At 65.0% G+C, this 55,919-nt stretch carries 52 protein-coding genes, 1 tRNA gene and 1 pseudogene (1 of these 54 running past the window's edge); 13 read left to right on the top strand and 41 right to left on the bottom strand.

Features of this window, described 5'->3' with window-relative positions; all coding sequences use genetic code 11:
* Together ACEN8I_RS17370 and ACEN8I_RS17365 are read right to left on the bottom strand one after the other, a co-directional pair.
* On the bottom strand, window positions 1-218 hold the 5' portion of the coding sequence (locus tag ACEN8I_RS17370; RefSeq protein WP_413329812.1) for a hypothetical protein. It extends 151 nt beyond the left edge of the window; only the first 218 of its 369 coding nucleotides appear in the window; it begins with the start codon at window positions 216-218; its stop codon lies off the left edge, out of view.
* 59 nt (window positions 219-277) lie between these two features.
* Window positions 278-1,042 (bottom strand): ArsR/SmtB family transcription factor, encoded by a 765-nt coding sequence (locus ACEN8I_RS17365; protein WP_413329811.1) that lies wholly within the window; start codon window positions 1,040-1,042, stop codon window positions 278-280.
* Between the two features lie 121 nt (window positions 1,043-1,163).
* Here ACEN8I_RS17365 and ACEN8I_RS17360 point away from each other — a divergent pair, with 121 nt between their 5' ends.
* Complete coding sequence (locus ACEN8I_RS17360) at window positions 1,164-2,450, top strand: MFS transporter (RefSeq protein WP_413329810.1); 1,287 nt, start codon at window positions 1,164-1,166, stop codon at window positions 2,448-2,450.
* Between the two features lie 6 nt (window positions 2,451-2,456).
* Here ACEN8I_RS17360 and ACEN8I_RS17355 read toward each other — a convergent pair whose 3' ends face one another.
* The 13 genes and pseudogenes from ACEN8I_RS17355 to ACEN8I_RS17295 form a co-directional block, all read right to left on the bottom strand.
* On the bottom strand, window positions 2,457-3,755 hold the full coding sequence (locus ACEN8I_RS17355; protein WP_413329809.1) for an RNA polymerase sigma factor: 1,299 nt from the start codon (window positions 3,753-3,755) through the stop codon (window positions 2,457-2,459).
* 6 nt (window positions 3,756-3,761) lie between these two features.
* Entirely contained in the window at window positions 3,762-4,199 is a 438-nt protein-coding gene (locus ACEN8I_RS17350; RefSeq protein ID WP_413329808.1) for a YciI family protein, read from the bottom strand.
* 31 nt (window positions 4,200-4,230) lie between these two features.
* Complete coding sequence (locus tag ACEN8I_RS17345; RefSeq protein ID WP_413329807.1) at window positions 4,231-4,776, bottom strand: SRPBCC family protein; 546 nt, start codon at window positions 4,774-4,776, stop codon at window positions 4,231-4,233.
* Window positions 4,777-4,964: 188 nt separating this feature from the next.
* Entirely contained in the window at window positions 4,965-5,327 is a 363-nt protein-coding gene (locus tag ACEN8I_RS17340) for a YciI family protein (protein WP_413329855.1), read from the bottom strand.
* A 75-nt stretch (window positions 5,328-5,402) separates the two neighbouring features.
* Window positions 5,403-5,738, bottom strand: a pseudogene (locus tag ACEN8I_RS17335) (YciI family protein); the annotation flags it as partial.
* Window positions 5,739-5,812: 74 nt separating this feature from the next.
* Window positions 5,813-6,238: a YciI family protein gene (locus ACEN8I_RS17330; RefSeq protein WP_413329805.1), complete on the bottom strand. Its 426-nt coding sequence runs from the start codon at window positions 6,236-6,238 to the stop codon at window positions 5,813-5,815.
* A 159-nt stretch (window positions 6,239-6,397) separates the two neighbouring features.
* Entirely contained in the window at window positions 6,398-7,351 is a 954-nt protein-coding gene (locus ACEN8I_RS17325) for an AEC family transporter (protein WP_413329803.1), read from the bottom strand.
* Window positions 7,352-7,552: 201 nt separating this feature from the next.
* Window positions 7,553-8,611 (bottom strand): porin, encoded by a 1,059-nt coding sequence (locus tag ACEN8I_RS17320; protein WP_413329801.1) that lies wholly within the window; start codon window positions 8,609-8,611, stop codon window positions 7,553-7,555.
* Window positions 8,612-8,816: 205 nt separating this feature from the next.
* Entirely contained in the window at window positions 8,817-9,599 is a 783-nt protein-coding gene (locus ACEN8I_RS17315; RefSeq protein ID WP_413329799.1) for an SDR family oxidoreductase, read from the bottom strand.
* Between the two features lie 74 nt (window positions 9,600-9,673).
* The gene (locus ACEN8I_RS17310) at window positions 9,674-10,954 is read right to left on the bottom strand and encodes an L-fuconate dehydratase (protein ID WP_413329797.1); all 1,281 of its coding nucleotides are present in this window, start codon (window positions 10,952-10,954) and stop codon (window positions 9,674-9,676) included.
* Window positions 10,955-11,078: 124 nt separating this feature from the next.
* The gene (locus tag ACEN8I_RS17305) at window positions 11,079-12,026 is read right to left on the bottom strand and encodes an ABC transporter substrate-binding protein (RefSeq protein WP_413329795.1); all 948 of its coding nucleotides are present in this window, start codon (window positions 12,024-12,026) and stop codon (window positions 11,079-11,081) included.
* Between the two features lie 82 nt (window positions 12,027-12,108).
* Window positions 12,109-13,107: an ABC transporter permease gene (locus ACEN8I_RS17300; RefSeq protein ID WP_413329793.1), complete on the bottom strand. Its 999-nt coding sequence runs from the start codon at window positions 13,105-13,107 to the stop codon at window positions 12,109-12,111.
* A gap of 23 nt (window positions 13,108-13,130) precedes the next feature.
* A complete protein-coding gene (locus ACEN8I_RS17295; protein ID WP_413329791.1) occupies window positions 13,131-14,666 on the bottom strand; it encodes a sugar ABC transporter ATP-binding protein in 1,536 nt (511 codons plus the stop codon).
* 507 nt (window positions 14,667-15,173) lie between these two features.
* On the opposite strand from ACEN8I_RS17295, the gene ACEN8I_RS17290 reads away from it, so the two are divergent.
* Window positions 15,174-16,034, top strand: a complete 861-nt coding sequence (locus tag ACEN8I_RS17290) for an IclR family transcriptional regulator (protein WP_413329789.1) — start codon at window positions 15,174-15,176, stop codon at window positions 16,032-16,034.
* A gap of 243 nt (window positions 16,035-16,277) precedes the next feature.
* Window positions 16,278-18,368 (top strand): ATP-dependent helicase, encoded by a 2,091-nt coding sequence (locus ACEN8I_RS17285; protein WP_413329787.1) that lies wholly within the window; start codon window positions 16,278-16,280, stop codon window positions 18,366-18,368.
* Window positions 18,369-18,378: 10 nt separating this feature from the next.
* Here the strand turns inward: ACEN8I_RS17285 and ACEN8I_RS17280 are convergent, their stop codons facing one another.
* On the bottom strand, window positions 18,379-19,197 hold the full coding sequence (locus tag ACEN8I_RS17280) for a phosphate/phosphite/phosphonate ABC transporter substrate-binding protein (protein WP_413329785.1): 819 nt from the start codon (window positions 19,195-19,197) through the stop codon (window positions 18,379-18,381).
* A 383-nt stretch (window positions 19,198-19,580) separates the two neighbouring features.
* On the opposite strand from ACEN8I_RS17280, the gene ACEN8I_RS17275 reads away from it, so the two are divergent.
* The 3 genes from ACEN8I_RS17275 (at window position 19,581) to ACEN8I_RS17265 (ending at window position 22,667) form a co-directional block, all read left to right on the top strand.
* Window positions 19,581-19,967 carry a hypothetical protein gene (locus ACEN8I_RS17275; protein ID WP_413329783.1) on the top strand — a complete coding sequence of 129 codons (387 nt, stop codon included), beginning with the start codon at window positions 19,581-19,583 and terminating at the stop codon, window positions 19,965-19,967.
* A 48-nt stretch (window positions 19,968-20,015) separates the two neighbouring features.
* Complete coding sequence (locus tag ACEN8I_RS17270) at window positions 20,016-21,215, top strand: phospholipase A (RefSeq protein ID WP_413329781.1); 1,200 nt, start codon at window positions 20,016-20,018, stop codon at window positions 21,213-21,215.
* A gap of 111 nt (window positions 21,216-21,326) precedes the next feature.
* Window positions 21,327-22,667 carry a cation:proton antiporter gene (locus ACEN8I_RS17265; protein WP_413329779.1) on the top strand — a complete coding sequence of 447 codons (1,341 nt, stop codon included), beginning with the start codon at window positions 21,327-21,329 and terminating at the stop codon, window positions 22,665-22,667.
* Window positions 22,668-22,692: 25 nt separating this feature from the next.
* Here the strand turns inward: ACEN8I_RS17265 and ACEN8I_RS17260 are convergent, their stop codons facing one another.
* A complete protein-coding gene (locus ACEN8I_RS17260; protein ID WP_413329777.1) occupies window positions 22,693-23,256 on the bottom strand; it encodes a hypothetical protein in 564 nt (187 codons plus the stop codon).
* A gap of 137 nt (window positions 23,257-23,393) precedes the next feature.
* Window positions 23,394-23,741 (bottom strand): hypothetical protein, encoded by a 348-nt coding sequence (locus ACEN8I_RS17255; RefSeq protein WP_413329775.1) that lies wholly within the window; start codon window positions 23,739-23,741, stop codon window positions 23,394-23,396.
* Between the two features lie 210 nt (window positions 23,742-23,951).
* On the opposite strand from ACEN8I_RS17255, the gene ACEN8I_RS17250 reads away from it, so the two are divergent.
* From ACEN8I_RS17250 to ACEN8I_RS17235, 4 genes are read left to right on the top strand one after another with little or no spacing between them, the layout of a single operon-like run.
* Window positions 23,952-25,157, top strand: a complete 1,206-nt coding sequence (locus ACEN8I_RS17250; RefSeq protein WP_413329773.1) for an imelysin family protein — start codon at window positions 23,952-23,954, stop codon at window positions 25,155-25,157.
* Between the two features lie 24 nt (window positions 25,158-25,181).
* Window positions 25,182-26,621 carry a di-heme oxidoredictase family protein gene (locus tag ACEN8I_RS17245; RefSeq protein WP_413329771.1) on the top strand — a complete coding sequence of 480 codons (1,440 nt, stop codon included), beginning with the start codon at window positions 25,182-25,184 and terminating at the stop codon, window positions 26,619-26,621.
* A gap of 5 nt (window positions 26,622-26,626) precedes the next feature.
* On the top strand, window positions 26,627-27,706 hold the full coding sequence (locus ACEN8I_RS17240; protein ID WP_413329768.1) for an imelysin family protein: 1,080 nt from the start codon (window positions 26,627-26,629) through the stop codon (window positions 27,704-27,706).
* A 28-nt stretch (window positions 27,707-27,734) separates the two neighbouring features.
* The gene (locus ACEN8I_RS17235) at window positions 27,735-28,865 is read left to right on the top strand and encodes a DUF1513 domain-containing protein (RefSeq protein WP_413329766.1); all 1,131 of its coding nucleotides are present in this window, start codon (window positions 27,735-27,737) and stop codon (window positions 28,863-28,865) included.
* A 61-nt stretch (window positions 28,866-28,926) separates the two neighbouring features.
* On the opposite strand, the gene ACEN8I_RS17230 is transcribed toward ACEN8I_RS17235, so the two are convergent.
* Entirely contained in the window at window positions 28,927-29,211 is a 285-nt protein-coding gene (locus ACEN8I_RS17230) for a DUF4148 domain-containing protein (RefSeq protein WP_413329764.1), read from the bottom strand.
* A gap of 208 nt (window positions 29,212-29,419) precedes the next feature.
* Between ACEN8I_RS17230 and ACEN8I_RS17225 the strand changes: the two genes are divergently transcribed.
* Both ACEN8I_RS17225 and ACEN8I_RS17220 read left to right on the top strand, forming a co-directional pair.
* Window positions 29,420-30,346 carry a LysR family transcriptional regulator gene (locus ACEN8I_RS17225; protein WP_413329761.1) on the top strand — a complete coding sequence of 309 codons (927 nt, stop codon included), beginning with the start codon at window positions 29,420-29,422 and terminating at the stop codon, window positions 30,344-30,346.
* A 350-nt stretch (window positions 30,347-30,696) separates the two neighbouring features.
* Complete coding sequence (locus ACEN8I_RS17220; protein ID WP_413329758.1) at window positions 30,697-31,017, top strand: DUF4148 domain-containing protein; 321 nt, start codon at window positions 30,697-30,699, stop codon at window positions 31,015-31,017.
* 132 nt (window positions 31,018-31,149) lie between these two features.
* Here the strand turns inward: ACEN8I_RS17220 and xylB are convergent, their stop codons facing one another.
* The 16 genes from xylB to ACEN8I_RS17140 form a co-directional block, all read right to left on the bottom strand.
* On the bottom strand, window positions 31,150-32,628 hold the full coding sequence (xylB, locus tag ACEN8I_RS17215; RefSeq protein WP_413329756.1) for a xylulokinase: 1,479 nt from the start codon (window positions 32,626-32,628) through the stop codon (window positions 31,150-31,152).
* Window positions 32,629-32,631: 3 nt separating this feature from the next.
* Window positions 32,632-33,786 carry a Gfo/Idh/MocA family protein gene (locus ACEN8I_RS17210; RefSeq protein WP_413329754.1) on the bottom strand — a complete coding sequence of 385 codons (1,155 nt, stop codon included), beginning with the start codon at window positions 33,784-33,786 and terminating at the stop codon, window positions 32,632-32,634.
* The gene (locus tag ACEN8I_RS17205) at window positions 33,783-34,808 is read right to left on the bottom strand and encodes a sugar phosphate isomerase/epimerase family protein (RefSeq protein WP_413329752.1); all 1,026 of its coding nucleotides are present in this window, start codon (window positions 34,806-34,808) and stop codon (window positions 33,783-33,785) included. The genes ACEN8I_RS17210 and ACEN8I_RS17205 overlap by 4 nt, the downstream gene beginning before the upstream one ends.
* A 7-nt stretch (window positions 34,809-34,815) precedes the next feature.
* Window positions 34,816-35,778 carry an ABC transporter substrate-binding protein gene (locus ACEN8I_RS17200; RefSeq protein WP_413329750.1) on the bottom strand — a complete coding sequence of 321 codons (963 nt, stop codon included), beginning with the start codon at window positions 35,776-35,778 and terminating at the stop codon, window positions 34,816-34,818.
* A gap of 68 nt (window positions 35,779-35,846) precedes the next feature.
* On the bottom strand, window positions 35,847-36,836 hold the full coding sequence (locus tag ACEN8I_RS17195; protein WP_413329854.1) for an ABC transporter permease: 990 nt from the start codon (window positions 36,834-36,836) through the stop codon (window positions 35,847-35,849).
* A gap of 4 nt (window positions 36,837-36,840) precedes the next feature.
* On the bottom strand, window positions 36,841-38,325 hold the full coding sequence (locus ACEN8I_RS17190) for a sugar ABC transporter ATP-binding protein (protein WP_413329748.1): 1,485 nt from the start codon (window positions 38,323-38,325) through the stop codon (window positions 36,841-36,843).
* Window positions 38,326-38,347: 22 nt separating this feature from the next.
* Window positions 38,348-39,673, bottom strand: a complete 1,326-nt coding sequence (gene xylA / locus ACEN8I_RS17185) for a xylose isomerase (RefSeq protein WP_413329746.1) — start codon at window positions 39,671-39,673, stop codon at window positions 38,348-38,350.
* Window positions 39,670-39,810, bottom strand: coding sequence for a hypothetical protein (locus ACEN8I_RS17180; protein WP_413329744.1), 141 nt, complete (start codon window positions 39,808-39,810; stop codon window positions 39,670-39,672). Before ACEN8I_RS17180 ends, xylA begins: the two co-directional genes overlap by 4 nt.
* Before the next feature lie 10 nt (window positions 39,811-39,820).
* Window positions 39,821-40,771 (bottom strand): SMP-30/gluconolactonase/LRE family protein, encoded by a 951-nt coding sequence (locus ACEN8I_RS17175; protein ID WP_413329742.1) that lies wholly within the window; start codon window positions 40,769-40,771, stop codon window positions 39,821-39,823.
* 10 nt (window positions 40,772-40,781) lie between these two features.
* Window positions 40,782-41,768, bottom strand: a complete 987-nt coding sequence (locus ACEN8I_RS17170) for an ABC transporter permease (protein ID WP_413329740.1) — start codon at window positions 41,766-41,768, stop codon at window positions 40,782-40,784.
* Entirely contained in the window at window positions 41,768-42,754 is a 987-nt protein-coding gene (locus tag ACEN8I_RS17165) for an ABC transporter permease (protein WP_413329738.1), read from the bottom strand. The genes ACEN8I_RS17170 and ACEN8I_RS17165 overlap by 1 nt, the downstream gene beginning before the upstream one ends.
* Window positions 42,751-44,280, bottom strand: a complete 1,530-nt coding sequence (locus tag ACEN8I_RS17160) for a sugar ABC transporter ATP-binding protein (protein WP_413329736.1) — start codon at window positions 44,278-44,280, stop codon at window positions 42,751-42,753. Before ACEN8I_RS17160 ends, ACEN8I_RS17165 begins: the two co-directional genes overlap by 4 nt.
* 11 nt (window positions 44,281-44,291) lie before the next feature.
* The gene (locus tag ACEN8I_RS17155; RefSeq protein ID WP_413329734.1) at window positions 44,292-45,395 is read right to left on the bottom strand and encodes a sugar ABC transporter substrate-binding protein; all 1,104 of its coding nucleotides are present in this window, start codon (window positions 45,393-45,395) and stop codon (window positions 44,292-44,294) included.
* Between the two features lie 133 nt (window positions 45,396-45,528).
* Complete coding sequence (locus ACEN8I_RS17150) at window positions 45,529-46,500, bottom strand: ABC transporter substrate-binding protein (RefSeq protein ID WP_413329732.1); 972 nt, start codon at window positions 46,498-46,500, stop codon at window positions 45,529-45,531.
* A gap of 90 nt (window positions 46,501-46,590) precedes the next feature.
* Window positions 46,591-47,592 (bottom strand): NAD-dependent epimerase/dehydratase family protein, encoded by a 1,002-nt coding sequence (locus ACEN8I_RS17145; RefSeq protein WP_413329730.1) that lies wholly within the window; start codon window positions 47,590-47,592, stop codon window positions 46,591-46,593.
* Window positions 47,589-48,356, bottom strand: coding sequence for an SDR family NAD(P)-dependent oxidoreductase (locus tag ACEN8I_RS17140; protein WP_413329728.1), 768 nt, complete (start codon window positions 48,354-48,356; stop codon window positions 47,589-47,591). The genes ACEN8I_RS17145 and ACEN8I_RS17140 overlap by 4 nt, the downstream gene beginning before the upstream one ends.
* A gap of 253 nt (window positions 48,357-48,609) precedes the next feature.
* Between ACEN8I_RS17140 and ACEN8I_RS17135 the strand changes: the two genes are divergently transcribed.
* A complete protein-coding gene (locus ACEN8I_RS17135) occupies window positions 48,610-49,833 on the top strand; it encodes a XylR family transcriptional regulator (RefSeq protein WP_413329726.1) in 1,224 nt (407 codons plus the stop codon).
* Window positions 49,834-49,900: 67 nt separating this feature from the next.
* On the opposite strand, the gene ACEN8I_RS17130 is transcribed toward ACEN8I_RS17135, so the two are convergent.
* From ACEN8I_RS17130 to ACEN8I_RS17105, 6 genes are all read right to left on the bottom strand, one after another.
* A complete protein-coding gene (locus tag ACEN8I_RS17130) occupies window positions 49,901-50,737 on the bottom strand; it encodes a hypothetical protein (protein ID WP_413329725.1) in 837 nt (278 codons plus the stop codon).
* Window positions 50,738-50,965: 228 nt separating this feature from the next.
* Complete coding sequence (locus ACEN8I_RS17125) at window positions 50,966-51,844, bottom strand: 2OG-Fe(II) oxygenase (RefSeq protein WP_413329724.1); 879 nt, start codon at window positions 51,842-51,844, stop codon at window positions 50,966-50,968.
* 201 nt (window positions 51,845-52,045) lie between these two features.
* Window positions 52,046-52,121: transfer RNA gene (locus ACEN8I_RS17120), tRNA-Phe, on the bottom strand.
* Between the two features lie 57 nt (window positions 52,122-52,178).
* Window positions 52,179-52,859, bottom strand: a complete 681-nt coding sequence (locus ACEN8I_RS17115) for a response regulator (protein WP_413329723.1) — start codon at window positions 52,857-52,859, stop codon at window positions 52,179-52,181.
* Between the two features lie 72 nt (window positions 52,860-52,931).
* A complete protein-coding gene (locus ACEN8I_RS17110; protein ID WP_413329722.1) occupies window positions 52,932-55,256 on the bottom strand; it encodes an ATP-binding protein in 2,325 nt (774 codons plus the stop codon).
* Complete coding sequence (locus ACEN8I_RS17105; RefSeq protein WP_413329852.1) at window positions 55,253-55,810, bottom strand: DUF4390 domain-containing protein; 558 nt, start codon at window positions 55,808-55,810, stop codon at window positions 55,253-55,255. Before ACEN8I_RS17105 ends, ACEN8I_RS17110 begins: the two co-directional genes overlap by 4 nt.
* Window positions 55,811-55,919: the final 109 nt, after the last annotated feature.

Genomic DNA, 55,919 nt, shown 5'->3' with positions numbered 1-55,919 from the left:
ACAGCCAGCCACACAAGCATGAGGAGCAGGAAGACAATTACTTCCAAAAGCTTCATTTCGCGCGTAGGGCGCGCCAGAAAGAGGATCAGCCGATTCTTCGTTGTTGGACGGACGCCTTGCAAGACATCCTTGTGCGACGCTGCGGAGAACCCAAGCACTACACCAAGGCAGCCGCCTGCAAAAAATCCGACGAGAGCGACAAGAATGGCGGCGATCATGGGTGAATGATAGTTCTGATGGTGCTAGCGAAGCGCACGGATTCGCACAGGTGACGAATTCAGGCGGCCATAGGCCGCCGCTCCTGCCGCGCAGGAAACGCATCCCCTTCGGTGACTTGCCGCCAGCTTTCCTGCCCCATCCAGCCGCGCAGCGCCATCACACCCCTGGGTGTGATCTCCAGCGCGCGCATGCCCTGGCGGCGCAAGAGCCAGCCGCTGTCCAGGCAGTGCACGCAGATCAGCGTGCCCAGCTGCCCGGCGACATGAAAGCGGCGTTCGCTCCAGTCCAGGCAGGGCCGGCAGTAAGGCCGCCGGGTATTGCTGCCGGCCGGCGAAGCTGACAGGTCAATGCCCAGGCGCGCCAGCACGGCGCCGGCCTTGTCGGTCACATGGCCGGCCTCGCCCTCGAAAACAACCGCGCCATCTTCCACCAGGTGCTGGGCAATGGCCACGCCCAGCCGTCCGGCGATGTGGTCGTAGCAGCTGCGCGCCATGCGCATGGCGGCATCCTTGGGGCCGGGCACAACCGCGCGGCGCACGGCAGGCGCGTTCTGCGCCGCGAGCTGGGTGATGCCTTCGAGCACCCGGGCCACCTCGGGCGAGGCCAGCCGGTGGTAGCGGTGCCGGCCGTGCTGCTCCACACGCAGCAGGCCGCCTTCGACCAGCAGCGCGAGGTGGCGGCTGGCGGTTTGCGGCGAGACATTGCCGGCGCCGGCCAGTTCATGGGCGGTGAGCGAACGGCCGTCCAGCAGTTCCATCAGCATGGCGGTGCGGGCCGGTTCGCCGACCAATGAGGCGATATGGGCGATCTGGTTGGTGTTCATAAATGAGGTCTCTTTAGCCCCCACCTTAGCAGCATCAGGGTGCCCATGCTTCGCTCCAGGGCGAAGCATTGCGGCCCCTCTTCACCGCACCATGGAAGCCATGCCCTACCAGGAGAAACCCATGGAATTGCCCCTCACCCCCACGCTGCAGCCACCGGCACCGCGCGCCTTTTTTGGCGCGACGGTGGTGCGCGCCGCCTTTGTACTCGCCATCTTCGGCTGGGGCATTGGTTTTTACAGTCCGGCGATTTTTCTGCATGCGGTGCTGGCGCGCACCGGCTGGGCCTTGCCGCTGGTATCCAGCGCGGTGACCTTTCATTTTTTGTTCGGCGCGGGCGTGGTGGCCTGCCTGCCGCGCATACATGCCCGCCTCGGCGTGGCCGCCACCACGGCCGCTGGCGCCACCGCGCTGGCGCTGGGCCTGACGGGTTGGGCGCTGGCAGCGCAGCCCTGGCAGTTGTTTATGGCGGCGATGCTGACCGGCGGCGGCTGGGTCACCATGGGCGCGGCAGGCATCAACGCCATCATCTCGCCGTGGTTTGCGCGCGGCCGGCCCATGGCGCTGGCCAAGGCCTATAACGGCGCCAGCCTGGGCGGCGTGATTTTTTCGCCGCTGTGGGGCGCCTTGATCGCAGCGATGGGTTTTACCGCCGCCAGCGTGCTGGTGGGCGCTGCCATGCTGGCCGTGGTGCTGGGCCTCAGTTTTTTTGTGGTGGCGCAAACGCCCGAGCGCCTGGGCCAGCGGCCCGACGGCGATGCGCCGGGCGCGCCCTCGCCCAGCCTCACGTCCGCGCGTGCCAGGCCGCTGCCGGGCCGGCTGCTGTGGCGCGACCGCGGCTTTCGCACGCTGGCCGCGGCCATGGCGCTGAGCCTGTTCGCGCAGGCCGGCCTGATCACACATCTGTATTCGCTGCTGGTCTTCGCCCTGGGCACCCGGGGCGCGGGCCTGGCGATGGCGCTGGCCACCGCCTGCGCCATAGGCGGGCGCACCGTGGTCGGCAAATGCATGCCGCCGGATGCCGACCGCCGGCTGGTGGCCAGCGTGAGCTACGCGGTGCAGATCGTCGGCTCGCTGTTGCTGGCTTGCGCGGCGGAGCAGCAAACGGCGCTGATCCTGGCAGGCGTGGTGCTGTTCGGCGTCGGCATTGGCAACGCCACCTCGCTGCCGCCGCTGGTGGCGCAGGTGGAGTTCGTCAAGGAAGACGTTCCGCGCGTGGTGGCGCTGATCGTCGCAATCTCGCAGGGCCTGTGGGCGCTGGCGCCGGCGACCTTTGCCTTGCTACTGGTGACGGCCAACGGAAGCCCAGTCCACCTGGGCGCGGGCACAGGCCTTTATTTCGGCGCGACGGTGCTGCTGCAACTGACGGCGATTACCTGCATGCTGGGCGGGCGCAAGCCCGCGGGCTGAAGCGTTTCAGGACAGGCGCGGCCTGGCGTCGGGCTCGCAGGCCGCGGCGCGCGCCAGCAGCAACTCGCGTTCACGCAGGTTGCGCGTCAGCGAGGCGGCGCGCTCAAACTCGGCATGGGCTTCATCGAAGCGGCCGAGTTTGAACAAAAAATCGCCGCGCACGCTGGGCAGCAGGTGGTAGTTTTTCATCAAGGGCTCGGCCAGCAGCGCATCGGCCACCTCCAGCCCTGTGGCCGGGCCGAAGGCCATGGCCAGCGCCACGGCGCGGTTCAGTTCCACCACCGGCGAGGGCGCGAGCTGCGCCAGCGCGTCATACAGCGCGGCGATGCGTTGCCAGTCGGTGTCGGCACCGGTAGGCGCGCGCGCATGGCAGGCGGCGATGGCGGCCTGCAGCGCATACGGCCCCAGCGCGCCGCCCTGCGCCTCGGCGCGCGCCAGGGCGGCCAGGCCGCGGCGTATCAGGATGTGGTCCCACTTCGCGCGGTTCTGGTCCAGCAACAAGATGGGCTCGCCTGAAGGCCCAGTCCGCGCACTGGCGCGCGAGGCCTGGATTTCCATGAGCGCAACCAGGCCGTGGACTTCAGGCTCCTGCGTGGCCAGCTCGGCCAGAACGCGCCCCAGCCGCAAGGCCTGGTCGCACAGCGCGGGCCGCATCCAGTCGCCGCCCGAGGTGGCCGAATAGCCCTCGTTGAAGATCAGGTAGATGACCTCCAGCACCGAGGCCAGCCGCGCGTTGCGCTCTTCGGGGCCGGGCACCTCAAAAGGCACACGCGCTTCGGCCAGGGTGCGCTTGGCGCGCACGATGCGCTGGGCCACCGTGGGTTCGGGCACCAGGAAGGCGCGCGCGATCTCGTCGGTGGTGAGACCGCCCAGCAGCCGCAGCGTGAGCGCAATGCGCGCCTCGGTGGACAGCACCGGGTGGCAGGCTGTGAAGATCAGGCGCAGCAAGTCGTCGCCATAGTCGTCCGCACCGTCGTCACCGGAGCCGGGCTCGTCTACATCGGCAAAAGCCATGTCCTGCTCCATCTCGAGTTCGCGGCCCAGCTCTTCATGCTTGAGCGCGAGCAGCTTGCGCCGCCGCAGGTAGTCGATGGCGCGGTGCTTGGCGACGGCCATGAGCCAGGCGCCCGGGTTGTCCGGCACGCCTGTCTTGGGCCAGCGCTCGAGCGCCGTGACCAGCGCATCCTGCGCGATCTCTTCTGCCAAGCCCACCTCCTGCACCATGCGTGCGACCTTGGCGATGACCTTGGCCGACTCGATGCGCCAGACGGCGTCGATGGCGCGGTGGGTTTCATGGGACGCCATGGGGCCTCAGCCGCCCTTGCCCTTGTTTTTTCCGCTCGGGGCCTGCTGCATCTCGGTAAAACCTGCTGCGGCTTCCTGCACGTCGGGCGGAAAGTCGCTCATCTCCTGCACCTGGCGCACTTCGATGACCTCGTTTTCACCGCCTGGGCAACGCGAGGCCCACTCGATGGCTTCGGCACGCGAAGCCACATTGATCATCCAGAAGCCGCCCAGTACCTCGCGCGCTTCGGCAAAGGGGCCGTCGACCACGTGCGGCTTGCCTCCGGGAAAGCTCACGCGCGCGCCCATGGAGGGCGGGTGCAGGCCTTCGAGCGAAAGCAGCACGCCGGCTTTTTGCAGCTCCTCGTTGTATTTCATCATCGCGGCCACGGCGTCGGCGCTGGGCAGAGTGCCGGCGGCGGCGCTTTCGTAGCCTTTGGGGATCATCAGCATCATGAATCGCATTTGAATACTCCTTGGGTATGGGATAGGTGGGTCAGCCCTGCTTTTCCGCGGCGGCTTTCATGGTGGCCAGGCCGGCTTCAAAGTCCTTGCCCACCATCTTGTCCATGCTGAAGAACACCTGCATGACCTTGGACAGCAGGGGTGCGGGACCGGCCATCTCCCAGCTCACGGTGCTGCTGCCGCCGGCCTGCGGCTGGATGCTGAACACCACCTTGTTGTGGGCTTCGAAGGGCTTGCTGAAGTTGAGGTCTATCTTGACGAGGGAGGACGGCTGGGACTCGGTGATCAGCATGTCGCCCACACCGACCTCCTTGCTGTCCCAGGCGTAGGCCGCGCCCTTGCCGGCCGCCGGGCCGCTGAAGCTGCGCTTCATGGCCGGGTCTTTCTTCTCCCAGGGCGACCAGGCGCCCCAGTTTTTGTAGTCGTTGATCAGCGGGAAGATTTTTTCGGGCGGCGCCTGGATGCTGGCCTGGCGCTGGACGCGGAAGGTGTCGGGCTTGCCGGAGGCCAGTACCAGCACGGTCACGATGAAAAGAACAATGGCAACGGCGGCAATGAGGGCGACGGTCTTGAACATATCAATCTCCTGAGTTGGTGTTCGCTTACTTTTTGAGGAAGGGGCGAGCGCCGGATTCATCGGGCCTGCACGCTGTACGGCCCTTCAGAAAACGTCTGCTCTACCGGCACGACGAACGGAAAACGCGAAATCGACATGCCCGGCCAAAAATATTTCAAAATTTTTGGCCCGCCCCCAGACCTCAGACCTCAGACCAGGGTGAAATCGGCGGCCTCATACAGCAGCCTGATTTCCACCTCGACCTCTTCGGTGTCGCTAAACGGAAACGGGTAGCCCAGGGCCCAGTCAACCGCGGCCTGCAGCGAACGCGCCTGGATGATCCAGAAGCCGGCCAGCAATTCCTTGGCTTCGGCAAAAGGCCCGTCCATGATGCTTGGTTTGCCCCGGGTGAACTTCATGCGGGAGGCGCTCGCGCTGGGTTTGAGGCCGTCGCCCATCAGCAGCACGCCGGCCTTGACGGCATCGTCGTTGTGTTGGGCCATGCGCCCCAGCCACTGGCTGTCGGGCACGGCGCCGGTCTCAGCCCTGTCATTGGCCTTGAGCAAGATCATGAAGCGGCGAAAGCCTTCGGGCAAGGCCGGTGCGCCTTCCCCGGGCACCCCGCGCAACCCGCCGGGGCAGCCGCCCTCGCGGATTTCCAGCGAAGTGTTGCCGTCGGCGTCTTCCTGCGGCCAGCGTTTGAGCCATTCAATGACTTCCTCGCGCGAGGCGGCTTCGACCATAGTGAAGCCGGCGATCAGTTCCTTGGATTCGGTGAAGGGGCCGTCGATCACCGTGGGCTTGCCGCCGGAAAAGCGTATGCGCGCGCCCTTGGAACTGGGCTGCAGGCCTTCGCCTCCTAACAGCATGCCGGCTTTGGCCAGTTCCTCGTTGTAGGCGCCCATGGCGGCCAGCAGCGCGGGGCTGGGCATTTCGCCGGCCTCGGTCGCGGCATCGGCTTTGCGCAGGATCATGAATTGCATGCGTGGTATCTCCTCGGAGTAGCGGCTGACGCCGCGATCCCCGGTTTTTACCTCAAACGCAAGACGCGCGCGTTTCAGCGCTGCGCCTCGACCTGCCGGCGCAGGCGTTCCTCTGCCTCACGCAGTTCTGGTGTGAACTCGGCGCCGAAGTCCTCGGCCGAAAACACCTGGCGGATTTCGATCTCTGCTTCGCTCTCAGGCGGAAAGGGGGCGCGCTTGACCCATTCAATCGCTTCTTCTTTCGACGAGACCTGCAGCATCCAGAAACCGGCCACCAGTTCCTTGGTTTCGGGGAAAGGCCCATCGACCACGGTGCGCTTGCCGCCGGAAAACTTGACGCGCGAACCTTTGGCGCTGGGGTGCAGCCCTTCGCCCGCGAGCATCACGCCGGCCTTGACCAGCGATTCGTTGAACCTGCCCATGTCGGCCAGCAATTGTTCACTGGGCATTTCGCCGGCTTCGCTGTGTTTGTCGGCTTTGACGAGGACCATGAATTTCATATCGGACTCCTTGAAGGTTGGCGTTGGGAGCGCTTGCCGGGACAGCCCCGGCAAAAATGCCGCTCTACCGGTACGACGAGCGGCCGGCGGGCAAATCGACAACATGGCGCCGTCTTTTTTCGGCTTTTTTGTAACAGCGCCGGGAAACGGCGCGCGGCCTCAGGTCAGCAAGGCCACGGCCGCCGAAAAGCTGAAGAAGGCCAGCACCGTGGACAGCAGGATGATGCGCGCGATGCGGCCGTTGTCGGCGCCGAAGCGCTCGGCCAGCAGCGCGACATTGCTGGCGCTGGGCAGGGCCGCCACCAGCACGATCACGGTGAGCGCAAAACGCTGCAGCGGCACGCCCAGCGCGATGGCGCCCAGCCCCACCAGGCCGACAAGCACCGGATGGACCACCAGCTTGATGAGCGCCACCGGCACATAGTCCCTGAGCGGCGTGGCCTGCGTGCTGTTCATCTGCGAGCGCGCCAGCACCGCGCCTATGGTGAACAGCGCCACCGGCGAGGCCGCGTCGGCCAGCAGGCCCACGGTCTGCATCACCGGCCCGGGCAGGGCCAGGCCCAGGCCGGAGGACAGCGCGCCCAGCACGATGGCCCAGGGCATGGGGTTGAGCGCCACGCCCTTGAGCGCGTTCTTCGCGGCGACCTCGGCGCCGTGAATGTCGGCCGAGTCCAGCCGCGACAGCGCGATGCACAGCGAACTCGTGACCAGCAGGTCAACCAGGATGGTGACGATGGCCGGGCCGGCGGCCTGCGCGCCCAGCAGCGCCACCAGCAGCGGCACGCCCATGAAGCCGGTATTGGGAAAGGCCGCGACCAGCGCGCCGAAAGACGCGTCGTTCCAGGCGATGCGGCCCTTGCGCGTGAACATCACGGTGAAAGCCACGATCAGCAGCGCGCACAGCAGGTAGACGGCCACCAGGCTGGCGTCCAGCAGCTGCGCCACCGGCGTGCCGGCGCCGAAGCGGTAGAGCATGCAGGGCAGCGCGAAATACAGCACAAAGGTGTTGAGGCCGGGGATGGCCAGTTGCGGAAGCAGGCCGCGGCGCGCGGCAAGATAGCCGCACAGCACCAGGGCGAAAAAGGGGAAGGTGACAAAAAGAATGCTGAGCACGGCGCTGATTGTCGCCCAGGGCTGCGCGGACTGCGGATAAGGACTGCACACTCGCATCCCGGCAGCCGAAGGAGGAAACGCGGAGCATAAAAATAGCCACTTGCGCAGGTGGCGCCTGCGCAAGTGGCCATGTATTGAACCCAGAAAGGCGCTGGGCCGCCGGACGCCGCCTAAGCGCGCCCGGCGACCTGGCCGGTTTCTTTAAAAACTATGCGCAATACCCGCGTAAATGGTTCTCTGCGACTGGTTGACCGCCGGATTGCCCGAGACCCCGTCCACCCCGAAGTTGGCGCCACTGGAATTGCTGACATTGCCGAACGACGCGTACAGCAGCGTGCGCTTGGACATGCTGTAATCCACCCCCACCATGCCCAGGGTGGCCTTGCCGGCCACGCGGTCGGATGTGACACGGAAGACCGAACCGATCAGCGTCATCGCCGGCGTCAGGTCGTAGCGAACGCCGACCCAGGCATGCTTGAGCTTGGACGCGGCGGTGAGGGCCGCCTCGGGTGCGGTGATGTAGTCGTAGGCGGCATACAGCTTGGCCGGGCCGAACTTGTACGTACCGCCGATGATGGTTTCCTTGGAGGTGTTGAAAACATCCGTGAAGGTGCCGGCAGCATTATGGCGCTGGGAATAGATGGCGCGCAGCATCAGGTCCTGGTTCGCGTAGGTCAGCGAAAAGCCTTCGCCGCGGTTGGCCTTGCTGTTGCCCGCCTGCTCACCGAGCGAGATCTGCGCGGTGGCGTTAAAGCCGCCCATATTCGGCGTCGAATACTCGACCACATTGTTCGCGCCGGGCCAGTTGCGGCCCCTGACCAGGGTGGCGCTACCCACCCACTGCTGGCCGGTCGGGTCCAGGTCCCACACATCATTGCTGATGAACAGGTTCTTGCCGAAGCGGAAGCTGCCCCAGCTGTCATTGGACAGGCCGACATAGGCGCGGCGGTTGAACAGTGCCCCGCCGGTCGAGCCGTTTTTCAGTTCAAAACCGCTTTCGACAAGGAAGTTGGCCGCCAGGCCGCCGCCCAGGTCTTCCTTGCCCTTCATGCCCCACATGCTGGTGCCCCACTGGTTGCTGGCCACCATGGTTTTGGAGAAGCTGGCGTTGGCCACCGGGTCATACACCTTGTCGATATAGGCCAGGCCCGATACGACACGCCCGTACAGGGTGACGGAGGACTGGGCCGAAGCCATCTGTGGCGCCAGCACGGCCGCGCAGGCAACACCCAGGGAGATAGTACGTAAAGCAGCTTTCATGGTTTGTCTCTTTTCTATGGTTGGATTGAGTCGGTTGAAGAAGTCCGGATATGCCCATTCGCCGGCATGGCTGCCCAAAGCGAACCCGGTTCGGGCGGGGAAAATCTGGCCGCAGGCTCATCGTGCTTTTTCAAGCCCGGTAGCCGGCAGCCGCACATGGCGTTTGCGCCTTGTTGGTATGGGTAAGGGTGTCGGTTCATCGCGATCAGCGGGCAGGCAAGGCCCGGTCCAGGTGCACATAGCCGCCATCGGGATGGATCCACTGGCCGGTGGTATGTGAAGCGCGGTCGGACAGCAGGAACACCACCGTGTCGGCAATTTCGCGGTCGGTCGTCATGCGCCGGCCCAGGGGAATGCGGGCCGTGATGTCGGCGAGCGCCGCCGCCGGGTCGTCAAAGGTCTTGAGCCACTTTTCATAGAGCGGCGTCATGACTTCGGCCGGCAGCACCGCATTGACTCGCACGCCATGCGGCGCCAGCGCGGCCGCCCATTCACGTGTCAAGCCCAGCTGCGCCGCCTTGGCCGCGACGTAGCCGCTGGTATTGCCCTGGCCGGTGAGCGCCGTCTTGGAGGAAATATTGACAATGGCGCCGCGCCTGGCCTTGAGCTGGTCCAGGCACAGATGGGCCATCAGGTAGCAGTGCGTCAGGTTGGATTCCAGCGAGCGCACGAAGGCCTCACGGCCCGCCTCCAGGCCGACGCTGTCGTTGACGCCGGCGTTGTTGACCAGCGCATCAATGCCGCCGAATTCGGCCACGGTGCCCTGCACCGCGGCGCGGCAGGCCGCTTCGTCCTCAAGGTTCAACTGGAAAAATCCGTGTCGGACGCCGATCTCACGCAGGGCCGCGGAAAACTCCGGCAGCAGAGGGCTGCGGCCGAAGATCACCGGCACGGCCCCCTCCCGTGCCAGCTGCAGGCTGATGGCCCCGCCGATTCCGGCACCGCCGCCGGTGACGATGACGATCTTGTTTTGAAGGTGCAAATTCATCAAGGGGCTCCGGTCCTGGGTGTTGCTTGGGGGTTGGTCAATTAATAAAGGGGGCAATAAAGGGGCGGAGGGCATCAGCCCCTGAAGGCGTAGCGAGCCAGCGATTCGGGCTTCATTTCGATCGAATAGCCAGGCCGCTGCGGCGGCATGTAGGCGGCGTTGCGAATCACGCAGGGGTCCACAAAATGCTCGTGCAGGTGGTCCACGTATTCGATGACCCGGCCTTCCTTGGTGCCGGCTATGCAGAGGTAGTCGATCATCGACAGGTGCTGCACGTATTCGCACAGGCCGACGCCGCCGGCATGCGGGCACACCTTGAGCCCGTATTTGGCGGCCATCAACATCACGGCCAGCACCTCGTTGACCCCGCCCAGCCGGCAGGCGTCGATCTGCACCACGTCAATCGCGCCGCGCATGATGAGCTGCTTGAACATGACACGGTTCTGGCACATCTCGCCGGTGGCGACCTGCATGTCGCCCTTCACCGCCTCGCGGATGCGGCGGTGGCCCTCGACGTCGTCGGGGCAGGTCGGCTCCTCGATGAACCAGGGCTTGGCAAAGCCCAGATGGCCCAGCCACTCAATCGCCTGGTCCACGTCCCATACCTGGTTCGCATCGATCATCAGCGCGCGATCGGGGCCGAGCACCTCGCGGGCGACACGCAGCCGCCGGATGTCGTCCTGCAGGTCGCGGCCCACCTTGAGCTTGATATGCGAGAAGCCCGCATCCACCGCCTCCTGGGCCAGGCGCCTGAGCTTCTCGTCGTCGTAACCCAGCCAGCCGGCGGAGGTGGTGTAGCAGGCGTAGCCTTCGCGCTCCAGCGTCCGCAGCCGCTCGTCCTTGCCGGCGGCTTGCCGCTTCAAGAGCGCCAGCGCTTCGGCTGGCGTGATGCAGTCGGTGATGTAGCGAAAGTCGATCAGGCGGACGATCTCTTCAGGGCTCATGCGGGCCACCAGCTTCCACACGGGCAGGCCCTCCTGTTTGGCCCACAGGTCCCACACGGCATTGACCACGGCGGCCGTCGCCAGGTGGATGGCGCCCTTGTCGGGGCCTATCCAGCGCAGCTGGCTGTCCGAGGTGATGTGGCGCCAGAAGCGGCCCATGTCCTCGGTCACCCAGTCCATGTCCAGGCCGACCACCAGGTGGCGCAGGGCTTCGATAGCGGCGCAGCAGATCTCATTGCCCCGGCCTATGGTGAAGGTCAAGCCATGGCCTTCGAGCCCCGGCTTGCCGGTCTCGAGCACTACATAGGCGGCCGAATAGTCCGGGTCAGGATTCATCGCATCCGAGCCGTCGAGATGCCGCGACGTGGGAAAACGCACGTCGATGACACGCATGGATTGGATAACGCTCATAGAGAAAGTGCCTGTTTGCCTGTTTGCCTGTTTGCGTGTTCGTCTGTTTGCCTGTTGAAAGAAGTGCGACCCACTTGCGGCCCACACTTCAGTGCATGGCGCGGTCTTGGGGCCGCGCCAGCCATCAGTCGTACAGGACCGCCGCGATCTTGGGATCGTTGATGGTTGACTTGTCGTAGTAGTAAAAGCCGGTGTCTATGACTTTGGGCAGCTTCTCGCCCTTGAGGGCCTTGACCGCCGCTTCCACGGTCTTGTAGCCGATGCCGACCGGGTTCTGGGTGATGGCGCCGGCCATGGAGCCGTCGAGGATGGCGGCTTTTTGCTGCTTGCCGGAGTCGTAGCCGATGATCACCACCTTGCGCTTCATCTCCCTGGCGCCGTTCAGCGCGCCTATGGCCGAGCCTTCATTCGCGCCGAAAATTCCCTTGAGGTTGGGGTTGGCCTGCAGGATGGACTTGGTGATCTCAGTGGATTTGAGCTGGTCGCCGCCGCCGTACTGCACGCTCACGATCTTGATGTTCGGGTAGGTCGACTTGATGCGGTTGACAAAGCCTTCGGTGCGGTCAATGCCGGTCCGGCTGGTCTGGTCGTGCACCACCAGGGCCACGTCGCCGCTCTTGCCGATCAGCTCGGCCATCTTGTCGGCGGCCAGGGCAGCGGCGGCCACGTTGTTGGTGGTGGTCGTGGTCACCGGGATGTCGCTGTCCACGCCCGAGTCAAAGGCGATGACCGGAATCTTGGCGGCCTGGGCTTTTTTCAGCAGCGGGATGGACGCCTTGCTGTCCAGCGCGGCAAAGCCGATGGCCGAAGGCTTTTTGGCCAGCGCCGCTGCGAACATGTCGATCTGCTTGTCCACCATGCTCTCGCTCTCGGGGCCCTCGAAGGTCACCTTGACCTTGTAGTCCTTGCCGGCCTGCTCCGCGCCGGCTTTGACGGCCTGCCAGAACTGGTGCTGAAAACCCTTGGAGACCATCGGGATGTAGATCTCGTCGGCGGCCAGCGCCGTGGTGCTCAGGGTGGAGGCCAGGCCGAGGCCCAGCGCGAGGCTCAGGAATGTGCGTTTCAAAATCATGTTTGTCTCCGTATCGTTATGAGGTGTTGCAATGAATATCCAAATCAAACGTGGGCAGGGGCGGGGTTTGGGGTTCTCCTTGCTAGGACTTGCGCTTTCGCAGGATGTCGGCGTACACCGCCGCGATGATGATCAGGCCGGTCACCACGGTCTGCCATTCCTGGGCCACCGACATGATGCGAAGCCCGTTGGTCAGCACGCTCATGATGAAAGCGCCGATGATGGTGCCCAGGATGGTGCCGGCCCCGCCACTAAGCGAGGTGCCGCCGATCACGACGGCGGCAATCGCATCCAGCTCATAGCCCTGGCCCAGCGCCGGCTGCGCGGAATTGAGGCGCGAAGCGATGAGCAGGCCGGCGATGCCGCAGATCGCGCCGCTCAGGGTGTAGACGATGATCTTCCAGCGGTCCACGTTCACGCCCGACAGGCGCACCGCCTCTTCGTTGCTGCCCAGCGCGAAGGTGTAAGTGCCCAGCACCGTCTTGTTCAATATCAGGCTGGAGACCACCGCCACCACAAACAGGATCAGTACCGCGTTGGGAATGGGCAGCTCGGGCAGGAAGTAGCCGATCAGCGAGTCCTGGGCAATCAGCGGGAACTCGGGCGTGTCGTTGAAGTAGATCGGCTTGGAATGGGTGATGACCAGCGACAGGCCCTTGAGCATGAGCATCATGCCCAGCGTGGCAATAAAGGGCGGAATCTTCAGTTTGGCAATCAGCACGCCCGAGATAAAGCCCGAGAGCGCGCCGAAAAAAATCGCCGCCGACACCCCCAGGTAGAAGGGCAGGCCCCAATAGGTCAGCACCACCCCGGCCATGACCGCGCAAAATGTCATCAAGGTGCCGACCGACAGGTCTATGCCCGAGGTGATGATGACAAAGGTGCAGGCGATCGCCAGAACGCCGTTGACCGCGGTGGCCTGCAAGATGCCCACCATGTTGTCGGTCTGCATGAAACTCGGCGAGGCCATGCTGAAGAAAATGAGCAACCCCAGCAAGCTGGCAAACGCCAACAGCTTTTGACGGGTGTTGCTACTGAAAGCCGCAGTCTTGATACCCTGCAGCAACTTGGAGACGGTCATGTGTGGTCGTTTCGGTGTGGTTTTTAAAAAGCGGCGGCAACCGCACCGGAAGCGGCCGCCGGGGCTTCGCGCCGGGTGGCTAGCTGCATGATTTTTTCCTGCGTGGCATCGCGGGCCGACAGCTCGCCGGTGACGCGGCCCTCGCACATCACCACGATGCGGTGGCTCAAGCGCAGCACCTCGGGCAGTTCCGAGGAGATCATCACGATCGCGCGCCCCTGCGCCGCCAGCGCATTGAGCAGCTTGTAGATTTCGCTCTTGGCGCCCACGTCGATGCCGCGTGTGGGCTCGTCAAAAAACAGGATGTCGCAATCGCGCACCAGCCATTTGGCGATCACGATTTTTTGCTGGTTGCCGCCCGACAGCAGCGCCACTCTTTGCAGCGCGCTCGGTGTCCTGATGCCCAGTTGCGCGATCAGCTTGGCCGCCGCGCCCTGTATGGCCGCGGGCTTGAGAAGGAATCCGAAGCTCAGAAAGCGCCGCAGGCTCGTCATCACGATGTTGGTCTGCACGTCCATGCCGGTGGCCAGGCCGAAGTGCTTGCGGTCTTCCGACAGATAGCCGATGCCGTGCCCGACCGCATCGGCCGGGCTGCGCACTTCAACCCGGCGACCCTTGACCCATATCTCGCCCGAATCCTTTTTGTCGGCGCCGAACACGGCACGCGCCACTTCGGTCCGACCGGCGCCCATCAGGCCGGCAAACCCCAGGATCTCGCCGCTGCGCACGCTGAAGCTGACGTTCTTGACGGTGCGGCCGCGATTGAGGCCGCGCACCTCCAGCAGGGTCTCCCCGCCCTGGCCGGCTTGCGCAGGCCTCTCATCCTCCAGCAGGGCGCGCCCGACCATCATGCCGATGATGGTGTCCATGCTGGTGGTGGCCGTCGGCACGGTGCCGATGTACTGGCCGTCGCGCATCACCGTCACGCGGTCCGAGATGCGCTTGAGCTCATCCATCTTGTGCGAGATGTACACGATGCCGACGCCCTGGCGCTTGAGCTGGCCGATGATGCGGAACAGGTCCTCGATTTCGGCGTTGTTCAGCGCGGCGGTGGGCTCGTCCATGATCAGCACGCGTGAGTCGAAGGACAGCGCCTTGGCGATCTCGACCATCTGCTGGCGCGCCACCGTCAGGTCGCAGACCAGCGTGTGCGGCTCCAGGTTCAGGTGCAGGCGCTCGAAGATCGCCGCCGTGTCGCGGGCCATTTTTTCAGTGTCGATGAACAGGCCCAACCGCCCGCGCGGCTCGCGTCCGATGAAGATGTTCTGCGCCACGCTCAGGTGGCCCATCAGGTTGAGCTCCTGGTGAATGATGCCTATGCCCAGCGCCTGGGCAGCGCGCGGGCTGGCGATCTCGACCGGCTGGCCGTCGATGCAGATCTCACCCGAATCCTTCTGGTAGACCCCGGCCAGTACCTTCATGAGGGTCGATTTGCCTGCCCCGTTCTCGCCCATCAGGGCGTGCACTTCGCCGGCAACGATCTCAAGCCGGGCGTTGTGCAGCGCCCGCACCCCCGGAAAGGATTTGCACAGATCGTTGATGGCCACAAGAGGTGTCATGGATGGTTGCAGGCGCTTGGGTGTGGCTCAGAGGGTCCGGCCGGTGGCAAAACGCGTCTCGTCGCCGGCCGGATGGATGCCCGCCGCGCTCATCCGGATCCCCTGCCCGGCGCAAACCCGTGCGCAGGCCAGTCCTGTGCCTTGGGCGGTGGCACTGGACAGCACTGTTTTTTCCTTCAACCTTCCTGGGCGCATGGCAAAGACCTTTTTGAGCTGACAAGACCGTTCAATGAGGCAAGACGCTAAAAGCAGGGAAACCTCTTGTTACAAATCATTCATTGATGAACAAACTATTCACTTATGGACTTGATCATAGAAATCGGCGGTCTTTTCGAGCCTCGGACTTTCCCTAGGTCAGAAATTTATTTATTGATGAACATTTGATGCAAACGTAAATAAATTCAGACCAACGAGGACGAAAATACTCACGAGTGCCTTCTGCCATATCAAGAGCGCTGCGTTACATATCAAAATTGCAATAGCTTCGGCTTCACTCACCCTGCCGCCATGAAACCAAAATACTCATTTCCCCCGATCGACCAGAACCAGGACGGCGCCGACGCCATCGCGTCCCCGCCTCTTGCGGAAGACCGCTACCGCGCACCGGCGCTTGACAAGGGCCTGGACATCCTGGAGTTGCTGGCCCGCCAGCCGCAGGGCCTGACGCGCGCGGAGATCGTCAAGGAAATGGACCGCAACGCCAGCGAGATCTACCGCATGCTGGAGCGTTTGGTCGCGCGGCAATATGTGCTGCGCTCGCTCTCGGGCGACCGCTATTCGCTGAGCCTGAAGCTGTTCACGCTGGCGCATATGCACCCGCCGCTGAACCGGCTGGTGACCCAGGCCATTCCCATCATGGAAGCTTTCGCGCAAAAGGCGGAGCAGGCCTGCCACATGGGCGTTTATGACCAGGGCAACGTGCTGATCACCGCGCAGGTCAATGGCCCCGGCACCTGGAGCATGACGATACGCGTGGGCGTGCATGTCGGACTGGTCGATACCGCCTCCGGCCGGGTGTTGCTGGCTTTCGCAGATGCCAGCCGGGCCCAGCAAATGCTGGCTCAGCACACCGCGCTCGAAGGCGAGGTGCCCATCGAATCCGATGCATTGGCCGCCGCCCTCGGCGTCATCCGGCAGCAAGGCTATTTCGAGCGCGACAGCCTGCAATCTTTCGGTGTAGCCGATATTTCCTGCCCCATCTTCGGGCCCGACCATAGCGCGCTGGCCGCACTGACCTGCCCCTATGTGCGGCGCATAGACCGCCACGTCGGGCCGGACCAGAAAACCGTGCGCCTGCTGCTGCAGCAAGCGGCGCAGGCGCTGTCCCTGACGCAGGGTGGTTTCGCCCCGGCAAGCCGGCACACCTAAAGCCGCACGGTGCGCGATGCGCGATGCTATTGATTGAATAGCAACCCTGCATAGGAAAACATTCCCCCGCGGGCATTGATGGCGCGATCCGGCGCTTCAAGGCTTGCGCGCGGCATGCTTTGTGCTCACCTGGCCAGGCCGCGCCGCGGACCCCGCAGGGCAGCCGCTATGATTTGCCGTCCGCCGGCAACCCCTCAACGCGCCGGCCCCGCGCATTTTTTCCCTTGGAATCGACTCTTTTTCATGACCCATGGCCTGAACCCCGCCCAGCAAGAAGCCGTCAACTACCTGCATGGCCCTTGCCTGGTGCTGGCGGGCGCCGGCTCGGGCAAGACGCGGGTGATCACGCACAAGATAGGCCAGCTGATCCAGTCGGGGCTCAAGCCCGAGCAGGTCGCCGCGATCACCTTCACCAACAAGGCCGCCGCCGAGATGCGCGAGCGGGCCAAGGCATTGATCGGTAAAAGCGCCAAGGGCGTGCTGATCTGCACCTTCCATGCGCTGGGCGTGCGCATGCTGCGCCAGGACGGCGAGGCGCTGGGCCTCAAGCCCCAGTTCTCCATCCTCGACAGCGACGACGTGACCAGCATCCTGAAAGACGCCGGCGGCAGCACCGACGCGGCCACCGCGCGGCAATGGCAATGGACCATCAGCCTCTGGAAAAACATGGGCCTCAACGCGGCCGAGGCCATGGCGCAGGCCAACGGCGACGAGGAACGCGCCATCGCGCGCGTGATGGCGCACTATGAGGAGCGCCTGACCGCCTACCAGAGCGTGGACTTTGACGACCTGGTGGGCTTGCCGCTCAAGCTGCTGCGCGAACACGAAAGCGTGCGCAGCAAATGGCAGCAGTCCCTGGGCCATGTGCTGGTCGATGAATACCAGGACACCAACGCCACGCAGTACGAGATGCTCAAGCTGCTGGTCGGTGCGCGCGGCCGCTTCACGGCCGTGGGCGACGATGACCAGTCGATCTACGGCTGGCGCGGTGCCACGCTGGACAACCTGCGCAAGCTGCCGCAGGACTACCCCAACCTCAAGGTGGTCAAGCTCGAGCAGAACTACCGCTCGACCAGCGCCATCCTGCGCGCGGCCAACAACGTGATCGGCCCCAACCCCAAGCTCTTCCCGAAGACGCTGTTCAGCGAGCTCGGCGAGGGTGAGCCGGTGCGCGTGGTGGACTGCGACAGCGAGGAGCACGAGGCCGAGCGCGTGGTGGCGCGCATCCAGAGCCTGCGCGCCGAGGGCAGCCTGCAGGCCGAGGGCGGGCAGTACAAGGAGTGGAAGGATTTTTGCGTGCTCTACCGCGCCAACCACCTGGCCAAGCCTTTTGAAAAAGCCTTTCGCCGCGCCAACATTCCCTACAAGGTCTCCGGCGGGCAAAGCTTTTTCGACCGCGCGGAGATCAAGGACCTGTGCTGCTGGATGCGGCTCTTGGTCAACAACAACGACGACCCGGCATTCATGCGCGCGGTGACCACGCCCAAGCGCGGCATAGGCCACACCACGCTGGGCGCGCTGGGTACTTTCGCGAGCCAGACCAAACAAAGCCTGTTCGAGGCGCTGTTCAGCAACTCGCTGGGCTCGGTGCTGCCGGCCAAGGCGGTGGGCTCGCTGCACGAGTTCGGCCGCTACCTCAACGACCTCGAGTACCGCGCCAGACGCACCGTGGGCGCCGAAGACGCGCGCGCTTTCCTGAACGACTGGCTCAAGGAAATCGACTACGAAAAGCACCTCTACGACGGCGAGGACAGCGACAAGCTCGCGGCCGCGCGCTGGACCAATGTGATGGATTTCTGCGACTGGGTGGCCCAGCGCTGCGGTGGGCAGATCGACGATGCCTCGGGCGCGGTCGTCGCCGCCGAAACCAAGACCATGCTGGAGGTGGTGCAGACGATTGCGCTGCTGTCCACCATCAGCGAACGCGAAGGCGACCAGAACGTGGTGACCCTGTCCACCCTGCATGCCGCCAAGGGCCTGGAGTGGCCGCACGTGGTGCTGGCCGGGGTGAACGAGGGCCTGCTGCCCTTCAAGCTCGAGGACGACGATGGCAGCAACACCGACAACATCGCCCTGCGCCTGCAGGAAGAGCGCCGCCTGATGTACGTGGGCATCACCCGTGCCCAGCGCACCCTGGCCGTGAACTGGCTGCGCAAACGCAAGAAAGGCCGCGACATGATCCCCGGCGCACCCAGTCGCTTCATCGCCGAGATGGCGCTGGACAAGGCCACCGTGAAGGAAGATCCGCGCGAAAAGCTCAAGGCCTTGCGCGCGGAGTTCGCAAAAAAATCCGCCGAGGGAATTGCCGCGGCGGCGGCTTCAGAAGCTCGCTAGCGCCAGGATTTCAGAGCCCCAGCCATTTGCCGATTCCGACGAGAGCCGCTTCGTCAAACTCGACGAAGCCCGGCACGTTGAGTGCCTCCAGCCGTTTCTTGCCGTCAGCGGACTGGTCCAGTCCGGCGAAGTAGGCGGTCAGCTGGGCGCGCTGCGCGTCCGGGATTTTGTTGCTGGCGATCAGGTGCTTGATGGGCACCGGCTTGCTGGTGCCCAGCACCTTGCCGCCCTTGTCCTGCCAGTCTTTCACTACCGAGCGTGAGGCCGTCACGCCGGCGGCCACCATGCCGTGCTCGACCATGAAGGGCACGGCCTCCTGCAGCTTCACATAGTTGGTTTCCAGCGGCTGCGGCCCCACGACGTCGCGCAGGGTGGCGCGCATGATCACCGAGGTGATGGAGTCCTCATCGGGCGCGCCGATCTTCTGGCCCTTGAGGTCGGCCAGGGTCTTGAGCTGGGAATCTCCGCGCACCATGAAGGAGGCACGGTACTCGGTAAAGCCCTTGGTCAGCGCGATCAGGTGGTAGCCGCTTTTGCTCATGGCCCGGATGGAATGGTGGGCCGGGTGCACGTAGGCAATGTCGTAACGCTGCTCGGCCAGGCCGGCCGCGAGCTCTTTGTAGTCTGTTACCGGCTGTATCTTTACCGGGCGCTTGAGCAGCTTGCCCAGGTCCTCGGAAAGGTCGCGAAAACGCTCGACGGTGGCACCCGGGTTGACACGGTAAGTGACCCCCTCGTTCACGGCGAACACCAGCGGGGCGCCCTGGGCCCAGGCTTGGCCGGCCAGCAAAGCCAGCATCAGCACACTCACATATTGACGGATTTTCATGGTGGACACCTCTTGGATAAATGGAACACAAAGGTAGTATTGCAGTTACAAATGGTTTCAACTCACGGGTTTGCCTGAGTTGCGCGTCATAGAAGATGTATTCGTGAGATAGTTCGCAGGCCCCAGGGCAGGCGCGTTGCTTAAACCCCGCAACTTGCCGCCCCGGGTTTTCCCTCCCACCGCTGCGCCGCGGCCCCGGCCGCCCGGCCTGAGTCTGTGCAGCGTTTTCCTGTAGCCCCGTTCTGAACGCCCGAGCCGGCGTTCGCCTGTCCATGATTTCGAACACTTTTCGATCTGCTCTTTTATTGATAGCGTCTTGCGCACTATTTACCGGGGTTAACGCCCAAACCAAGACCGACACCGGATGCCCCGCGGCGGCGGACATGAAGGCCGCGCAGCTTTACGGCCTGTGGGCCGTGCGTTTTGACAACCCGCCCACCGGCCTGCCGGACCGCGCCACCATGCTGCTGGAGCGGCACGCGGAATTCGCCGAAAGCCTGGCCGGCATCGTGAGCCGCGACCTGGGCGCGGCCGCCGGCACCAAGGCCATTGCCGGCCATGCCGCCAAGGCCGCGCTGGCCGGCGACCTCGAGGGCGGCATGCTGCTGCTCGACGAGTCCTCCGACAACATCAGCATCACCGGCACCTGGAACGGCGAGATGGTCGAAGGCTCCTGCGGCAAGGCCTTCAAGGGCAGCTGGAAAGACACCAGCAGCAGCGCGCCCGACAACGCGCCCGAGGTGCCCTTCACGCTGACCCGCCTGCCCTGAGCCCGGCTCGCTCAAGAACCTTTAGAACACCACCGGACCCAGCCACCCATGCGACCGAAACCCTCCGCATTCGCCGCGCCCCTGCTTTGGGCCAGCCTGCTGACGCTCGCGAGTACGAGCACCAGTACCGCGCAAGCGCAAACACCTTCCACCGCGCGGTCCCCCCTGGGCTGGCAAACATGCCAGGCCCTGAAAGCCGACCCCGCCGCGCAACTGGCCTGCTTCCAGCAGTGGGCGGACGCGCAGACACCCGCCAACATGCCCGCGCCCAGCCTCACCACGGCGCCGGCCAATCCGGCGACCGGCCAGCCGGCCACACCGGTGCTGCTGCTGCCTTCGCTGAACACCGAGGCGCCCGACGGCAAGCCCATAGGCTGCAAGAACACCAAGTACTCCGAACTCTCGCGCTTCTGGGAGCTGCAGCGCGGCACCGACTGCGACACCTTCTCGCTGCGCGGCTACCGGCCCATCACGCTGGCGGTGTCCACCTCCGACAGCGTGAACATGCAGCCCTCCTCGCCTTCGCTGGGCCACACCGCGCTGACCGCACAGCCCTATATGCGGACCGAGAACAAGATCCAGCTTTCCGTGCGCACCAAGATCGCCAAGGGTTTGTTCAAGAGCGGCCCCGAGGACGACGACGACCACGACTCGCTGTGGTTCGGCTACACGCAGCAAAGCTACTGGCAGCTGTTCAACGGTGCGATCTCGCGGCCCTTCCGCACCACCGACCATGAGCCCGAGGTCCTCTACATTTACCCGCACCAGATCCCGCTGGCCGGCGGCTGGACCTACCGGCTCTCGGGCCTGGGGCTGGTGCACCAGTCCAACGGCCAGTCGCTGCCGCTGTCGCGCAGCTGGAACCGCGTCTACCTGATGGGCGCGGCCGAAAAGACACTGGGCCAGGACTCGGGCCTGACCCTGCAGGGGCGCATCTGGGACCGGCTCAAGGAGTCTTCCGGCAACGACGACAACCCCGGCATCGAAAACTACATAGGCCGCGCCGAAGTCACGGGCAGCTGGCAGGTCAACAAGGCCAACACCCTGGGCATCACGCTGCGGCATTCGCTGCGCAAGGAAGCCCGCGGCTCGGCGCGCCTTGACTGGATGATGGCGCCCGCTTCCTCGCCCAACTACACCGGCCTGCGCTACCACGTGCAGCTCTTCAGCGGCTACGGCGACAGCCTGGTCGACTACAACCGCAAGCGCACTGTGCTGAGCGTGGGGCTGAGCCTGGTCGACTGGTAGCCGCGGCGCTTTTTTTCGGCGCCTCGGTGGCACGCTAGTGGCGCTTTTGCCAGCACGCGGACGGCGTGCCGGCTGATACACAAAAGCGCGGGCCGGCCCCAAGCTGGGCCCATGACCGAGCCCACCACTTTCACCCTGGCCTGCATTGTGGCCGGCGCACTGCTGATCGCGATGACGCTGGGCGGCTCCTTCATCGCGCGCCTGCCGCTGAGCGCCGCCATGCTCTACCTCGGCGTGGGCGTGGCCGTCAGCCCGGTGGGGCTGGGGCTGCTCAAGCTCGACGCGATGAAGAACACCGTGCTGCTGGAGCGCCTCACGGAAGTAGCCGTGCTGGTTTCGCTGTTCACCTGCGGCATGAAGCTTGAGTTCCGCTTCAAGGACCGCCGCTGGCGCGTACCGGTGCAGCTGGCAACGGTCTCCATGCTGCTCACGGTGGCGGCTGTCACCGCGCTGGGCGTCTATGCCCTGGATCTGCCGCTGGGCGCGGCCGTGCTGCTGGGCGCCATCCTCGCGCCGACGGACCCGGTGCTGGCCTCCGACGTGCAGGTCGCCAACCCCGGCGACCGCGATCGGCTACGCTTCGGCCTGACGGGCGAAGGCGGGCTCAATGACGGCACGGCCTTCCCGCTGGTCATGCTCGGCCTGGGCTTGCTGGGTCTGCACGAACTCGGCGAAGGCGGCTGGCGCTGGTGGGCCGTCGACGTGCTGTGGGCGGTGGCCGGCGGCCTGGCGTTGGGCTGGCTGCTGGGCACGCTGGTCGGCCGCGCGATTCTTTACCTGCGCATGCGGCATCGCGAGGCGCTGGGCTCGGACGAGTTCATCGCGCTGGGACTGATAGGGCTGACCTACGGCCTGGCGCTGCTGAGCCACACCTACGGATTCCTCGCGGTGTTCGCGGCCGGGCTGGCGCTGCGCCGCATCGACGAGCCCCATGTACGCCCGCAGGTGCAGGCGCCCGATCCCGGCGAGGCGCTGAGCCCCGCGGAACAGGAGGCCTCGGGCGCCGAGGCGCCGGCCCACATGATGCGCGCGGTGGAGCGCTTCAACAGCCAGCTGGAAAGCTTTGCCGAAGTCGCCATCGTGCTGGCGGTCGGCGTGCTGGTGGCGACGACGCGCTTTCGCAGTGAGGTGTTGTGGTTCATCCCGCTGCTGTTCCTGGTGGTGCGGCCCGTCGCGGTTTATGTCGGCTTGCTCGGCACGCCGGTCAAGGGCTCGCAGCGCCGGCTCATGGGCTGGTTCGGCATACGCGGCATAGGCTCGCTGTACTACCTGCTCTACGCCATCAACCACGACATCGAACGCGCGCTGGCCCATCAGCTGCTGTCCATCACGCTGGCCGTCATCGTGGCCTCGGTGGTCGCGCACGGCGTTTCGGTCACGCCGCTGATGAAGCGCTACGAAGCGCGCAAGAGAGGTTCCGCCCGGAAAAAAAACCGGCCCTCGCCCGATTAAACCGGCCGCATCCGACTCATGTTCTTTACGGTTTTTTGCGCGCAGCAGGGGAAACGCCGACGACAGGGCCAGTGCTGACGGGAGGGCCTGCGTAGTTGGCAGCTTTGAGCGCGGCGGCTTTTTCTGCCGCAAGCTTTTCCGCCGCCGCCTTCTCTGCGGCAGCCTTGTCAGCCGCAGCCTTATCCGCTGCAGCTTTTTGTTGCGCAGCAGCGAGTGATTTTTTTGCGGCAGGCGTCAACTCAGCCTGGGTATATGAAGGACGTTTGATGCCCGGTTGTTTGGGGAATTTCTTATGCATTTTCGGACCGGCCTGCTCGTCCCAACCCACTTGCGAGGTGCCATCGGCATGATTCTCCACCCACCATTCGCCGCCCGCGTCGGAGTAAAAATCTACGGTCCCGCCCTGCCCATCGGAAAAAGAACCCATCAAACCTGATGGCCCATAGTCGCCACCGCCGCCGCTGTTGCCGCCGCCAAACGGGCACTCCGTGTCGGGCGGGCAGCCTGTATTTTTCTGAACTGCCGTCAGCGCGTAGGCTTGCGAGGTGATCAATAAGGCCGCAATGGCCAGCACGTGTTTTGCATTCATGGTGATTCCTGAAAAGTTGAAGAGTGCCCGGGGCCGCTGGGCTGCGGACTGACCGTTGCATCAAGGGGTTGCCTTGCACTACTGAGTCGGAGCATTTCGCATGCAGGTTCAATTCATTGACCTGCACGCGCAATGCCTTACTTCGCCACAGGAACTTCCGTCACTTCGATTTTTGTCAGGTCACCGGGCACACTGCCGGTGCCTTGATAACCACAGGACGCCGGTGCGCCGCTATACACCCCAAGCCGTACCAGGTACTGACCGGGCGCCTTGAAAACGAAAACCTGGGTTTTGGGCCAGTGGTTGAACTCTTCCGAGGTCTTGGCAACGCCGGGATAACCGTTCCACTGCTCAGCCACGCCTACCTGCTCGATCTTGATTCTGCTGCCGCAAGCGGCGTTCCTGGGATCACCAACGCCGTTCAGCTTGACTGTCACGGCGGATCCCACCGTCAGCTTGGTGGATGACACGACGATGTCGGTCATTTTGGTGGGCGTGACCTGCAGGCCGGGATTGGCGCTGATGCCCCCAGCGGAGGCTGCAGGCCGCATCAAGGCCGGAAGGACTACGCCCGCCAACACCTCGATACATCATTTCTCTGAATCGCCGGGAGGTTTGCGTTATTGATAACGATTCTCATTTGTATAATCGCGGCTTCCTATTCCGTTTCGCCGTTCAAAAACCCAGGAGCCGCCATGACACCCGTGCTGAAACCCGTTGTTCTTGCCACTCTGCTCGCCCTGCTGGCGGCGCCCGCCATGGCCCAGCCCGCAGCCGCCGCGAACGGCAGCGCGGCGGCTGCGCCGGCCGCCCAGGCAGCGACGGCCCCCGCCGTGGCCAAGCACTACGCCCAGCTGGTGCTGGCCAGCTATGAAGACACCCTGGCCGGCGCCCTCACGCTGCAAAAAACCGTGCAGTCCTTCACCGCCGTGCCTTCCGAAGAAAGCCTCAAGGCCGCGCGCAAGGCCTGGCTGGACGCGCGCGAGTTTTACGGCCAGACCGAGGCCTTCCGCTTTTACGGCGGCCCCATCGACGATAAAAACGGCCCCGAAGGCCGCATCAACGCCTGGCCCATGGACGAGTCCTATGTCGACTACGTGAAAGACGCGCCCAACGCCGGCATCATCAACAACCGCAAGACCGCCATCAGCAAAAAGCAGCTGGCCAGCCTCAACGAGCGCAACGGCGAAGAGAACATCGCCACCGGCTGGCATGCCATCGAGTTTTTGCTCTGGGGCCAGGACCTGAGCACCACCGGCCCGGGCAACCGGTCATTTGAAGACTTCGTGGACGGCAAAAAGCCCAATGCCGACCGCCGCCGCCAGTACCTGCAGGTGGTGACTGAATTGCTGGTCGACGACCTGCGCAGCCTGACCAAGGCCTGGGCACCCACAGCGACGTCCTACCGCGCGAAGTTCGAACGCGGCGGCATGGAGTCGGTGCGCAAGATATTTGTCGGCCTGGGCTCGCTCTCGCGCGGTGAACTCGCAGGCGAGCGCCTGGAAGTCGCACTGGCCAGCCAGGACCAGGAGGACGAGCACTCGTGCTTCTCCGACAACACGCACCGCGACGTGGTGGCCAACGCCAAGGGCATACAGAACGTGTGGCTGGGCCAGTACAAGCGCGCCGACGGCAGCACGCTCAGCGGCGCTTCGCTGCGCGAGCTGGTGGCCGCCAAAAACCCGGCACTGGCCGAGCGCACCACGCAGCAGATCGCCGCCTCAGTCGCCGCGGCCGAAGGCATACAGGCACCGTTTGACCGCGAGATCGTCGGCGCCAAAGATGCACCCGGCCGCCTGCGCGTGCAAAAAACCATCGACAGCCTGGTGCAGCAAAGCAAGGACCTGGTCGAGGCGGCCAATGCGGCCGGCATCACCAAGCTGACTTTGGTCAAACCGTAAGTGTTGCGCAGCGCTTCATCCCGCATGGCCGCGCGCCGCCTGCGCGCGGGGCTCGCCTGGCTGGCCGTAGCCGGCCTCGCGGGCGCGGCATTGTGGGCGACTGCGGGTGTCGCGCAAGACAGCGTCCCCGACGACGAGAAAACCGGCGGCGACACCACCGTGTTCGCCACCGGCCAGAACGCTTTTTCGTTTCCGCTGGCCAACCTGCCCGACGAGGAACGCACGCGCTTCGTTATCGGCAATTCTTTTTTCAGGCGCAACTGGGTGCAGGCGCCGTCCTCGACCACCGCGCGCGACGGCCTGGGCCCGCACTTTATCGCGCGCTCCTGCGGCGGCTGCCATGTGCAGGACGGCCGCGGCGCGCCGCCCGATTTCACGCGCGGCCTTTCCGACCAGCCGGTGGGCCTGTTGCTGCGCCTGTCGATTCCGGGCAAGGACATGCACGGCGGCCCCATGCCGGACCCGGTGTACGGCGACCAGTTTTCCAACTTCGCGGTGCAGGGCGTGATGCCCGAAGGGCAGATCTCGCTGCGCTACGAAACAGTGCGCGGCAAGTTCGCCGACGGCACGCCTTACCAACTGCAAAAGCCGCGCTACGGTTTCAGCAAGCTCAACTACGGCCCCATGGCCAAAGACGTGATGCTGAGCCCGCGCATCGCGCCGCAAATGGCCGGTGTGGGCCTGCTTGAAGCGATTCCCGAGGCCGAGATTCTGCGCAATGCGACCGACCAGGCGGCCCTGGGCGGCGCGGTGCGCGGCACCGTCAACCAGGTGTGGGACGCGCCTTCGCAGCAAATGCGCGTGGGGCGTTTCGGCTGGAAGGCCAACGTCGCCACGCTGGCGCACCAGACCGGCGGCGCTTTCCTGGGCGACATGGGCATCACCTCGCCGCTGTTCCCGAAAGAAACCTGCACCGCTGCGCAAAAAGACTGCCTGGCCGCGCCGCGCGGCGCGCAGGGCAAGGCGCCCGAGATCGACGAGAAAACATTTAACGACGTGGTGTTCTACGAAAGCACATTGGCACCGGCCGCGCGGCGCAACCCCAAGGACGCCCAGGTGGTGCAGGGGCAGAGGCTGTTTGCGCAAGCCCAGTGCGCCGCCTGCCATCGCCCCAGCTATGTCACCGGCGACATCCCCTTCCCGCGCCTGGGCAGCAAGGCCGCGCAGGGCCAGACCATCTACCCCTACACCGACCTGCTGCTGCACGACATGGGGGAAGGCCTGGCCGACGGCCGGCCCGACTTTCTCGCCAACGGCCGCCAGTGGCGCACGCCGCCGCTGTGGGGCCTGGGCCTGGTGCCCGACGTGAATGGCCACAACCGTTTGCTGCACGACGGCCGCGCGCGCGGCGCGCTGGAGGCCGTGCTCTGGCATGACGGCGAAGCCAAGGTCAGCAAGGACAAGGTTTTGCAGATGACGGCGCAGGAGCGCGCCGCGCTGGTCGAGTTCCTGGAATCGTTGTGAGCGCCATGAGATCTTCACGCGCTCCCTGGAAGACCCTTGCCGGCATCGCCGTGCTGGCTTGCGGCGCCGCCTGCGCGCAAACCGTCGCACCGAATGTTGCCGTGCCTTTCTACACCGCCGGCGATTTCATGCGCGGCGTCTACCGCTTCTGGTACGCGCCGCAAGCCGCCGCGTTTGCCGAACAGGCCGGCGGCCTTCCCGCGGCCATCTCCGCGGTCTGCGACGCGGACGCCGGCGCGGCCACGGCGAAATTGGAGCAGGCGCGCGAACGCTGGAAAGCCAGCGCCCTCGCCTGGGATCGCCTGAGCGGCGTGCAGATTGGCCCGCTGGTGCAGCGGCGCTCGACGCGCCAAATCGACTTCACGCCCACGCGGCCCGAGCTCATCAAACGCGCGATACAAACCGCGCCGCAGGACGCCACGGCCATGGAAAGCATAGGCACGCCGGCCAAGGGCTTGCCCGCGCTCGAGTGGCTGCTGTGGAGCCAGCCCATCGCGCCAGCCACGCCGGCCTGCCGCTATGCGCTGCAGGTGGCAGCCGATATCCAGCGCGAGGCCGACACGCTTGCCAAAGCCTTTGACGAACTGGCCGCGCGCCCGCCAGGCAAAGACGAAGAAAGCCAGGGCCCCGCGATGAGCGAACTCATCAACCAATGGACCGGTGCGCTGGAGCGATTGCGCTGGGCCGAAATGGAAAAGCCCCGCCTGGCCGGCAGCGCGCAAGGCGGCCGCAATGCCGTGGCTTATGCACGCAGCGCCAGCGGCCAGACGGCAGCGCGCTGGGCCGCGCAATGGCAGGCGCTGCGCACGCTGGGCGCCTCGCAAGCCCCCGAAGCACCGCGTCCCGGTGCGGGCCTGGCGCCGGTTGAAACCTATCTGCGCGGCCTGGGCCGCAACGAGCCGGCCGACCTGCTGGCGCAAAGTGTGGGCAAGGCCGACAAGGCGCTGCAAAACGCCTCGCCCGCAAACAAGGCCGGCATGACCGCCGCCGGCCGCTCATTGGCCGAGTTGAAAAAACTCGCCGAAGCCGAGATCGCGCCCGCGCTGGAAGTGAGCATCGGTTTTTCGGACGCCGACGGCGATTGATCCTCAGGCACTTCCCGGCCAGCACGATATGGGCACGCTTTTTACTCTGCAACGCCGCCAGTGGCTGGGCTATGTCGCATCCCTGGCCGCACCGCTGGCAACTACTGCCAAGGCCGCCACGCGCGTACCGCCCCTGGTGACGGCTTGGGAAAACGGCACCGGCTACCAGGTAGGTGTGCTCGCGCAGCACGGCGAGGCGCTGGTCATGAGCGCCTCGCTGGACGTGCCGACACGCGCGCACGGTGTCTGGGCCGAAGCCGGCGGCACGCTGCTGGCGGTGGCACGCCGGCCCGGCGACTGGCTGCTGCGCTGGAAGCCCGATGCGGGCGGCGGCGGGCAAGCGCTTGCCTGGGGCTGGATAGAACCGGACCGCGCCTTCAACGGCCACGTCATCACCAGCCCCGACGGCAAAACGCTCTACACCACTGAAACGAATCTCGAATCCGGCCGGGGCCTGATCGGCGTGCGCGACGCCGCCACACTGGAAAAAACCGGCGAATGGCCTACCCACGGCATGGACCCGCATGAGTTATTGCTTGATACCGGCGGCAGCCTCATGGTGGCCAACGGCGGCATTCCCGCCTTGCCTGAAACCGGCCGGCTGAAGCTCCACATGGAGCGTATGGACGCCTCGCTGGTGCGGCTGGATACGCGCACCGGCGCGCTGCTGGGCCAGTGGCGCCTGGCCGACAGGCGCTTGAGCCTGCGGCACATGGCCTGGGGCGAGCCCGTCACCGGCGGCACGCTGGGGCAGCGCCAGCTGGGTATTGCCTTGCAGGCCGAGCATGACGACCCAACCGCCAAAGCCGCGGCGCCCGTGCTCGCCGTGTTTGATGGGCAACGCCTGCAAACCCATGCCCCAGACGCGGGCCAAGCCCTCGCGGGCTACGGCGGCGACATCGCCCACGCGGCCGGCGGCTTCGCGGTGAGTTGCCCGCGCGCCAACGGCGTGGCGCTGTGGCGCGCCGACGGCCGGTGGGCTGGCTTCCTGCCCCTGCAGGAGGCCTGCGCACTCGCGGCCGCTGCGCCGCCCGGCGGCGAAACAAGCCTCTGGGCCGCCGGCCGCACGGCTGTGCTCATGCGGGACAGCCGGGGCGCGATGCGCAGCGCCGCACTCCAGGACCTGCGCCTGGACAACCATTGGGCCCCGCTGGACTAGACGTGCCAACGCCCCGGAACCCGCAAGGGCGCCGGGGCGTTGCTACAGGTGGGCCTGGCGCTTACTGGGCGGTGGGCTTCACCAGTTCGGCGGCAGCCTGGGGAGCGGTGCCGGTCTTTTCAGCGCGGGGAGCTGCCAGGTTTTGCTGGGCGGTCACGCCATTGAAGCTGGAAGTGGCGTCGGCCTTCTGGGCTTGCAGCACTTCGCTTTTGACTTCAGCGCGGGTCTTGCTCGAAGGCGCTTGCATCTGGTCCAGCAGGAAGGCGTTCAGGGGCTGGGCGGAAGCGGCGACGGAAGTCAGGGCGGCAACAGCAACAACAGCGGCGGCAACAAAGTTCGATTTCATGATGAATATCCTCTCAAAAGTTAAGTGACGTTCCGGGCATGGCGGGCTCATCTCCCCGTCTGTCCAGCCTCGGTGAGTCGCCTTGTAAGTGGCTTCGGCTCATCGATGTATGAACTGTATTCCTGTTAAATCAATCAAAAAATACCAATCCCAACAATACATTGCTGTTAAATTAGCAACAATAAAGGTGTTATATAAGGGTTAACCCATGGACCGACTCCAATCAATGCGGGTGTTCCAGCAAGTCGTGGACGACGGCAGTTTTGCCGCCGCGGCGCGCAAATTCGACATGTCGGCCGCCGTCGTGACCCGCCTGGTCGGCGACCTGGAAGACCACCTGGGCGTGCGCCTGCTGCAGCGCACCACGCGCCGCCTGGCGCTGACGGACGCCGGTGAAACCTACCTGGCCCGCGTGCGGCACATCCTGAGCGACATCGACGAAGCCCATGCCGCCGCCCAGGCCCATGCGCAGGAGATGTCCGGCACCATACGCATCATGACGCCGCCGGTCTTCGCCGTGCATGTGCTCGCGCCGCTGGTGGCCGAGTTCGGCCGGCGCTACCCCAAGGTGGTGCTCGACATCCATGTGGACTCGCCGCTGGTGCCGCCGGTCGAGGACTACGACCTCACGCTGCTGGGCGCCGGCGACGCCTTTGACGCCAACATCATCGCGCGGCCCATCGCCTCATCGGACGGCGTGCTCTGCGCCTCGCCCGACTACCTGCGCCGCAACGGCACGCCGGCGCGGCCCGAAGACCTGCCGCAGCACCACAACCTGCGCGTCAAGGCAACGGCCAACCGGCACCGCGTCTGGCGCCTGACCAATCCCGACGAGGGCAAGCGTGTCGTCGAAGTGCAGATAGAGCCGAGCATGCTGGTCAACCACAGCGACACGCTGATACGCGCCTGCGTGGACGGCGCCGGCATCATGAGCCAGTCCATAGACCTGGTGGCCAATCACCTCAACAGCGGCGCGCTGCAGCGCATCCTCGCGCCCTGGATCACCGGCACCAACACCTTGTACGCGGCGCTGCCCAGCCGCAAATTCATCCCGGTGCGCACCAGCGTGTTCCTCGAATTCATGACCGAGTACACGCGCAGGGTGATCAAGAGAATGGATACGCGGCAGGAATGAAAAAGTCTTGTCCCCTCTCCCCCTGGGAGAGGGCCAGGGTGAGGGTCCCCCCATCCCTACCTTCCCCCAGCGGGGGAAGGAGCGACACCGGAACACGAAAGAGGTTTGCGTTTCTTGACGCAAAACTTTCAAAAAACTTTCGCCCAGAAAGTTCCGTGAATTCGCGCCTTCATTGTTCCGATTTCGGCAATGGAATGTTCTGCAAACACGCACTTGTCTATGGCTCTTGCGGAACAAGGTTGGATGCATCGGTGAGCCACATTTGATAACGCGACTCAGCGAGGAAGGCCCCTCGGGCACACAGCCCGTCCGACCGGATATTTCAAAAACTGTTCTAAAGGAAATTCATCATGAAATCGAATCTCGTCTCCGCCTCCGTTCTTGCCGTCTCCGCATTGGCCTTCTTCGGCTCGGCCAGCAGCTTTGCCGAAGGCCGCGATCCGTTTGCGCAAGACCAGGTGAAGTCGGTCAGCACCAAGACCCGCGCGGAAGTGAAAGCCGAGCTGGCACAAGCCCAACGCGAAGGCTATTCCGTCAACATCGGCCGGACCTACCAGGCCCCCGAAGCCAGCGCACCCGTGAGCACCAAGTCCCGCGCCGAAGTGAAAGCCGAAATCGGCACCACCGTATCGGCCTCGGCCTTTGATCGCGACTACCCCGTCGTTCAATAAACCACAAGCGCTTTATGCGCTGCTGATCACCGGTGACGGTTGCGAAAGCGGCCGCCTCCGGTACTCAAAGCCGAAACACAAGGCATCCCGCTGCGCATTGGCGCAGCGGGATGCCTTGCTGTGCGCGCGCCATCAAAGGCCCCGCGCGCCATACAGCGGAGCCACACCGGCGTACAGCGCGGCAAAGCGCGCGCCGCGCTCCTTCCATCGCTCTTGCTCGGCGGGTCGGGGCGCGTAGCTTTCCAGCGCCGCGGGTGCCTTCAGCACATCCTGCGCATCCGCCTTGTCCACACAAAGCCAGGCCAGCCGGGCCGCGCCCAGGGCGGGCCCCACGGCGGAGTCCTCGCGCCTGACCACCTCCAGCCCTGTGGCGTCGGCCAGCATCTGCGCCCAGTAGGCGCTGCGCGAGCCGCCACCTATCAGGCTGACCTGCGCTAGCCCGGCCCCGGTAGCCTGCAAGGCGGCAATGCCCTGGGCCAGCCCGTGGCACACGCCTTCCAGCGTGGCGTTGACCAGGTCGGCGCGCACGGTGCCCGCACTCAGGCCAAAAAAAACGGCTTCGGCCTGGGGGTTGTTGTGCGGTGTGCGCTCCCCGTTCAGGTAAGGCAGAAACAGCGGCGTGGACGGCCGCAGGCCGCGCACCTCGGCCTCGGCCAGCAGCCGCCCCAGGTCGGGCTCGCCGAGCAGCGAGGCGGTGAAATCCAGGCAGGAGGCCGCCGACAGCATGACCGACATCAGGTGCCAGGTGCGCGGCAAGGCATGGCAGAAACTGTGCACGGCCTGCCCGGGATTGGAGACGAATTCGCGCGTGGCGACGAACACCACGCCCGAAGTGCCCAGCGACAGCATCGCGTCGCCCGGTCGGTAGACGCCGGCACCCAGCGCACCGGCGGCGTTGTCGCTCGCACCGGCCGCCACCGGGATGCTGCGCAAGCCCCAGTGCCGCGCGAGGTCCGCGCGCAGGTGGCCTGTAATCTCTGGCCCCTCGTGCAGGGCAGGCATATGCGCGCGCGACAAGTTGCAGGCGGCGAGCAGCTCATCGCTCCAGCCGCGCGCGGCCACGTCCAGCCACAGCGTGCCCGCGGCGTCCGACATGTCAGTGGCGAACTCGCCGGCCATGCGCCAGCGCAACCAATCCTTGGGCAGCAGCACCCGCCGCACACGCTCAAACACGTCCGGCTCATGGCGCGCCACCCACAGGAGTTTGGGCGCCGTGAAGCCGGGCATCATCATGTTGCCGGTGATTTCGCGCGAGCGCGGCACCATGCGCTCGAGCAAGGCACATTCTTCGGCGCTGCGCCCGTCGTTCCACAGGATGGCGGGCCGCAGGGCCTGGCCTTGCGCATCAAGCAGGGTCGCACCGTGCATCTGGCCGGTCAGGCCGATGCCCGCCACGTCGCCTGGGCTGCGCCCCGCCGCCGCCAGCCCGGCCAGCGCCTGCTGCACGGCCTCATCGCAGGCGCGCCACCAGGCCTGCGGGTCCTGCTCGCGCCACAAGGGGTGCGGCTGGTCGACCGCCAGCGGCGCGCTGCCGCTGGCCACGACCTGATGCCCGCGGTCCAGCACCACGGCTTTGACGCCGGACGTTCCGAGATCGATGCCGAGGAACATGCGTCAGCGCATCGGCGTCCACTTGGCCTGGCTGCCGGCCGATTCCACCACCTTCTCGATGAAGCGCACGCCGCGCACACCGTCGGCCAGGCGCGGGTAGTCGGCCTCGAGCGGATCCGGCGCCCGGCCCGCCTGCACCGCCCGGATGTGCGCGGCGACACCGAGGTACACATTCGCGAAGGCCTCGAGAAAGGCCTCGGGATGGCCCGTGGGCAGCCGCGTGGCGCGGCGCGCGGCCTCGCCCAGCCAGGGCGAGCCGCGGGTCAGCACGCGCGCGGGGCCGTCGATGGGCTGGTGCACCAGGCGGTTGGGTTCCTCCTGGTGCCACACCAGCGTGCCCTGGCTGCCGAACACCCGCAGGCGCAGGTCGTTCTCGCAGCCGACCTCGATCTGTGACGCAATGAGCACGCCCCTGGCACCATTGGTAAAACGCAGCAACACATTGCCGTCGTCGTCCAGGCGGCGGCCGGGCACAAATGTGGTCAAGTCCGCGCAAATGCTGTCCAGCTCCAGGCCGGTCACCGTGGCCACCAGGTTTTCGGCGTGCGAGCCGATGTCGCCCATGGCGCCGGCCAGGCCGCTGCGCGCGGGGTCGGTGCGCCAGCCGGCCTGCTTCTGGCCCGTGGCCTCGAGGTTGGTGGCAAGCCAGCCCTGGTTGTATTCGACGATGACCTTGCGCAGTTCGCCGATCAGGCCTTTGGCCACCAGCTCGCGGGCTTCGCGCACCATGGGGTAGCCCGTGTAGTTGTAGGTCACCCCGAACACGCAGCCGCTGCGCTGCGCAGCCCGCTCCAGCGCCAGCGCTTCTTCGCTGCTGTGCACCAGCGGCTTGTCGCAGACCACGTGGATGCCCGCCTCGGCAAAGGCGTGGGCCACCGGAAAATGGACGTGGTTGGGCGTGACGATGGACACGAAGTCTATGCGCTCGTGCACCGGCCGCTTGAGCTCATCGGCCAGCAGGTCCTGCCAGCGCCCATGGTTGCGCGCGTCGGCCAGCCCCAGCTCGGCGCCCGAAGCGCGCGCTCTCTCAGGATCGGACGACAGCGCGCCGGCCACCAGCTCCATCTGGCCGTCCAGCGCCATCGCCTTGCGGTGCACAGCGCCAATGAAGGCGCCCTGCCCGCCGCCCACCATGGCGTAACGCAGCTTGCCCGTCATGACCCGGCCATCCCGCCCTGCTTGGCCTTGTCGAAGACGGCGTCGAAGGCACCCGCCGCCGGCTTGAAGTCCAGGCGCTTTGAATAGGCGGCGCTTTCGGTCGCGCCATGGACGCGGTCCATGCGGCTGTCCTCCCACTCCACGCTCAGCGGGCCGGTGTAGCCAATGTCATTCAGCGCAACGATGATGGATTCGAAGTCGATCATCCCGCGGCCGACGCTGCGGAAGTCCCAGTAACGGCGCGCATCGCCGAAGCTGGTGTGCCCGCCGAAGACACCCGCGGTGCCGTCGCCCTTGCCCCACCACACGTCCTTCATGTGCACGTGGTAGATGCGCTCACCGAAGGTGCGCAGGAACTTCACATAATCCACGCCCTGGTAGCCCAGGTGGCTGGGGTCGAAGTTAAAGCCGAAGCGTTTGTGGCCCGCTACCGCTTCGACGGCGCGTTGCGCCGAAGCGGTGTCGAAGGCGATCTCGGTGGGGTGGACCTCCAGGGCGAAGTTCACGCCCACCGATTCGAAGGTGTCGAGGATGGGTTTCCATCGGTTTGCGAAATCGACGAAACCCTGGTTCCAGTATTCCTGCGTCGTCGGCGGAAAGGCGTACAGCGAATGCCAGACCGACGAGCCGGTAAAACCGGTGACCACCTTCAGGCCCATTTTGGCCGCGGCGCGCGCGGTGTCCTGCATCTCGCGCGCGGCGCGCTGGCGCACGCCCTCGGGATCGCCATCGCCCCATACGTGCGCGGGCAGGATGGACTGGTGGCGCTCATCGATCAGGTCGCAAACGGCCTGGCCCACCAGATGGCTGCCGATAGCGAAACAGCGCAAGCCGTGTTTTTCAAGCAGGTTGCGCTTGTCCTGCAGGTAGCGGTCGCTACCGAGCGCTTCCTGCACGTTGAAATGGTCGCCCCAGCAGGCCAGCTCGAGCCCGTCGTAGCCCATGCCGCGCGCCAGGGGTGCGAGTTCGGCCAGCGGCAGGTCGGCCCACTGTCCGGTGAAAAGTGTGACGGGTCTGGCCATGATTGCCTCAGAACGGGGAGTCGGGGAAATAGTACTGTTTGGCGTTGTCCCGGGTCACCAGCACCGAGGGGATGATGGTGGAGGCCGGCAGCTTCTCGCCCTTGACGCGCGCGGCCGCGGTGAGCTTCATCGCGTCGGCGATCATGGCGGGCGAGTAGGTCACGTCGGCCGTGACCATCTTGTCGCCGTCCATCACCTTCTTGATGTAGTCCTTGGAACCGGCGCCGCCCAGCACCATCTTGATGTCGCCGCGCTTGGCTTGGTCTATCGCCTTTTGCACGCCCACGGCCATGTCGTCGTCCGAAGCCCACACGGCGTCGATCTGCTTGAAGCGCGTGAGGTAGTCCTGCATCACCTTGAAGGCATCGTCGCGGTTCCAGTTGCCGTGCTTGGCGTCCAGCACCTTGATGTCGGGGTGGCTCTTCATCACCGCCATGAAGGCGTCGACGCGCTGGTTGTCGATCACGGTCGGGATGCCGCGCAGCACCACGACGTTGCCCTTGCCGCCCATGGCCTTGGCCATGTATTCGCCCGACACCTTGCCGAAGCCGGGGTTGTCGCCCGCCACATAGGCGTCCTGCGCGCTGGCATCGGTCAGGCCTCGGTCCACCACGGTGACATACACACCTTTTCCCTTGACCTGCGCAACGGGCTGCGTGAGCGGCGCGGATTCGAAGGGAAGGATCACCAGCGTGTCGATCTTGTTGGCCGTTTGCAGGTCCTGCACCTGGTTGGCCTGTTCCGCCGCCGAGCCGGCCGTCTTGACGGTGACCTTCAGGCCGGGGTACTGCTTTTCCAGTTCCGCCTTGGTGCGGTTGGCCCAATACACCACCCCGCCCGTCCAGCCGTGGGTGGCGGCGGGGATGGACACGCCGATGTGCGGCTTGTTCTGCGCCAGCGCCGCCGGCGCGGCGCCGAGCAAGGCCAGGACAGCGGCGCCTGCCGCGAGCAATTGGGTGATCGGTTTCATGGTTTGTCTCCTCTTTGGGTTGGCTGAAAGATTGGCTGAAAAAACGGCAGCGCCGCCGGTGAACTCCATCATTTACGCCCGCGCTGGAAGAACGCCACCGCGATGATCACAAAGCCCTGCACCGCGGCGTTCAGATACACGCTGATGATGCTGGTGAGATTCAGGATGTTGCTGATCACCGAAAGCAGCACCGCGCCGATGACGGTGCCGGTGATGCTGCCGGCGCCGCCCTTGAGCGCCGTGCCGCCGACGATCACCGCCGCAATCGCCTCGAGCTCCCAAAGCAGTCCGGTGGACGGCGAAGCCGAGCCCAGGCGCGGCACGTACAGCACGGTGGCGATGCCCACGCAAACGCCCAACAGCACGTAGGTGAGCACCTTGACGCGATCGACTTCCACGGCCGCGTAGCGGGCCACCTGTTCGTTGGAGCCTATGGCCTGCACGTAACGGCCGTAGGCTGTGCGGTTCAGGATCAAGCCGCCCAGCAGCGCGACCACGACAAAAACCCACACCGGCACGGGAACGCCCAGCCAGCTGCCGTAGTACACCGGGCCGTAGGCGCTGGCCAGCGAGCCGTCCAGCGTGATCGCGCCGCCGTTGGAGAAGTAGGTCAGGTAGGCGCGGAAAATGCCGAGCGTCCCCAGGGTCACGATAAAGGGCTCTATGCGCCCCTTGCTGATCAGCAGGCCGTGGGCCAGGCCGAACAGCGCGCCCAGGCCGACGGCGCAGGCCATGCCGGCCAGGATTGCGGCCAGCGGCGGCCAGCCGGCGCCCGCGGCGGCGTTCATCAGCAGGATCATGGCGCCCGCGATCAGCGCCGCCATGGACCCCACCGACAGGTCGATGCCGCCGGAAATGATGACAAAGCACATGCCTACGGCGATGATGCCGATGAACGCCGTTCGGGTCAGGACATTCATGGCGTTGTCCAGGCTGGCGAAGTTCTCGTTCAGCATGGCGCCTAGCAGGCACACCAGCACCAGGCCCGCCAGCGGGCCGCCGCCGCGCAGGCCGGCCCAGCGGCGCGCCATCATGGGCGCTGGCGATACACCGGCCATGGGTTTAGTGGGTTCCAGTTGCATGGGCAATCAGCAGTTCTTCGGTGAGCTGGTCCTGCGGCAGCTCGGCCGCCATCCGGCCCTGGCGCATGACGATGACACGGTGGCACAGGCCTATGAGTTCGAGCAGCTCGGACGAGACGATGACGATGGCGCGGCCCTCGTCGGCCAGTCGCCGGATCAGGAAATAGATGTCGCGCTTGGCGCCCACATCCACGCCGCGCGTGGGCTCGTCAAGCACCACGACTTGCGGCTGCGGCTGCAACACGCGGGCCAGCGCCAGTTTCTGCTGGTTGCCGCCGGACAGCGCCGATGCCGGGACGCCGGCCGCCGCACGTATGCCGAAGGCTTCGCTCGCCTGCTTCAGGGCCGCACGCTCCGCCGCGGGATCCAGCCAGGGCTGGGCATAGCGCTCCAGCGCCATCAACGTGAGGTTCTCCGGCACGCCCATGCGCAGGTGCAGGCCGCGGCCCTTGCGGTCCTCACTGAGGTAGGTCAGCCCCAGGCGAGCGGCCGAGCGCGGGCTGCGCCGCGCCCACGGGCGGCCCGCGATCTCCACCGCCGTGCAGCTCGCGGGGCGCAGGCCCAGCAGGCCTTCAAACAATTCAGTCCGCCCGGCGCCGACCAGCCCGGCGAAACCCAGGATCTCGCCGGCGCGCACCTGGAAGCTCACGTCCTGCGCCCAGCCGGGTACCTGCAGGTCCTGGACCTTGAGCAGCACCTGCGCGCCATCGGGCACGGGCTGCCGCGGCGGAAACAAGTCGCTCAGCTCGCGGCCCACCATGAGGCTGGCCATCTGCTGGCGGGTCACGCTGCCTGTGGGCCGGTGCGCGACCAGGCGGCCGTCGCGCATGACCAGCACTTCGTCGGTGATGCGTTCGACCTCGTCCAGCTTGTGCGAAATGTAGAGCACCGTGGCACCCTGGCCCCGCAACTGCGCGATCAGGCCGAACAGCCGCTCGGTTTCGGACGGCGTGAGCGTGGCCGTGGGTTCGTCCATCACCAGCATGCGGGCATTGCGGCTCAGCGCCTTGGCGATTTCGACCAGCTGCTTCTCGGCCACGATCAGGTCGCGCACACGCCGGCCGGGATCACAGGCCAGGCCCACCGAGCGCATCGCCGCCTCGGCGCGGCGCGCCATCGCCCGCTCGTCCAGCAAGCCATGGCGGATCAGCTCGTGCCCAAGAAAGATGTTCTGCGCGATGCTCAGGTCGTCGGCGAGGTTGAACTCCTGGTGGATCATCACGATGCCTTCGGCCTCGGCGTCGCGCGGCCCCCGAAAGCTTACGGCCTGCCCGCCTATCTCCACCGAGCCCTCGCTGGCCGGTTCATAGCCGGCCAATATCTTCATGAGCGTGGACTTTCCAGCGCCGTTCTCGCCCAGCACGCCGTAGACGCGCCCCGGCGCGAAAGCGAAGCTCACGCCATGCAGCACCTGGACCGGGCCGAAGCGCTTGCTCACCTGCTGGAAGCCGACGTCCGGGTTCATGGTGTGCGCTCCTGCCGGTGCCTCAGACGACAGGATCAAAGATCGCGGCGTTCACGCGGTTTTCCAGCCACTCCTGCCGCCCGCTCACCGGCCGGGGCCGCAGGTCCTGAACGAAGGCGTATTCCGCCACCTCGCTGAGCTTCATGTCGCCGCCCAGGATGCCGCGGCCCAGGTCGCCGTCCCAGCGGGCGTAGCGCTCGGCGCGAAAGCGCTCGAGCTCACCGGCTTCCATGAGCCGCGCGGCGCACCTGAGCGCCAAGGCCAGCGCGTCGATGGCACCGACGTGTCCATGCAGAATGTCCACAGGATCCATGCTCTGGCGGCGCACCTTGGCGTCGAAGTTGAAGCCGCCACTGCCGACGCCGCCCGCGCGCAGGATCTCATACATCGCCAGCGTGAGGTCTTCCACGCTGTTGGGGAACTGGTCGGTGTCCCAGCCGTTTTGCGGGTCGCCCCGGTTGGCGTCGACGCTGCCGAAGATGCCCAGCGAGGCGGCCGTGGCGATTTCGTGCTGGAAGCTGTGGCCCGCCAGGGTGGCGTGGTTGGCCTCGATGTTCAGCTTGATCTCGTGCTCCAGGCCGAAGTCCTTGAGGAAACCATAGACCGTGGCGCTGTCGTAGTCGTACTGGTGCTTGGTGGGCTCCAGCGGCTTCGGCTCGATCAGCAGCTGGCCCGTGAAACCTATCTTGTGCTTGTGCTCCACCACCATCTGCATGAAGCGGCCGAGCTGGCGCCGCTCACGGCGCAGGTCGGTGTTGAGCAGCGTGTCATAGCCTTCACGCCCGCCCCACATCACGTAGTTCGCGCCGCCCAGGCGGTGCGTGGCATTGAGCGCGCTGAAGACCTGCGTCGCGGCGTACGCAAAGACTTCGGGATCGGGGTTGCTCGCCGCGCCGGCGGCGTAGCGCGGATGACTGAACAGGTTGGCCGTGCCCCACAGCAGCGCTATGCCCGTCTCCTGCTGCTTTTGTGCCAGCACGTCCACCATGGCCGACAGGTTGCCGCGGTAGTCTGCCAGGCTTGCACCCTCCGGCGCCACGTCGGTATCGTGGAAGGTGTAGAAGGGCACGCCCAGCCGCGAGATCAGGCCGAAGGCGGCGTCGGCCTTGCGGCGCGCCAGCGTCAGCTCGTCGCCAGGCACGTGCCAGGGCCGCGCGAAGGTCGGTTGCCCGAACACATCGTTACCGGGCCATACAAAGGTATGCCAATAACAAACGGCCAGGCGCAGGTGCTGCTCCAGCGTCTTGCCCAGCACGCGCTCCTTGGCGTCGTAATGGCGGTACGCCAACGGATTCGTCGACTGCGGGCCCTCGTAACGGACCTGGGGAAGGGATTCAAAGGAAGTCATGTCTGCGCCGGAACAATCAAAATGGCGATGCTAGTCTCTGTGCCGCCACGCAAGTTTGCGAATTTGGCGAGCGCGGCTTGTGAAATTTCTTTCTGCATCGCAGCAATTGGTGCCATGTGCGGGATCGTCGCCGGCATGGCCGTCCCCTCAGCCGGCTCGCGGCGCAGGAGCGCTCGCACCGGAGGTCGCCAGATAACAGGCATACAGCGAAGTTGTCGCAGTGATGAACAGCCTGTTGCCTCGCGGGCCGCCGAACTCGAGATTGGCCACCGGCTCCGGAATGAGGATCTTGCCAAGCAGTTCGCCCCGCGGCGTGAAGCAATGAACGCCGTCACCGGCGCTGGTCCAGACATTGCCAAGAACGTCCACGCGCAGCCCGTCCGGAATGCCCGCATCCACCGTCGCAAACACCTCACCCCCCAGCAACCGGTCCCCACTCACCTGGAAGGAGCGGATGTGGCGTGGCCCCTGGGGATCGTGCGAGGCGCCCGAGTCGGCGATATACAGCCGGCTTCCATCCGGCGAAAAAGCCAGCCCGTTCGGCTGGACGAAGTCGGTCACGGCCGCATCCACGCGTCCGCTGGCGGGATCGACCCGGAACACGTAACGGCCTCCGTACTCAGGCTCCGCCGCGTAACCCTCGTAATCGGAGAGGATGCCGTAGGACGGGTCGGAGAACCACAAGGCCCCATCGGGGCCTACCACCAGGTCGTTGGGTGAGTTGAGTTTCTTGCCCTGGAAAGAGGACGCAAGCACCGTGCGGCGCCCGTCGTGCCCGGTGCGGCTGACACAGCGCGTGCCATGTTCGCAGCTAAGCAGGCGGCCCTGGCCATCGCGCGTGTTGCCATTGGTGAAATCGGAGGGTTTGCGAAACTCCAGTACGCACCCGGGCCCGTCGCCGTCGGGCACCCAACGCAGGATGCGGTTGTTGGGGATGTCGCTGAACAACAGGAAATCACCCGCTGGAAAATACACCGGCCCTTCGGCCCAGCGTGCGCCGCTGTAGAGTTTTTCCACAAATGAATTGGGAGGCACCACGCCGCGAAAGCGGGCGTCGTGCAGGCGGAACTCACCGCGAATGCCATAGTGTTCACCCATGCTCACCCCCTCATCTCACTTTGGCCGATCTTCCGTACAGCAGCAGCATGGCCAGGATCAGCGCTCCGTAAATGATCTGGCGGCCCGCCTCAGGCATCTGCAATACCGCCAGCATGCTCTGCAACAGCACGATGAACACGACGCCGGCGACCGTGCCCAGATAGCTGCCACGCCCGCCCAGGATGTTGGTGCCGCCCAGCACCACGGCCGCGATCGCCGGCAGCAGGTAGGGGTCGCCCATGGCCTGGTAGGCGTTGCCCGAATACCCGGCCAGCAGCACCCCCGCGAACGCCGCCAGCATGCCGCAGGCGACGAAACAGGCCACCGTCATCCTGGTGGTGCGCACGCCGCTGAGATAGGCAGCGCGCTCGCTGTTGCCGATCACGTAGACATAACGACCCGCCACCGTGCGTGTCAACAGCAGGTATACCAGCAGCGAGACGGCCGCCCAGGCCAGCACCGCGTTGGGCAGGCCCAGGGTCCTGCCCACGGCCAGGTCGCGCATCAGCGCGGTGGCGGCGTCCTTGGGCGCATGGCCGCCGGTGTACAGCACCATCAGCCCCTGCAACACCGCATTGGCGCCCAGTGTGAAGATCATCGACGGGATGCGCAGCAGGGCCACACCCAGGCCGTTGGCCAGGCCGATCAGCGCCCCGCAGAGCAGGCCCGCCGGAATGGCCCACTCCGTCCCATAGCTCGACCCTGCGGCGGCGGCCATCATGGCGCCCGTGGTGATGGTCCAGGGCACGGACAGGTCGATATGGCCCAGCAGGATGACGGCCATCAATCCCGCCGCGGCAAGCCCGAGGAAGGCCGCGATCTGCAGCTGCTGCAGCAGGTAGGCGGGCATCAGGAAATTGCGGTTCACGGTACTGCCGGCCAGTAGCAGCAAGAGGCAGCACAGCCCCACAACGGCGGGCGGGTTCAGCAGCAGGCGCTGCACGGGGTTCTTGGCCCCGGGGGAGGGCTGCGCGGCAACCAATTCGGTGGTACTCATCAGAACAGGTCCAGCCGGTTTCTGACGCGCAGCACGCGCGCCGCGCCCATGCACACGGCGCCCAGCAATATCAGGCCCTCAAAAAGAGGCTGCCAGAGCGCCGGCGCGTTGAAGACGAACAGCAGGTCGCCGATGGTGCGCAGCACAAAGGCGCCGAGGATGGAGCCGACCATCCCGCCGGTGCCGCCGTATAGCGATGTGCCGCCTATCACGACCGCCGCGATCGAATTGAGGGTGTACAGGCCGGCCTGCGGGCCGCTGGCCTCGCCCGACAGCGCGATCAGGGACAGCAGCAGCCCGGCCACACCCGAAAGCAGGCCGGCGACGGTATAGGCCAGGAATTTGGCGCGCTCCGACGGAACGCCGGAGAGGTAGGCCGCCTGCTCAGAGGACCCGACCGCATAGCACGCGCGGCCGATCACCGTCCGCTTCAAGGGCATCCACCCCAGCACGACGAGCACGGCCAGCAGCACCATGGTGCTGGGGATCACGCCGAACAGCCGGCCGGTCATTGCGTCCGACAGCCCCTCGCTGACCTCGCCGCCCGGCGCCGGCCGCAGCAGCAGGGCAAAGCCGAAATACACCGCGCCGGTGGCGAGCGTGACAATGATGGGCTGCAGGCGCCCGAAGACCACAATGGCGCCGTTGATGGCACCGGCCGCCGCGCCGCAAGCGAGCACCAGCACGATGCCCAGTGCCACCTGCCAGGGTGCGCCGTTCACGACCGCGGAGGCGAGGCAGCCGGTTAGCACCATCACCATGCCGACGGAAAGATCCAGCCCCCGGGTGATGACGGGCAGCGTCTGCGCCATCGCCACGATGGCCAGCAGCACCGCCTTGTTGGACGCGGTGGTCACGATAGCCACGGAGATCGAGCGCGGGTGCTCCAGCAGGAACAGCGCGAACATCACGATGAACACCGCCAGCGCGGCCAGCGGCCCACCGTTGCGCCGCAACGCCATGCCCCATTCGCCGCGCCGGCTCATGCGGTGGCGGCCTCCCGGCCGCTGGGTGAAACGTTGAGCGAGGATGCCACTATCGCATGCTCGCTGATGTCGTCGCCGGCAAGCGTGCGGGCGATGCGGCCCTCGTACATGATGAGCACGCGGTCGGCCAGGCCTATGAGTTCCTCATAGTCGGTGGAATACAGCAGCACGGCCACGCCCTGGGCGGCCAGCTCGCGCAGCAGCGCATACAGCTCTTGTTTGGTGGCCACATCGATGCCGCGGGTCGGGTCGTTGAGCAGCAGCACGCGCGGATGGGCCATGAGCCATTTGGCAATCACCACTTTCTGCTGGTTGCCACCCGACAGAGTTTGCACCGGGTCTTGCGCGGAGCCGATTTTGATGCGCAACTGCTCCACCATGCGCGCCACGGCGGAGCCCTCCGCCGCCGCGCTGAGGATGCCCAGGCGCGCAAGCGCCGGCAGGTTGGCCAGGCTCATGTTCTCCCCGATGCTCATGGGCAGGATCAGCCCTTCGGTCTTGCGGTCCTCCGGGATCAGCGCGATGCCCAGCTCCGGGCCCTTGCACACATGCGGCGCCAGGTCGCGGCGCAACTGGCCGAATACCTGCACTTGGCCCTGGACACCCTTGAGCACGCCGAAGAGCGCCAGCAACAACTCCCGTTGCCCCTGTCCGTCCAGCCCTCCCAGCCCGACAATCTCGCCGGCCTTGATCTCCAGCGAGATGTCGTGCAGCACGGGAGGCCAGCCCAGGCCCTGCGCAGTGATAGCGGGCTGGGCCCAGGGCGTGGGGCCGGTTTTCGGCGGATAGGTCTTGGCGACGTCGCGGCCTATCATCAGCTGGACCACCTCCGCATCGGAGCGGGTGCCGCTGGCGAAGGTGTCCACGCGCCTGCCGCTGCGAAACACCGAGCAGGTATCGGCCAGCGCCTTGACTTCGTGCATGCGGTGCGAGATGAACAAGATGCCCACGCCGCGCGCGCGCAGCTGGAACAGCAGCGTGTAGAGCCGCTCCACATCCTCGCTGCTCAGCGCGGAGGTCGCCTCGTCCAGGATCAGCAGGCGCGGCTGCAGGCTCAGCGCCTTGGCGATCTCGATCAGCTGGCGGCGTGAAAGCGGCAGGTCCCGCACGCGCTCCTTGGGGTGGATGTCGCCGCATCCCAGCATGGCCAGCAGGGCGGCGGCCTGCTCCTGCTGGGCCTTCGCGTCGATCAGTCCACGCCGGCGCGGCGGCCGCGCCAGGAAGATGTTCTCCGCCACCGAGAGATCCGGCACCAGCGACAACTCCTGAAACACGCAGGCAATGCCATGGTCGCGAGCCATGTTCGGCGAAGCCAGGCGCAGCTCCACGCCTTCCATGAGGATACGGCCGGCGTCGGGCTGCACCACCCCGGCAACGACCTTGATCAGGGTGGACTTGCCCGCGCCGTTTTCCCCCAGCACGGCGTGGATCTCGCCGGCACGGCAAGCGAGGTCCGCGCCGTCCAGCGCGCGCACGCCCGCGTAGCGCTTGGAGATGTCCTGGAGCTGCAGCAAGGTCTGGGGCACGGATCGTTCCTTCAGGTGTTCCCCTCGCTCTGCTTCATGATGTCCGGCGCTGTGATGTTGATGTTGCACGGCGGGAACTCGTTGGCCACGTAAAACGTGTCCGGCAAATCGGGATAGAAGTTCTTGCCCGGCTCCATCTGCGGGTATTCCACATAAGGAATAGGTACCGAGATGTACTGGGGCAGCTTCTGCCCTTGCAGCGCGGCAACGGCCGCCTTCAATGCCACCGCCACCAGGCCGGGGGACTGCGCGGCCGAAGCGCCTTTGAGTCCATCCTTGTGGTGCTCGTAGACCATCTTGCGAAAACCGTTCTCTCCCTCGGCGCCAATCGGCACGAAGGGGTGCTTGGCTTCGATGAGCGCACGGACCGTGCCGTTGGAGCCGGCCTGGGTGTAGATGCCGCTGAACCGGCCGTGCACGGCGATGGCGTCCGCCGCCACTTTCTGGGAAGTTCCGTCGTCCCAGTTGCCGACCACCTCGACGATCTGCAGGCCCTTGTGCTTTTCCATGATTTCGCGAAAACCCAGGTGCCGGTCGCGGTCGACCGAGTTTCCCGGCAGCCCGCGGATTTCCAGCACCTTGCCACTGGTGGCCCCGTTCTTCTCCAGCCAACGCCCCATGAGGCGGCCCATCTCGAACTGGTCTTCGTTGACCTGGATGACCTCGTCGGTGTCCAGCACGTTGTCGAAGGGGATCAGGACTACGCCCGCATCCTTGGCCCGCTTGATCACCGGCTTGAAGGACGTGGGCGACACCGCGATGGTGAGGATGGCGTCGAAACCCGCGTTGATGAAGTTGTCGATGGCACCCAACTGCGCGGCCACGTCGGTTCCGGTGGAGACCACCTTCAGCTCCTTGATGTGGGGCTTGATGTCGGGTGTCGCCGCATAGGCCTTGAGCGACTTGATCATCTGGATGCGCCAGCTGTTTCCCGCATAGCCGTTGGCCAGGGCGATGCGGTAAGGCCCTTTCTTGGCCGGGTACTGGATGGTCTTGGTGCTGGCGGAAAACGGCTTGAAGCAGCCCGGCTCATAAGTCTGCGCCGCCGCGCGCCCCGCAATACCAGCCAGTGCTGCGCCGGCGCTTGCGGCAAGGAGGTCTCGTCTTGTATGCATTGCTGTCTCCTGATCTTTTTTTGCCGGCCTGGCGGCATGCGCGCGATCGCGAAACCGCGCGGGTTTCTCGTAATGGGCCGCGACTTCCAGGCCAGTCGCTTTCCTGTCACCCTACGAATGCAAAACCGTTTCGCTAGTATTTGCGGTTGGGGAATTCCTTGGCCGCAACTTCGGCCGGGAATACACCTTCGATCGTCTTGATCCAGCGCGGCAGCGGCTGGCCGGCGGCCGCCTTCGCCGCCGCCTCCATCAGTTGCGGACCCAGGAGCGGATTGCACTCCACGCTCACATTCATCTTGCCCGCCACCATGGCTTCGAAAGCGCCTTTCACGGCGTCGACACCGATGACGAGAATGTCCTTGCCGGGCTTGAGGCCCGCCTCCTCGATGGCCTGGATAGCGCCTATGGCCATGTCGTCGTTGTGCGCGTAGAGGACGTTGATTTTTTTGCCCTCGGCCTTGAGGAAGGCTTCCATCACTTCCTTGCCTTTGGCGCGCGTGAAGTCGCCGGTCTGGGAGCGGATGACCTTGTAGCGCGCATTCCCCTTGAGGACTTCGTCAAATCCCTTCTTGCGGTCTATGGCCGGGTCCGAGCCGACCGTTCCCTGCAGCTCGACAATATTGACAGGTCCCGTGGTGCTCTTCGTGTTGTCGAGAAGCCATTGCCCCGCCCGCCGGCCCTCCTCGACGAAGTCGGAGCCGATGAAGGTGGTCCAGGTAGACGGATCCTTCACCACCACATTGCGGCTTTCCAGGATCACTGGAATCTTCGCGGCCTTCGCCTCCTTGAGCACCGTGTCCCAGCCGGTCGTGACAAGAGGCGCAAGGATGATGACGTCCACCTTCTGGCTGATGAAGGAGCGGATCGCCTTGATCTGGTTCTCCTGCTTCTGCTGCGCGTCGGAAAACTTCAGTTCATGGCCGGCCGCTGTGGCCGCGGCTTTGACCGACTCGGTGTTGGCGGTCCGCCATTCGCTTTCGGCGCCCGTCTGGGCAAACCCGATCACCAGTTTCTTGCCGGCGGCGTGGGCAAACGGGCTCCATGCCGCCGCCAGGCCTGCGCCGGCCAGGATTGCCGTGAATGTGCGTCGCTGCAGCTGTCTCATGTTCTGTCTCCTCAAGTTGGTTTTTTCGAATCGCGCCGCCACTCCATGCTTTCTGCTCCTCCCGGTGCGGCGGCGGGAGCAGCGGTGTTGCTATCCGGGATACCAGACGACGCGAGGCTCGTCGGCAGGGCGCTGGTAAGCCCACGCCGCCTCCACAAGCCGCGCCATGTCGTAGCGGGGCCGCCAGTTCAGAAGAAATTTCGCCTTGCTGTTGTCCAGCCATGTCGAGTGGTAGGGTGTGGGCACCGGCACCAGCGGCACACCGCGCGTGCGTGCCAGGTAGTCGCCGAGATCGCCGTAGTCGACCGGCTCATCCATGCAGATGTTCATGCGCTGGTGCCGGGCTTGCGGCGCATCGAGCGCCAGCAACAACGCGTCCACCAGGTCGTCCACATGCACAAAGTTGCGCCTGACCGGCTTGCCTTGCAGGTCCAGCATGACCGGAACGGCCCCCGAAGCCACATAGTCGCGCGCGCGGGACGGCCCGACCAGTTCGTGCCAGCGGGGACCGCCAAAGACGTCGTCGCCGAAGGACAGGGAATAGCGGAAGTCGTCCTTTTCCATGATCCACGGCGCACGCAGGCAGCAGCCGTTGAGCCCATACTGGATCTGGTATTGCTCCAGCATGACTTCTTCCAGCACTTTGGACAGCGCATAGCAGCCCGGGTAGGCGCTGTGCGGCTGGCTCTCCACGACCGGAATGGTGTGCCGGTAATAGAAATGGCCAACCGCGGCATCTCCGCCCACGAGCAGGAACTGCCGCAATGCCTTGCTCGCGCGGCACTCCTCAAGCAGCCAGAACATGCCCTTGACGGCCACGTCCATCACATCGTCCGGCGTTTCCTTGCTGGTCGCCAGGTGCAGCACATGCGTGGCGCCTTCCAGTGCACGGTGAACGTCGGCACGATTCTGTATGGAGCCTTGCACCGATTCCACGCGGGGATGCGGGGGCAGGCTTCGCTTGTGGCACAGCGCGCGAACCCCGAAACTGTCATAACGTTCATCGCCCAGCAGCCGGGCGATGAACGCCCGCCCGACCTTGCCGGTCGCACCCGTCACCAGGATGAGATCGCGCGCTGCCGGAGCGTTCATGTCCAGCCACCGTCGACGACCAGGTCCTGCGCGGTCATCATGCTGCTGTCGTCGGAAGCGAGAAACAGCACGGCGCGCGCGAGGTCCGCGGGTGCAAGTTCGCCGGGCAGGCACTGCGCTTTGGCCAGTTCAATCTTCGCTTGCGGCGTCACCCACAGCCGGATCTGCTTTTCAGTCATCACCCATCCCGGAACAACCGTGTTGACGCGGATGCGATGGGCGCCGAAGTCGCGTGCAAGGCTGCGGGTGAGTCCCTGAGCCGCGGACTTGCAGGTTGTGTACACCGGCATCCCGCCTACCTTGACCATCCAGCTCACCGAGCCGAAATTGACGATCGAGCCTCCGCCCAGGGCTTTCATGTCCTTGAAGACTTCCTGCGCGGCGAAAAAGTAGTGCTTCAGATTTACCGCGACGCCGGCATCCCATGACTCAGGTGTCGTTTCTTCAATGAGATGGCGCTCGTCGTTCGCCGCGTTGTTCACCAGCACCTGGATGGGCCCTATGCGCTGGCGAAGGGCGCCAATGGCGCTGCGCAAGCGGGGAATGTCCGTGACATCGCATTCCTCAAAATGGACGCCGCGCAGCCCTTCGCGCTCCAGCCTGGCCAGCAATGCCCGGGCGCCTTCGGCGTCGATATCCACAAACCCCACCTTGGCGCCTTGCGCGGCAAAATGCTCCACGAGGGCCGCGCCTATCCCGGTCGCGCCGCCGGAGATCAGCACGCTCTTGCCGTCAAGACTCGGATAGCGGGTTGGCTCAGTCATCGAGTTCCTCGTTGGTTTGCCCAAAAGCCGTTTGCTTTTCGCGCACGCGGAAATGGCGTCTTCGTTTGCCGTCGACGCCGGTATGCCGTGGCGAAGCCATGCGATGGGACCGGTCCCACTCCGCATCAAGATCACCAGAGTGGCGATGCTAGCGGTTGCGCCACCGCAGCAGCTTGCGAAATTGCCGAGCGCGGCTTATGAAATTTCTTTCTGCATCGCAGCAATCGACGCAATGTGCCAAGATCGGCCTTCCATGACCAAAAGCCCGACCATGCGCCGGCCCGACCGGACCAGCGGCCCCGCAGTCCTGCGCGTGGCCCTGCTGTTCCATGCCAGCAAGGTCTATGACCGCGAGATCCTCATCGGCATCGGCGACTATGTGAAGCAGACGCGCGTGGCCTGGGACCTGTTCCTCGAGGAGGACTTCCGCTTTCGCCTCGATGGCATTCACGAGTGGGAGGGCGACGGCATCATCGCGGACTACGACGACCCCGCCGTCGCGAGGGCGCTCGCGGGTGCCCACGTCCCGGTCATCGCCATCGGTGGCTCGTACGAGGATCCCGCCTGCTACCCGGGTCAGGTCCCCTACGTAGCCACCGACAACCAGCTGCTGGTGGCGCGCGCGCTTGAACACCTGGTGGAAGCCGGCGTGACTCGCTTCGCCTGCTACAGCCTTCCAGAATCGCCGCTCAACCGCTGGGCGCAGGAACGCGAGAGGGCGTTCTCGGCATGGCTGCTGCGCAACGGTGCTTCGGGCGAAATTCACCGCGGCCTGGCCACCAGCGCACCCACCTGGGGGAGCGCCACCAAAAAGCTGATCGACTGGCTGGACAGCCTGCCCAAGCCGACAGGCATCGTCGCCGTCACCGACGCGCGGGCGCGCCAGCTGCTGCAAGCCTGCATCGTCGCCAACATCGCCGTGCCCGACGAAGTGGCGATCATCGGCATCGACAACGACACGCTGGGACAGCATCTCACGCGCATCGAACTCAGTTCCGTGAGCCAGGGCACGGCCGAGATGGGCCGCCGGGCGGCGCAGCTGCTGCACCAGGCGCTGAGCGGCTCGCCGGTGCGCGGCGCCCGCGTGGTGGTACCGCCGGCCGACGTGCACAGCCGGGCGTCTACCGCGCGCGACGTCCAGCACAGTCCGCAGGTGATGCGGGCGCTCTATTACATACGCCAGTACGCCTGCCAGGGCATCAAGACCGAGCAGGTGGCAGAAATGATGGGCATGTCACGTTCGTCGCTGGAGATGTACTTCCGCCGGGATCTCAAGCGCTCCGTGCACGACCTGATCCTGCAGTGCAAGCTGGAGCACTGCTTCGAGCTGTTGGCCCACACGGACACCGGCATCGCGGAGATTGCGCTGGCCTCGGGCTTTCGCTCGGTGCAATACCTGAACGCGGTGTTCAGGCGCGAGGTGGGCTCGACACCGGCGTTATGGCGGGAGGCCAGGCAGGCCGTTGAAGCCCGTTGACCTGTCCATGCTGCGCGCCCCAACGCTCGACAGAGCCGGTAGGCTGCGCAACCGCGTCAAGCCGCTCTCAGCCTGCCAAGGCGGTTTCGAGGATAGGCCTTATGTCCCGGCTTCGAATGGCCTCAAACCCGGCTTCTTCTATAGCTTGGCGGTGAGCGTCGTTGAAGACAATGTTGTGGCATTCTTGAACAAGCATTGACGGAGACGCGATGCAGATTCCGGCGCGAATATCTTCCTCAATAACAGTTTCTGGATCAATGTCGGCCACAACAGCTTTGCGATTGGCCATCAGATAAGAGACGCGAACGACCTCAAATATTTTTTTTGCCGTATAAAAATGGATGTTCACGACGAGTTTTGATCGCGCGATCAACTCATCCCTGGCCTTCCCATACAGGCCGCACACAAAGACCGCCTTGAGCCCGGAATGGCACAGATGAAAGAATGCATCCATCCGATCAGGTCCGGGTGCCCCGTATATCAGAACGTCAATGTCCTGGATCGGCGCTTTGGGGATTCGTGTCAGAGGCTCGGCATAACCCACCGGCACGATCCGGCAATCTGCATTGAGTTTCTTCCACCCCTCCGCATTTCCTTCACTGTAATCCCATATCTTGAAATTCGCCGCGGCATACAACATCGGCGGCTTCAGTGTGGTCTCGCCTCGAATTTGCTCGAAGTTATAAACAATGGTGGAGGGTGGCAACTTGCTAATCACATCCATCTCAAGCATCTGAGCGCCAAAGATGATGTTTGTTGCCGATTCAGAGAAGGTGTCTACGCCGAACTCCACTGTGTGCCCCAACTCACGCAGGCCCCAAACGACGGACTCAATGACTTCCTGGTAGGCGTGTAAGCCATACGCCCGGCCTTCGCACATGATGTGACTGACGTGGTATTTCAATTGAACTCCTGGTATTGGCGGCTCGGCTGAAACTCATCGATCAAGCCTTCAAGCCATTGTTAAGCATCATTATCGACAGGCCACCGGCGGCTCTGCAATACAGCCTCGGCCAAGCCTTCTGCCGGGACGCGGGGACGGTACTACACGACACGAGGAATTTCGATTCTCCCCAAAACCGCGATATGACCAACCACCGCATAAAAAGGCGCCGAGAAAATTTCTCACTGGCTATTTATCAAAGTATTTCTTTTTTACGTTACGCAGATTTCTATACAGGATGGGCGGGAGTAAATCCCTAAGAGGCGGAATCACGCTGCTCACCTGTGGCGCAGGCACGTTGCTCAACTGTATTTGCTTAGCCTCATTTTCCGAGCGAGCCCGAAACTGCGTGGTCAGATTGGGGACTTCGTCATAAATTGCTTTTGACGCGGTGTAGTAATAAAGCGCCAAGGACTTTCTCGTAATTGCATCCGGGGTATTCAAGGGGTCAGGATGCCCGTGATAGGAATCGGCGTCCGTATTAAAAATTACGCATCGATTGAATACGGGCTGGATGCCCTTTACTTTTCCAGTCATCTCTCTATCCCAAATTTCCAGTTCCCCGCCGTACGTCTGATCCCAATCCTTATTCAAATAGATCAACACATTCAGTCTTCTATTCAGATGTAGTTGATTTTGAATTCGAAAATCGGCATGAATGCCCAACTTTCCGCCTTTTGCAATCTCATGAAACCCGCCGCCAGAAAAATATGGATCGGGAATCAATCCATCGATGGTGGTGAGGCCCTCTAAAAACTGCATAAAAGGGGCAGAGTTAAAGAACAGAAAATAATTCAGTGCCGCTTGATTGCAGGCGTAAGGCAATATTTGTCTTTTGTTGTGCTCAAAATATCCGCCAACAAAATTTACCTCGCCCTCCCGCTTTTCCAGCGGGAAATTGGCCAGGACATCTTCCGCCATCGCTTCCGGCAAAAAATTGTCCAGCACGATATGCGGATATGGTTCGGCGAAACAATATTCTCCGGCGAGCTGCTCACCGAACGCACGCGCCAGTTTCGCGTCCAGGAATACCCCGTTCGTCAGCTCAACTGGCAAATTAGCTTGCATGTCGCCATCCGTTACTTTGAAAGTATGTGCAGACCGATTTCCGTTTGCTTGAATCTACCATCAACGGAAATTCCGGCACCACGCGCGCGGAATACAGCGAAGGCCCATTGTCACTTCCCGACAATAGGAGAAATCCAAACCCCCTGGCCCGGACGTGAAAACGCCCCAGAACCCGAAAAGGGCGCTGGGGCGCATGAATGCTGGTGGCCTGGGGCGGAATCGAACCACCGACACAAGGATTTTCAATCCTCTGCTCTACCGACTGAGCTACCGGGCCTGAGCCTTAGATTATATATCAGCTGCGAGGGGTCCCCGGCCGGCCGGCCGCAAAAGCTCAGATGCCGCGTTTGCCGCGCGTGAGGTCCACGCCCAGCTGCTTGAGTTTGCGGTACAAGTGGGTGCGCTCCAGGCCGGTTTTTTCGGCGACGCGGGTCATGGAGCCGCCTTCCTTGGCGAGGTGGAATTCGAAATACGCTTTCTCAAACTCGTCACGCGCGTCGCGCAGCGGTTTTTCCAGCAGAAAGCTCTGCGTGGCCTGGGGGCCCAGGTCGACGGGCGCAGGCAGGGTGCCGCCGGTCATCACAGCTTCCACCGTGAGGTCCGTCAGGGGCATCGCGGAATTGTTGTTCAGGGCCGCGGGCTTGCGCGGGGAGGCCTTGCTCAGGCCCTGCTCGACGGCCTTGAGCAGTTTTTGCAGCGTGATGGGCTTTTCCAGAAAGGCCATCGCGCCAATCTTGGTGGCCTCGACAGCGGTGTCTATGGTGGCGTGGCCGCTCATCATGATGACGGGCATGCTGAGCAGGCCGCTGGAGGACCACTCCTTGAGCAGCGTCACGCCGTCGGTGTCGGGCATCCAGATGTCCAGCAGCACCAGGTCGGGCCTGGAACGCCCGCGTGCGGCACGGGCCTGGGCCGCGTTTTCTGCGAGCTCGACCTGATGCCCTTCGTCATTGAGAATTTCTGAGAGAAGGTCGCGTATGCCCAGCTCGTCGTCGACCACCAGAATATTTGCCATGATTGAATTGCTGCCTGCCTGTTATTGCGATGCCGTGCGGATCTTGAAATCGAAGTGTTACTGAATGTGTTGTTAAGCCACAACTGCAAATGATAACGACACTTGCGCACCTTGCACGGCGCCGTCCACCAAGCGGTTGGAAATATCGATGCGCGCCCCGTGTTCGTCGGCGATTTTTTTGACCACCGCCAGCCCCAGCCCCGTGCCCTTGACCTTGGTGGTGACGTAGGGCTCGAAGGCGCGCTTGAGGATGTGCTCGGGGAAACCGGTGCCTTTATCGCGCACGCTCAGGCGCACGCGCCTGGAGGTTTCGGAGTATTCGGTCTTGAGGGTGACGAGTGCGCCCTCCTTGCCTTCCTGGGCGTCCTGCGCATTTTGCAGCAGGTTGTGGATGACCTGGCGCAGTTGCTGGGCATCACCCTGGATCAGCGGGGCCTTGGGGTCGAGCTCGGTGACGACGGGCACGGCGGCCGCGGCATCGCTGCGCCGCCCGCCGTGGCCGTCGCTGTGGCTGTCGTGCAGGTAGAGCTGCATCACGTCGGCGACCAGGGCATTGAGGTCCACGGGCTTGAGCTCGGCGGCGGGTAGCCGGGCGTAATCGCGGAACTCGTTGACCAGCCGCTTCATGGCGTCGACCTGGTCGACGATGGTCTTGACGGACTTGGTGAGCAGCAACTGCTCGGCCTCGCCGACCTTTCCGGTGAGCTTCATTTCCAGGCGCTCAGCCGACAGCTGTATGGGGGTGAGCGGATTCTTGATCTCATGGGCCAGCCTGCGCGCCACCTCGCCCCAGGCCTGGGCGCGCTGGGCCGAGACCATTTCGGAGATATCGTCGAACACCAGCAGGAATTCCTCGGTGCCGGGCATCTCGGCGCCGCGCGCGATCAGCGTGATCGCGTTGTCGGGCGCGCCGGGCATGGCGGCGTTGAGCTCGAACGACTGCTGCCAGTGCCCCTGCCCGTGCGGCGCGGCGTCGCTGAGGTAGTCGGCGAACTGGGCCAGCACATCTTTGGCGAACACGCCCAGCCCCGGCACCTCGCCGAGCGCCTGGCCGTGGTAGGCCGCCAGCGGTGCGCGCAGGATGCGCGTGGCACCCGGGTTGCTGGACTGGATGCGGCCGCGCACGTCCAGCACGATGACGCCGGCCGTGAGGTTGTCCAGGATGGTCTGCAGGTTGGCGCGCGCCGCGTCGACCTGGCTCATGCTGTGCTGCACCGCCGTACGGGCATCGGACAGCTGCTGCGTCATGTCGGCGAAGGAGCGCGTGAGCCCGCCGAGTTCGTCCTTGCCTTGCAGCGCCGCCTTGGGTGTGAGGTCGCCCTGGGCCACCTGGCGCACGCCTTCGGCCAGCACCAGCAGCGGCTTGGCCAGCTGGTTGCCCAGCAGCACCGCCAGCAGCACCGCGCCGAACACGGCCAGGAACAGGCTGAGCGTGAGTGTGCCTATGTACATCTTGCGCAGGCCGCCGCGCGCCAGCGCGCGCTCCTGGTATTCGCGGTTGGCTTCCTGGACAGCCACGGCATTGGCCACCAGGCCTTCAGGCAGCAGCTGGGTCACCTGCAAAAACCGCGCATCGCCCAGCACATTCACATTCGGGCTGTTGACCACCGCGACGGCCTTGACGCGCGGCGCGTTGCCGGCGTTGGCCGGCGGGCCGCTGGCGCCCGCCGTCAGTTCCCCGTTGCCGGCCGACACCACCTCGTCCAGGCCCTCGATCTGCGTGACGACGCGCTGCGTGCGGGCGCTGCGCAGCTGCTGCACCGAAGGCCGCTCGGGCTTGAGCAGGAAGCGCGAGTCGCCGGCGCTGGCGATCACCTGGCCCGAAGAGCTCCAGAGCACCACATCACTGGCCTGCAGTTGGTCGCGCAGGCGCTCCAGCGCCAGGCCCGCCATGGCGTCGGGCGTTTCGGCGATCTGCGTGGCGGCCTGCCGGGTCTTGTTGCCGAGGTCGGCCGCCAGCGTGTCCAGCGTGGCGCGGCCCAGGTTCAGGCCGGCGGCCAGGGCGCCCTCGACTTCCACGTCGAACCAGCTTTCGATGGAACGCGAGACGAACTGGTAGGACACCACATAAATCATCAGGCCCGGCACCAGGCCGACCAGCGCGAAGATGGCCGCGAGCTTGACCAGCAGGCGGCTGCCGAAGCGGCCGCGGCGCAGCCGCAGCAGCAAGCGCACGACGATCCAGCCGATGACCAGCAGCAGCAGGCCGGCCACCGCGATGTTGAGCACCAGCAGCAGCGCGTAATTGCGCTCGTAGAGTTCGCGATTGCCGGTGGCTTGCGTCAGCAAAAACATCAGCACCAGGCCCAGCGCCACGATGGTGCCTATGCCGACGCCGACCGTCCAGCGAAACGCCTTGCTGCTCTTGAGGGAGCCGCCGCTGACCTGCAGGTTCACTTGGTGGCCTCGGTTCCTGGGGCCGCGGGGGCGGCCTGGGGCGCGGCGGGCTCCAGCCTGAGCTTGTCCTTGACCTGCGCGGAAATATTCCAGTCCCGCTGACCGGCCACGCCGATCTGGAAGGGCCGCGGCAGTTGGGATAAATCCAGCCTGAAGCTGAAGTCCAGCTTGTACGATGAATCCGGGTCCACGTCGCCGGCATCCGCGATCCTCCACCGGGCCACGCGCTGGATGGCCGACAGGGCCTCGGCCAGGGTTTCGTAATTCTGGTTCAGGGTGGCGCGCAGGCCGGAGGAGCTGGTGATCAGCCCGGACGCAATATTGACGCGCCAGCGGCGGGTCAGCGGCTGGTAGGCCAGGCGTATGGTGCGGGCGGTGCTGGCCACACGCGGGTCGGTCCAGTACCAGCGGTCCCGGTAGATGTCGGCTTCGGCTACAAAAAACAGCGGGATGCCCTTGAGCAGGGCGTCTTCGACCACCGGTGGAAGGTCGAAACGGACCAGGGCGGACAGGTGCACGCCGTCTTCGCCGCGCTCCACGCGTAGCTGCGTGATCTCGGTGGGGGGGGGGGGGGGGGGCCCCCCCCCCCGCGCCCGCGCCTGGCTCCAGGGGTTCGGCGCCAGACATCTCGCGCATCTGGCGCGCAATTTCATCGTCGGCCAT

Source organism: Polaromonas sp. CT11-55 (assembly GCF_047303325.1).
In the GTDB taxonomy this organism is placed as follows: Bacteria; Pseudomonadota; Gammaproteobacteria; order Burkholderiales; family Burkholderiaceae_C; genus Polaromonas.
This window is presented reverse-complemented; position numbering and strand designations above follow the sequence as displayed.

Bases quoted from the DNA above. Each gene is read 5' to 3' on its own strand.
- ACEN8I_RS17365 (WP_413329811.1), bottom strand. From the start codon at position 1,042: ATGAACACCAACCAGATCGCCCATATCGCCTCATTGGTCGGCGAACCG.
- ACEN8I_RS17360 (WP_413329810.1), top strand. From the start codon at position 1,164: ATGGAATTGCCCCTCACCCCCACGCTGCAGCCACCGGCACCGCGCGCC.
- ACEN8I_RS17355 (WP_413329809.1), bottom strand. From the start codon at position 3,755: ATGGCGTCCCATGAAACCCACCGCGCCATCGACGCCGTCTGGCGCATC.
- ACEN8I_RS17350 (WP_413329808.1), bottom strand. From the start codon at position 4,199: ATGCGATTCATGATGCTGATGATCCCCAAAGGCTACGAAAGCGCCGCC.
- ACEN8I_RS17345 (WP_413329807.1), bottom strand. From the start codon at position 4,776: ATGTTCAAGACCGTCGCCCTCATTGCCGCCGTTGCCATTGTTCTTTTC.
- ACEN8I_RS17340 (WP_413329855.1), bottom strand. From the start codon at position 5,327: ATGATCTTGCTCAAGGCCAATGACAGGGCTGAGACCGGCGCCGTGCCC.
- ACEN8I_RS17330 (WP_413329805.1), bottom strand. From the start codon at position 6,238: ATGAAATTCATGGTCCTCGTCAAAGCCGACAAACACAGCGAAGCCGGC.
- ACEN8I_RS17320 (WP_413329801.1), bottom strand. From the start codon at position 8,611: ATGAAAGCTGCTTTACGTACTATCTCCCTGGGTGTTGCCTGCGCGGCC.
- ACEN8I_RS17315 (WP_413329799.1), bottom strand. From the start codon at position 9,599: ATGAATTTGCACCTTCAAAACAAGATCGTCATCGTCACCGGCGGCGGT.
- ACEN8I_RS17310 (WP_413329797.1), bottom strand. From the start codon at position 10,954: ATGAGCGTTATCCAATCCATGCGTGTCATCGACGTGCGTTTTCCCACG.
- ACEN8I_RS17305 (WP_413329795.1), bottom strand. From the start codon at position 12,026: ATGATTTTGAAACGCACATTCCTGAGCCTCGCGCTGGGCCTCGGCCTG.
- ACEN8I_RS17300 (WP_413329793.1), bottom strand. From the start codon at position 13,107: ATGACCGTCTCCAAGTTGCTGCAGGGTATCAAGACTGCGGCTTTCAGT.
- ACEN8I_RS17295 (WP_413329791.1), bottom strand. From the start codon at position 14,666: ATGACACCTCTTGTGGCCATCAACGATCTGTGCAAATCCTTTCCGGGG.
- ACEN8I_RS17290 (WP_413329789.1), top strand. From the start codon at position 15,174: ATGAAACCAAAATACTCATTTCCCCCGATCGACCAGAACCAGGACGGC.
- ACEN8I_RS17285 (WP_413329787.1), top strand. From the start codon at position 16,278: ATGACCCATGGCCTGAACCCCGCCCAGCAAGAAGCCGTCAACTACCTG.
- ACEN8I_RS17280 (WP_413329785.1), bottom strand. From the start codon at position 19,197: ATGAAAATCCGTCAATATGTGAGTGTGCTGATGCTGGCTTTGCTGGCC.
- ACEN8I_RS17275 (WP_413329783.1), top strand. From the start codon at position 19,581: ATGAAGGCCGCGCAGCTTTACGGCCTGTGGGCCGTGCGTTTTGACAAC.
- ACEN8I_RS17270 (WP_413329781.1), top strand. From the start codon at position 20,016: ATGCGACCGAAACCCTCCGCATTCGCCGCGCCCCTGCTTTGGGCCAGC.
- ACEN8I_RS17265 (WP_413329779.1), top strand. From the start codon at position 21,327: ATGACCGAGCCCACCACTTTCACCCTGGCCTGCATTGTGGCCGGCGCA.
- ACEN8I_RS17260 (WP_413329777.1), bottom strand. From the start codon at position 23,256: ATGAATGCAAAACACGTGCTGGCCATTGCGGCCTTATTGATCACCTCG.
- ACEN8I_RS17255 (WP_413329775.1), bottom strand. From the start codon at position 23,741: ATGACCGACATCGTCGTGTCATCCACCAAGCTGACGGTGGGATCCGCC.
- ACEN8I_RS17250 (WP_413329773.1), top strand. From the start codon at position 23,952: ATGACACCCGTGCTGAAACCCGTTGTTCTTGCCACTCTGCTCGCCCTG.
- ACEN8I_RS17245 (WP_413329771.1), top strand. From the start codon at position 25,182: ATGGCCGCGCGCCGCCTGCGCGCGGGGCTCGCCTGGCTGGCCGTAGCC.
- ACEN8I_RS17240 (WP_413329768.1), top strand. From the start codon at position 26,627: ATGAGATCTTCACGCGCTCCCTGGAAGACCCTTGCCGGCATCGCCGTG.
- ACEN8I_RS17235 (WP_413329766.1), top strand. From the start codon at position 27,735: ATGGGCACGCTTTTTACTCTGCAACGCCGCCAGTGGCTGGGCTATGTC.
- ACEN8I_RS17230 (WP_413329764.1), bottom strand. From the start codon at position 29,211: ATGAAATCGAACTTTGTTGCCGCCGCTGTTGTTGCTGTTGCCGCCCTG.
- ACEN8I_RS17225 (WP_413329761.1), top strand. From the start codon at position 29,420: ATGGACCGACTCCAATCAATGCGGGTGTTCCAGCAAGTCGTGGACGAC.
- ACEN8I_RS17220 (WP_413329758.1), top strand. From the start codon at position 30,697: ATGAAATCGAATCTCGTCTCCGCCTCCGTTCTTGCCGTCTCCGCATTG.
- xylB (WP_413329756.1), bottom strand. From the start codon at position 32,628: ATGTTCCTCGGCATCGATCTCGGAACGTCCGGCGTCAAAGCCGTGGTG.
- ACEN8I_RS17210 (WP_413329754.1), bottom strand. From the start codon at position 33,786: ATGACGGGCAAGCTGCGTTACGCCATGGTGGGCGGCGGGCAGGGCGCC.
- ACEN8I_RS17205 (WP_413329752.1), bottom strand. From the start codon at position 34,808: ATGGCCAGACCCGTCACACTTTTCACCGGACAGTGGGCCGACCTGCCG.
- ACEN8I_RS17200 (WP_413329750.1), bottom strand. From the start codon at position 35,778: ATGAAACCGATCACCCAATTGCTCGCGGCAGGCGCCGCTGTCCTGGCC.
- ACEN8I_RS17195 (WP_413329854.1), bottom strand. From the start codon at position 36,836: ATGGCCGGTGTATCGCCAGCGCCCATGATGGCGCGCCGCTGGGCCGGC.
- ACEN8I_RS17190 (WP_413329748.1), bottom strand. From the start codon at position 38,325: ATGAACCCGGACGTCGGCTTCCAGCAGGTGAGCAAGCGCTTCGGCCCG.
- xylA (WP_413329746.1), bottom strand. From the start codon at position 39,673: ATGACTTCCTTTGAATCCCTTCCCCAGGTCCGTTACGAGGGCCCGCAG.
- ACEN8I_RS17180 (WP_413329744.1), bottom strand. From the start codon at position 39,810: ATGCCGGCGACGATCCCGCACATGGCACCAATTGCTGCGATGCAGAAA.
- ACEN8I_RS17175 (WP_413329742.1), bottom strand. From the start codon at position 40,771: ATGGGTGAACACTATGGCATTCGCGGTGAGTTCCGCCTGCACGACGCC.
- ACEN8I_RS17170 (WP_413329740.1), bottom strand. From the start codon at position 41,768: ATGAGTACCACCGAATTGGTTGCCGCGCAGCCCTCCCCCGGGGCCAAG.
- ACEN8I_RS17165 (WP_413329738.1), bottom strand. From the start codon at position 42,754: ATGAGCCGGCGCGGCGAATGGGGCATGGCGTTGCGGCGCAACGGTGGG.
- ACEN8I_RS17155 (WP_413329734.1), bottom strand. From the start codon at position 45,395: ATGCATACAAGACGAGACCTCCTTGCCGCAAGCGCCGGCGCAGCACTG.
- ACEN8I_RS17150 (WP_413329732.1), bottom strand. From the start codon at position 46,500: ATGAGACAGCTGCAGCGACGCACATTCACGGCAATCCTGGCCGGCGCA.
- ACEN8I_RS17145 (WP_413329730.1), bottom strand. From the start codon at position 47,592: ATGAACGCTCCGGCAGCGCGCGATCTCATCCTGGTGACGGGTGCGACC.
- ACEN8I_RS17140 (WP_413329728.1), bottom strand. From the start codon at position 48,356: ATGACTGAGCCAACCCGCTATCCGAGTCTTGACGGCAAGAGCGTGCTG.
- ACEN8I_RS17135 (WP_413329726.1), top strand. From the start codon at position 48,610: ATGACCAAAAGCCCGACCATGCGCCGGCCCGACCGGACCAGCGGCCCC.
- ACEN8I_RS17125 (WP_413329724.1), bottom strand. From the start codon at position 51,844: ATGCAAGCTAATTTGCCAGTTGAGCTGACGAACGGGGTATTCCTGGAC.
- ACEN8I_RS17115 (WP_413329723.1), bottom strand. From the start codon at position 52,859: ATGGCAAATATTCTGGTGGTCGACGACGAGCTGGGCATACGCGACCTT.